The 56,611-nt window shown below is 67.3% G+C and carries 56 protein-coding genes (2 of these 56 running past the window's edge); 25 read left to right on the top strand and 31 right to left on the bottom strand.

Going from position 1 to position 56,611, the window contains the following annotated elements; translation table 11 throughout:
* Positions 1–376 carry the 3' portion of an aldehyde dehydrogenase family protein gene (locus IEY60_RS14690; protein WP_189028319.1) on the top strand. It extends 1,133 nt beyond the left edge of the window, so 376 of the gene's 1,509 nt are visible here — the last part of the coding sequence; its start codon lies off the left edge, out of view; it ends in the stop codon at positions 374–376.
* 81 nt (positions 377–457) lie between these two features.
* Here IEY60_RS14690 and IEY60_RS14685 read toward each other — a convergent pair whose 3' ends face one another.
* Together IEY60_RS14685 and IEY60_RS14680 are read right to left on the bottom strand one after the other, a co-directional pair.
* Positions 458–1,660, bottom strand: a complete 1,203-nt coding sequence (locus tag IEY60_RS14685; protein WP_189028316.1) for a lipid-transfer protein — start codon at positions 1,658–1,660, stop codon at positions 458–460.
* Complete coding sequence (locus IEY60_RS14680) at positions 1,644–2,099, bottom strand: Zn-ribbon domain-containing OB-fold protein (RefSeq protein ID WP_444543798.1); 456 nt, start codon at positions 2,097–2,099, stop codon at positions 1,644–1,646. Before IEY60_RS14680 ends, IEY60_RS14685 begins: the two co-directional genes overlap by 17 nt.
* A gap of 130 nt (positions 2,100–2,229) precedes the next feature.
* Between IEY60_RS14680 and IEY60_RS14675 the strand changes: the two genes are divergently transcribed.
* Positions 2,230–3,003, top strand: a complete 774-nt coding sequence (locus IEY60_RS14675; protein WP_189028314.1) for a GTP-binding protein — start codon at positions 2,230–2,232, stop codon at positions 3,001–3,003.
* A gap of 89 nt (positions 3,004–3,092) precedes the next feature.
* Here IEY60_RS14675 and IEY60_RS14670 read toward each other — a convergent pair whose 3' ends face one another.
* The 3 genes from IEY60_RS14670 to IEY60_RS14660 form a co-directional block, all read right to left on the bottom strand.
* Positions 3,093–3,572: a MaoC family dehydratase gene (locus IEY60_RS14670; protein WP_189029383.1), complete on the bottom strand. Its 480-nt coding sequence runs from the start codon at positions 3,570–3,572 to the stop codon at positions 3,093–3,095.
* Between the two features lie 184 nt (positions 3,573–3,756).
* Positions 3,757–4,002: a hypothetical protein gene (locus IEY60_RS14665; protein WP_189028312.1), complete on the bottom strand. Its 246-nt coding sequence runs from the start codon at positions 4,000–4,002 to the stop codon at positions 3,757–3,759.
* 313 nt (positions 4,003–4,315) lie between these two features.
* Complete coding sequence (locus tag IEY60_RS14660) at positions 4,316–5,851, bottom strand: class I adenylate-forming enzyme family protein (protein ID WP_189028310.1); 1,536 nt, start codon at positions 5,849–5,851, stop codon at positions 4,316–4,318.
* Positions 5,852–6,204: 353 nt separating this feature from the next.
* On the opposite strand from IEY60_RS14660, the gene IEY60_RS14655 reads away from it, so the two are divergent.
* A complete protein-coding gene (locus IEY60_RS14655; RefSeq protein ID WP_268241474.1) occupies positions 6,205–7,002 on the top strand; it encodes a Zn-ribbon domain-containing OB-fold protein in 798 nt (265 codons plus the stop codon).
* Here the strand turns inward: IEY60_RS14655 and IEY60_RS14650 are convergent.
* Both IEY60_RS14650 and IEY60_RS35755 read right to left on the bottom strand, forming a co-directional pair.
* A complete protein-coding gene (locus IEY60_RS14650; protein ID WP_189028306.1) occupies positions 6,902–10,222 on the bottom strand; it encodes a protein kinase domain-containing protein in 3,321 nt (1,106 codons plus the stop codon). The two genes, IEY60_RS14655 and IEY60_RS14650, sit on opposite strands and share 101 nt — an antisense overlap.
* 130 nt (positions 10,223–10,352) lie before the next feature.
* Positions 10,353–10,505: a hypothetical protein gene (locus IEY60_RS35755; RefSeq protein ID WP_229739828.1), complete on the bottom strand. Its 153-nt coding sequence runs from the start codon at positions 10,503–10,505 to the stop codon at positions 10,353–10,355.
* Between the two features lie 109 nt (positions 10,506–10,614).
* On the opposite strand from IEY60_RS35755, the gene IEY60_RS14635 reads away from it, so the two are divergent.
* The 5 genes from IEY60_RS14635 to IEY60_RS36400 all read left to right on the top strand — a co-directional run bounded on the left by IEY60_RS14635 (position 10,615) and on the right by IEY60_RS36400 (position 13,820).
* Positions 10,615–11,775, top strand: coding sequence for a zinc-binding dehydrogenase (locus IEY60_RS14635; RefSeq protein WP_189028303.1), 1,161 nt, complete (start codon positions 10,615–10,617; stop codon positions 11,773–11,775).
* A gap of 856 nt (positions 11,776–12,631) precedes the next feature.
* Positions 12,632–13,048: a hypothetical protein gene (locus IEY60_RS14630; protein ID WP_189028301.1), complete on the top strand. Its 417-nt coding sequence runs from the start codon at positions 12,632–12,634 to the stop codon at positions 13,046–13,048.
* Between the two features lie 47 nt (positions 13,049–13,095).
* Positions 13,096–13,365: a YncE family protein gene (locus tag IEY60_RS14625; protein WP_189028299.1), complete on the top strand. Its 270-nt coding sequence runs from the start codon at positions 13,096–13,098 to the stop codon at positions 13,363–13,365.
* 151 nt (positions 13,366–13,516) lie between these two features.
* On the top strand, positions 13,517–13,723 hold the full coding sequence (locus IEY60_RS14620) for an Lsr2 dimerization domain-containing protein (protein WP_189028297.1): 207 nt from the start codon (positions 13,517–13,519) through the stop codon (positions 13,721–13,723).
* Positions 13,659–13,820: an Lsr2 family DNA-binding protein gene (locus IEY60_RS36400; protein WP_189029381.1), complete on the top strand. Its 162-nt coding sequence runs from the start codon at positions 13,659–13,661 to the stop codon at positions 13,818–13,820. The genes IEY60_RS14620 and IEY60_RS36400 overlap by 65 nt, the downstream gene beginning before the upstream one ends.
* 794 nt (positions 13,821–14,614) lie before the next feature.
* Here IEY60_RS36400 and mbp1 read toward each other — a convergent pair.
* Positions 14,615–14,860, bottom strand: coding sequence for a microaggregate-binding protein 1 (gene mbp1 / locus IEY60_RS14610; protein WP_063005764.1), 246 nt, complete (start codon positions 14,858–14,860; stop codon positions 14,615–14,617).
* A 636-nt stretch (positions 14,861–15,496) separates the two neighbouring features.
* Positions 15,497–16,153, bottom strand: coding sequence for a nitroreductase family protein (locus tag IEY60_RS14605; RefSeq protein WP_189028295.1), 657 nt, complete (start codon positions 16,151–16,153; stop codon positions 15,497–15,499).
* Between the two features lie 448 nt (positions 16,154–16,601).
* Here IEY60_RS14605 and IEY60_RS36225 point away from each other — a divergent pair, with 448 nt between their 5' ends.
* Positions 16,602–16,730: a hypothetical protein gene (locus IEY60_RS36225; RefSeq protein ID WP_268241473.1), complete on the top strand. Its 129-nt coding sequence runs from the start codon at positions 16,602–16,604 to the stop codon at positions 16,728–16,730.
* A gap of 402 nt (positions 16,731–17,132) precedes the next feature.
* Here IEY60_RS36225 and IEY60_RS14600 read toward each other — a convergent pair whose 3' ends face one another.
* The 9 genes from IEY60_RS14600 to IEY60_RS14560 all read right to left on the bottom strand — a co-directional run bounded on the left by IEY60_RS14600 (position 17,133) and on the right by IEY60_RS14560 (position 27,952).
* Positions 17,133–18,476 (bottom strand): flavin monoamine oxidase family protein, encoded by a 1,344-nt coding sequence (locus IEY60_RS14600; protein ID WP_189029379.1) that lies wholly within the window; start codon positions 18,474–18,476, stop codon positions 17,133–17,135.
* A 14-nt stretch (positions 18,477–18,490) separates the two neighbouring features.
* Positions 18,491–19,186, bottom strand: a complete 696-nt coding sequence (locus tag IEY60_RS14595; RefSeq protein ID WP_189028293.1) for a transporter — start codon at positions 19,184–19,186, stop codon at positions 18,491–18,493.
* Positions 19,187–19,538: 352 nt separating this feature from the next.
* Positions 19,539–20,837, bottom strand: a complete 1,299-nt coding sequence (locus IEY60_RS14590; RefSeq protein ID WP_189028291.1) for an NAD(P)/FAD-dependent oxidoreductase — start codon at positions 20,835–20,837, stop codon at positions 19,539–19,541.
* A gap of 5 nt (positions 20,838–20,842) precedes the next feature.
* Positions 20,843–21,217 (bottom strand): hotdog fold domain-containing protein, encoded by a 375-nt coding sequence (locus tag IEY60_RS14585; RefSeq protein WP_189028289.1) that lies wholly within the window; start codon positions 21,215–21,217, stop codon positions 20,843–20,845.
* The gene (locus tag IEY60_RS14580) at positions 21,214–22,872 is read right to left on the bottom strand and encodes a flavin-containing monooxygenase (RefSeq protein WP_189028287.1); all 1,659 of its coding nucleotides are present in this window, start codon (positions 22,870–22,872) and stop codon (positions 21,214–21,216) included. Before IEY60_RS14580 ends, IEY60_RS14585 begins: the two co-directional genes overlap by 4 nt.
* Before the next feature lie 114 nt (positions 22,873–22,986).
* Entirely contained in the window at positions 22,987–24,444 is a 1,458-nt protein-coding gene (locus IEY60_RS14575) for an aldehyde dehydrogenase family protein (RefSeq protein ID WP_189028285.1), read from the bottom strand.
* 34 nt (positions 24,445–24,478) lie between these two features.
* Complete coding sequence (locus IEY60_RS14570) at positions 24,479–25,573, bottom strand: Zn-dependent alcohol dehydrogenase (RefSeq protein WP_189028283.1); 1,095 nt, start codon at positions 25,571–25,573, stop codon at positions 24,479–24,481.
* The gene (locus IEY60_RS14565) at positions 25,573–26,334 is read right to left on the bottom strand and encodes an enoyl-CoA hydratase/isomerase family protein (protein WP_189028281.1); all 762 of its coding nucleotides are present in this window, start codon (positions 26,332–26,334) and stop codon (positions 25,573–25,575) included. Before IEY60_RS14565 ends, IEY60_RS14570 begins: the two co-directional genes overlap by 1 nt.
* Positions 26,335–26,344: 10 nt before the next feature.
* Positions 26,345–27,952, bottom strand: coding sequence for a class I adenylate-forming enzyme family protein (locus IEY60_RS14560; protein WP_189028279.1), 1,608 nt, complete (start codon positions 27,950–27,952; stop codon positions 26,345–26,347).
* A gap of 285 nt (positions 27,953–28,237) precedes the next feature.
* Between IEY60_RS14560 and IEY60_RS14555 the strand changes: the two genes are divergently transcribed.
* Positions 28,238–28,915, top strand: a complete 678-nt coding sequence (locus IEY60_RS14555) for a TetR/AcrR family transcriptional regulator (protein WP_189028277.1) — start codon at positions 28,238–28,240, stop codon at positions 28,913–28,915.
* A gap of 67 nt (positions 28,916–28,982) precedes the next feature.
* On the opposite strand, the gene IEY60_RS14550 is transcribed toward IEY60_RS14555, so the two are convergent.
* The 3 genes from IEY60_RS14550 to IEY60_RS14540 are packed head-to-tail and all read right to left on the bottom strand — an operon-like array spanning position 28,983 to position 31,748.
* The gene (locus IEY60_RS14550) at positions 28,983–29,747 is read right to left on the bottom strand and encodes a gamma-glutamyl-gamma-aminobutyrate hydrolase family protein (RefSeq protein WP_189028275.1); all 765 of its coding nucleotides are present in this window, start codon (positions 29,745–29,747) and stop codon (positions 28,983–28,985) included.
* Positions 29,744–31,093 (bottom strand): glutamine synthetase family protein, encoded by a 1,350-nt coding sequence (locus tag IEY60_RS14545; RefSeq protein ID WP_189028273.1) that lies wholly within the window; start codon positions 31,091–31,093, stop codon positions 29,744–29,746. Before IEY60_RS14545 ends, IEY60_RS14550 begins: the two co-directional genes overlap by 4 nt.
* Entirely contained in the window at positions 31,086–31,748 is a 663-nt protein-coding gene (locus IEY60_RS14540) for a hypothetical protein (protein ID WP_189028270.1), read from the bottom strand. Before IEY60_RS14540 ends, IEY60_RS14545 begins: the two co-directional genes overlap by 8 nt.
* Before the next feature lie 155 nt (positions 31,749–31,903).
* Here IEY60_RS14540 and IEY60_RS14535 point away from each other — a divergent pair, with 155 nt between their 5' ends.
* The 13 genes from IEY60_RS14535 (at position 31,904) to IEY60_RS14475 (ending at position 44,432) form a co-directional block, all read left to right on the top strand.
* Positions 31,904–32,914, top strand: a complete 1,011-nt coding sequence (locus IEY60_RS14535; RefSeq protein ID WP_189028268.1) for an alpha/beta hydrolase — start codon at positions 31,904–31,906, stop codon at positions 32,912–32,914.
* A 34-nt stretch (positions 32,915–32,948) separates the two neighbouring features.
* The gene (locus IEY60_RS14530; RefSeq protein ID WP_229739827.1) at positions 32,949–34,175 is read left to right on the top strand and encodes a PucR family transcriptional regulator; all 1,227 of its coding nucleotides are present in this window, start codon (positions 32,949–32,951) and stop codon (positions 34,173–34,175) included.
* A gap of 266 nt (positions 34,176–34,441) precedes the next feature.
* Positions 34,442–34,936 (top strand): hypothetical protein, encoded by a 495-nt coding sequence (locus IEY60_RS14525; RefSeq protein ID WP_189028266.1) that lies wholly within the window; start codon positions 34,442–34,444, stop codon positions 34,934–34,936.
* The gene (locus IEY60_RS14520) at positions 34,933–35,700 is read left to right on the top strand and encodes an MlaE family ABC transporter permease (RefSeq protein ID WP_189028264.1); all 768 of its coding nucleotides are present in this window, start codon (positions 34,933–34,935) and stop codon (positions 35,698–35,700) included. Before IEY60_RS14525 ends, IEY60_RS14520 begins: the two co-directional genes overlap by 4 nt.
* Positions 35,700–36,521 carry an MlaE family ABC transporter permease gene (locus tag IEY60_RS14515; RefSeq protein WP_189028262.1) on the top strand — a complete coding sequence of 274 codons (822 nt, stop codon included), beginning with the start codon at positions 35,700–35,702 and terminating at the stop codon, positions 36,519–36,521. Before IEY60_RS14520 ends, IEY60_RS14515 begins: the two co-directional genes overlap by 1 nt.
* The gene (locus IEY60_RS14510) at positions 36,518–37,705 is read left to right on the top strand and encodes an MCE family protein (RefSeq protein WP_189028260.1); all 1,188 of its coding nucleotides are present in this window, start codon (positions 36,518–36,520) and stop codon (positions 37,703–37,705) included. The genes IEY60_RS14515 and IEY60_RS14510 overlap by 4 nt, the downstream gene beginning before the upstream one ends.
* Positions 37,702–38,718, top strand: a complete 1,017-nt coding sequence (locus IEY60_RS14505; RefSeq protein ID WP_189028258.1) for an MCE family protein — start codon at positions 37,702–37,704, stop codon at positions 38,716–38,718. The genes IEY60_RS14510 and IEY60_RS14505 overlap by 4 nt, the downstream gene beginning before the upstream one ends.
* Positions 38,700–39,755 carry an MCE family protein gene (locus IEY60_RS14500; protein WP_189028256.1) on the top strand — a complete coding sequence of 352 codons (1,056 nt, stop codon included), beginning with the start codon at positions 38,700–38,702 and terminating at the stop codon, positions 39,753–39,755. Before IEY60_RS14505 ends, IEY60_RS14500 begins: the two co-directional genes overlap by 19 nt.
* A complete protein-coding gene (locus IEY60_RS14495; protein WP_229739826.1) occupies positions 39,752–41,050 on the top strand; it encodes an MCE family protein in 1,299 nt (432 codons plus the stop codon). The genes IEY60_RS14500 and IEY60_RS14495 overlap by 4 nt, the downstream gene beginning before the upstream one ends.
* Positions 41,047–42,174 (top strand): MCE family protein, encoded by a 1,128-nt coding sequence (locus tag IEY60_RS14490; protein ID WP_189028254.1) that lies wholly within the window; start codon positions 41,047–41,049, stop codon positions 42,172–42,174. Before IEY60_RS14495 ends, IEY60_RS14490 begins: the two co-directional genes overlap by 4 nt.
* Complete coding sequence (locus tag IEY60_RS14485) at positions 42,174–43,376, top strand: MCE family protein (protein ID WP_189028252.1); 1,203 nt, start codon at positions 42,174–42,176, stop codon at positions 43,374–43,376. Before IEY60_RS14490 ends, IEY60_RS14485 begins: the two co-directional genes overlap by 1 nt.
* A 1-nt stretch (position 43,377) precedes the next feature.
* The gene (locus IEY60_RS14480; RefSeq protein WP_189028250.1) at positions 43,378–43,869 is read left to right on the top strand and encodes an Rv1363c family protein; all 492 of its coding nucleotides are present in this window, start codon (positions 43,378–43,380) and stop codon (positions 43,867–43,869) included.
* A complete protein-coding gene (locus tag IEY60_RS14475; protein WP_189028248.1) occupies positions 43,866–44,432 on the top strand; it encodes a twin-arginine translocation pathway signal in 567 nt (188 codons plus the stop codon). The genes IEY60_RS14480 and IEY60_RS14475 overlap by 4 nt, the downstream gene beginning before the upstream one ends.
* A gap of 206 nt (positions 44,433–44,638) precedes the next feature.
* Here IEY60_RS14475 and pntB read toward each other — a convergent pair whose 3' ends face one another.
* The 10 genes from pntB to IEY60_RS14425 are packed head-to-tail and all read right to left on the bottom strand — an operon-like array spanning position 44,639 to position 55,335.
* Positions 44,639–46,060, bottom strand: coding sequence for a Re/Si-specific NAD(P)(+) transhydrogenase subunit beta (gene pntB / locus IEY60_RS14470; RefSeq protein ID WP_189028246.1), 1,422 nt, complete (start codon positions 46,058–46,060; stop codon positions 44,639–44,641).
* 28 nt (positions 46,061–46,088) lie between these two features.
* The gene (locus IEY60_RS14465) at positions 46,089–47,612 is read right to left on the bottom strand and encodes a Re/Si-specific NAD(P)(+) transhydrogenase subunit alpha (RefSeq protein ID WP_189028244.1); all 1,524 of its coding nucleotides are present in this window, start codon (positions 47,610–47,612) and stop codon (positions 46,089–46,091) included.
* Entirely contained in the window at positions 47,609–48,703 is a 1,095-nt protein-coding gene (locus IEY60_RS14460; protein ID WP_189028242.1) for an acyl-CoA dehydrogenase family protein, read from the bottom strand. The genes IEY60_RS14465 and IEY60_RS14460 overlap by 4 nt, the downstream gene beginning before the upstream one ends.
* Positions 48,700–49,878, bottom strand: coding sequence for an acyl-CoA dehydrogenase family protein (locus tag IEY60_RS14455; protein WP_189028240.1), 1,179 nt, complete (start codon positions 49,876–49,878; stop codon positions 48,700–48,702). The genes IEY60_RS14460 and IEY60_RS14455 overlap by 4 nt, the downstream gene beginning before the upstream one ends.
* Entirely contained in the window at positions 49,875–51,098 is a 1,224-nt protein-coding gene (locus IEY60_RS14450; protein ID WP_189028238.1) for an acyl-CoA dehydrogenase family protein, read from the bottom strand. Before IEY60_RS14450 ends, IEY60_RS14455 begins: the two co-directional genes overlap by 4 nt.
* Positions 51,098–52,126 (bottom strand): phosphotransferase family protein, encoded by a 1,029-nt coding sequence (locus IEY60_RS14445; protein WP_189028236.1) that lies wholly within the window; start codon positions 52,124–52,126, stop codon positions 51,098–51,100. Before IEY60_RS14445 ends, IEY60_RS14450 begins: the two co-directional genes overlap by 1 nt.
* Positions 52,126–52,578: a MaoC family dehydratase gene (locus tag IEY60_RS14440; protein WP_189028234.1), complete on the bottom strand. Its 453-nt coding sequence runs from the start codon at positions 52,576–52,578 to the stop codon at positions 52,126–52,128. Before IEY60_RS14440 ends, IEY60_RS14445 begins: the two co-directional genes overlap by 1 nt.
* Entirely contained in the window at positions 52,575–53,333 is a 759-nt protein-coding gene (fabG, locus tag IEY60_RS14435) for a 3-oxoacyl-ACP reductase FabG (RefSeq protein WP_189028232.1), read from the bottom strand. Before fabG ends, IEY60_RS14440 begins: the two co-directional genes overlap by 4 nt.
* Positions 53,334–53,362: 29 nt before the next feature.
* Positions 53,363–54,118, bottom strand: a complete 756-nt coding sequence (locus tag IEY60_RS14430) for an SDR family oxidoreductase (RefSeq protein WP_189028230.1) — start codon at positions 54,116–54,118, stop codon at positions 53,363–53,365.
* Positions 54,115–55,335 (bottom strand): acetyl-CoA C-acetyltransferase, encoded by a 1,221-nt coding sequence (locus tag IEY60_RS14425; protein WP_189028228.1) that lies wholly within the window; start codon positions 55,333–55,335, stop codon positions 54,115–54,117. The genes IEY60_RS14430 and IEY60_RS14425 overlap by 4 nt, the downstream gene beginning before the upstream one ends.
* 144 nt (positions 55,336–55,479) lie before the next feature.
* On the opposite strand from IEY60_RS14425, the gene IEY60_RS14420 reads away from it, so the two are divergent.
* The gene (locus IEY60_RS14420; RefSeq protein WP_189028226.1) at positions 55,480–56,073 is read left to right on the top strand and encodes a TetR-type transcription factor C-terminal domain-containing protein; all 594 of its coding nucleotides are present in this window, start codon (positions 55,480–55,482) and stop codon (positions 56,071–56,073) included.
* 163 nt (positions 56,074–56,236) lie between these two features.
* Positions 56,237–56,611 carry the 5' end (the start) of an MMPL family transporter gene (locus IEY60_RS14415; protein ID WP_189028224.1) on the top strand. It continues 1,983 nt past the right edge of the window, so the window shows 375 of its 2,358 coding nt (coding positions 1–375); the start codon lies at positions 56,237–56,239; its stop codon lies beyond the right edge, outside the window.

Raw genomic sequence — 56,611 nt, 5'->3', positions numbered from 1 at the left:
CCGCCATGGCGAGAGCGGCTACTTCGTCGAACCGACGGTGTTCGTCGATGTCGAGTCCTCGTTCAGCGTGTACCGCGAGGAGATCTTCGGTCCGGTCGTGGTGGCGACGCCGTTCAACGCCGAGGAGGGCGTGGCCGCGGCGGCCAACGACACGCCCTACGGACTGGCCGCCTCGGTGTGGACCACGGATGTGTCCAAGGCCCATCGCACCGCACGTCAGATCAAGGCGGGCACGGTGTGGATCAACGCGCACAACGCTTTCGACGCCGCGCTGCCTTTCGGCGGTTACAAGCAGTCCGGCTGGGGCCGCGAGCTGGGGGCAGCGGCGATCGAGGCCTACACCGAGCAGAAGTCGATCAACACGTTCCTCGCCTGACGCCGCGCTCCGGCACCGAAGGCCTCGATCGGTGCCGGAGCCGTCCCCCTGACACGCTTCGCCCCACGGAGCGAACCGGGTTCAGCGGGTGGCGATGATTGCCGAGCCGTGGCCGAAGAGGCCTTGGTTCACCGCGATGCCCGCGCGCGCGTCGTCGACCTGGCGGCCCTCGGCCTGCCCGCGCAACTGCCAGGTCAGCTCGCAGACCTGGGCGATCGCCTGCGCGGGGATCGCCTCACCGAAACAGGCCAGCCCGCCACTGGGGTTCACCGGCACCTGTCCACCCAATGTCGTCGCGCCGCTGCGCAACAGCTTCTCCGCGCCGCCCTTCTCGCAGAGCCCGATGTCCTCGTACCAGTCCAGCTCCAGTGCGGTGGACAGGTCATACACCTCGGCGAAGGACAGGTCGGCGGGCCCGAGCCCGGCCTCTTCGTAGGCGGCGTACGCGACGGCGGAACGGAATTCGCGCGGCGGAACCTCGACGGCCACGGCCGAGTCGGTCGCGAAGTCCGGCAGATCGAGCACCGTTTTCGGGAACGTCGGCGTGACCGTCGACAGCGCCCGGATGCGGACCGGATCGGTGATGCCGTGACGCCTCGCATACTCCATCGAGGTCAGCACGAGAGCCGCACCGCCGTCGCTGGTGGCGCAGATGTCGAGCAGTCGCAGCGGGTCCGAGACGATCGCCGAGGCGGCGACCTCCTCGGCCGAAACCTCCTTGCGATAGCGGGCATACGGGTTGTTCAGGCCGTGCCGGGCATTCTTCACCTTGACCGCGGCGAAATCGTCGAGCGTGGCGCCGTGCAATGCCATGCGCCGACGGGCATACAGCGCGAAATAGATGGGGTTCGTCGCGCCGAGCAGGTGGAAACGCAACCAGTCCGGATCGTCGCGGCGTTCGCCGCCGACGGGCTGGAAGAAGCCCTTCGGGGTGGTATCGGCGCCGACCACCAGCGCCACGTCACACAACCCGGCCAGAATCTGGGCGCGCGCGTTGGCGATGGCCTGGGCACCGGAGGCGCAGGCGGCGTAGCTGCTCGAGATCCGCGCCCCCGTCCAGCCCAGTGCCTGGGCGAAGGTCGCGCCCGAGACGAATCCGGGATATCCGTTGCGGATCGTGTCGGCGCCGGCGATGTAGCCGACGTCGCGGTGGTCCACCCCGGCATCGGCCAGTGCCGCACGGGCCGCGACCAGCCCGTATTCGACGAAATTGCGCCCCCACTTGCCCCACTGGTGCATGCCGGCACCGAGGACTGCGATATCGCGATCACTGGTCTCGGTCATCGACCGGCCTCCACATCCACACCGTGTGTTCCGCTTCCTCGTCCTCGTACAGCACGCCGAGGGTCAGTTCGACCGGCATGCCGACCGCCAGGTCGTCCACCGTCAGGCCTCGGACCACCTGCCCGAGAATCACCATCTGCTCGACCTCGAGCTCCACGGCCGCAACGACATACGGCTCGAACGGATCGGGCGAGACATAGGGCGGGGGCGGCTTGTAGCGGGCGTCCGCGTACGACCAGATCCGGCCGCGGGTGGAAAACAGGTAGTCGACGAGTTCGGAGCCGTCCTTGGGACCAGCGCACTGCGGGTTCCGGCAGGCCAGCGCGTTGCGCGGGAAATACGGTGTGCCGCAGGTAGTACAGCGACTTCCCTGCAGACGCACCGTGCCGTCGTCCGCGGTGAACCAGTCGGCCACGGCAGGGCGTTGTTCTTTCTGCACGAGCCCGACGGTATAGGAACACGTTCTACTTTGGGGTGGGAATCCGCTTCACGGGTACCGGGGCGGGGGTACGGTGAGACCGGATTGAGGATGCGCTGACATCCTCGAGTCGAGCTGGAGTACCACCACGATGGGCACCGAAGTCATTGAACCGCAGTCGATCCGCAACGTCACGATCGTCGGGGACCCCGAGGAGACGGCACGGGTTGTCCACCGGCTGACCCGCCGTTTCGCCGAGACCGGGTCCGACGCGGCGGCCACTGTGCGGTGGACAACAGACCGCGTCGACCACACGATTCGTCTCACCGAGCTGTCGAGCCACGCTCCCATCGCGACGCTGGAGCGGTCCATCCGGGTAGCCGACGGGGTGGTCGCGGTCATGAACGCCGCGGCGCGGCGCGCCCCCCGACTCGAGACGATACTGCGGGTTGCCGACGACCATCAGGTCGCACGTCTGTGTCTGGTGACCGGACTCGATCATCCCGCCGCGGACTTCGACCGATGTGTTCGCACGATCGCCGATACGCACGGGGCGGTGCCGTTGACGGTGCAGATCCCGCACGGCATCGGTACCAGGTTCGAAGGCGTCGTCGATCTGGTCCCGATGGGGGCCCTTGAACCGATGGGTGTCGAATTCTATGGCGGCTATTGGACAGTCGCCGAGCGGTGGTATCGCAGCCTCGTGACCACGGTGATGGAACAGGACGGCGACCTCGGCCCGCGAGAGATCGCACCCGAACAGTTGTATGACCGTGTCCGCTGCCTCACCCACGTCGGCGACGCCGCGCCGGTCCTGTGCGATCCGGCCCCGTGGAGTGATATCGGCCCGTTCCTGGACGCCATCATCCGATATCTGCCGTCTCCCCTGCATGTCTGTCAACCGGAACACGCCCTCGACTATTGACGAAGGCCGACCGCGTCCGACCTCGACGCATCAGGTGGGGCTGGTCTGCGACGCCGAGGTTCGTAGCGAACCGATCGTGTGGCGCCTGGTCAGATCTGCTGCAAGTACCGATAGACCGGCTCGGCGATGCACGCCGGCTTTGCCGCACCGCTGATCTCGACGACCGCGGCGATAGTCACCTGAACTCCGCCACGGACCGGCTCGACCGACTGCAGGGTGGCACTGAGGCGGACCTTCGCACCGATCGGAACCGGACTCGGAAAGCGAACCTTGTTGAGGCCGTAGTTCACCCCCACCACCGCATCGGTGACAGCGAGAATCTGCGGCCAGAGATAGGGCAGCAACGACAACGTGAGATAGCCATGCGCGACAGGCCCACCGAAGGGGCTCTCCCGGGCGGCGCGCTCGGGATCGACATGGATCCACTGGTGGTCGTCGGTCGCATCGGCGAAGGTGTCGACCCGCGATTGGGTGACCTCGAGCCACTCGCTGGTGCCGAGGTGTCGTCCCACGAAGGACTCGAGCCCCGCGATGGAGGTGGTAGTCGGCAGCTCATACGACTCGGTCATGACAGCCTCTCGGGAACGACGATGGCACGCTCGAGCACCTTTCCCGGTACGCCCCTTGGGCAGTGCCTCGACGAACGCGACGAAAAATTGGTGATTCTCATGCCGACAATCGTCGGGCTTGGACAGTCGCGGGCCAATATCGGCGGCGACAACCAATCGTCCCGATTGGTGTTCCGCAGCATATTCATCCGCGAATCCGAGCGCGACTACCGTCGGTCGGCAGGTACAACCGCTTGTAGCACTGACGGCGCAACGTCGCGACGGTCGAATTGGTGAGCATGCGTGCGGCCGGTGAGCCGAGCAAGCGAATCAGTCGCCGGTGGAACTCTTCGGAGGTGAGGCCGAACTGCACGAAAGCCTCGGCATCGTTGCCTCCGTAGGGCGCCCACACGCCGGCGAACTCCAGAATGCCGATCTCGACAGGACTCACCGTCCAACCGTCGACGGATTCAGGTGCCGGCGGTGACATACGGTTCGAGGAACCGCGCACAGCTCGTCTAGCTCCCCGTGGCATCGGCAACCTCCCCTGCATCGCCGAGACGCTGACCTCCGTCGATGACGAAGGTCTCGCCTGTCACCCCGGTCGCCGCGCCGGAAGCGAGTCGTTTCACCTCAACCCACCGTCATTTTCCGCTGCACGGCACTGTGTTTCGAAGCTGCGAGGATGTCGCGTAGAACCACCGATACTCCTGAGATCAATTGCATTGTCGGGTGGGCGATCGCGCCCGTGGGTAGAACGCCGGCTAGCGCAGCGGGGCACCCCACTGGACGTGACGGCGCAGGTCGTTCTCGAGGATCTTCCCCCCGGCATCGCGAGGCAACGGCTCGGTGACGACAGCGGCGAATTGCGGAATTTTGTAGTCCGCGAGATGAATTCGGCAGTGCTCGAGCAAGACGTCGAGATCGATCGTCGCGCCGTCCGAGTAGAGGACAGCGCCGACCTTCTCGCCCAGCACCTCGTCGGGGACCCCGAGAACAGCGGCATCGGCAACGCCAGGAGCCGACAGCAAGACCGCCGCTACCTCGGCACTGGAGACGTTCTCGCCGCCTCGGTTGATGACGTCGTTGCTCCGGTCGATGATGTAGACGCGTCCGGAGTCGTCGATACGCACGACGTCGCCGGTGCGGAGCCAGCCGCCGACGATGGTCTCGGCGGTGGTCTGTGGGCGGTACCAGTAGCCCGCGGTGACATTGGCGCCACGGACCACCAGCTCACCGACGTTCGGGACATCGCCGAGCGGCACGATCCCGATGTCCACCGACGGCACCGCGTACCCGACAGAATCCGCGTGCTCGACCGCTTCCCGGTCGGGCAGCACGGTGATCAAGGACGCCGTTTCGGTAATCCCGTAGCCATTGCCTACCGTCGCCCGCGGAAACGCTGCGAGCAGTTCACGGACCAGCGACGGCGCGATCGGGGCACCGCCATAGCCGATCATGCGCACGCTGGACACATCGGCGCCGGAAAAGCTCGGATGCCGCAACAGCAGCGAGTACACCGCCGGTACCGCCACCACGAAGGAGATCCGTTCCGCCGCGAACGCGTCGATCAGCGCCGGGAGATCGAGGGTAGGCAGGATCACCGCGGTTCCGCCGACGTAGGCCGCAACGAGAAGTTGCAAATTGCACGCCGTGACATGGAACAACGGCACCGTGATCAGAGTGCGGAGATCCGACCCGACATCGCGAGGCAGTCCGAAGCTCCGGACAATGTTCTCGGCGTTGGTGACGAACGCCCCGTGGGTAGTCGGCACGCCTTTCGGGCGACCGGTGGTGCCCGAGGTATAGAAAAACGCAGCCATGTCGGCGGCGCCGAGCCCCTCCACGATGTACGGATCACCGTCGGGCAGAGGAGTATCCGCCGCCAGGTCGACTTTCACATCGGCATCGCCGAGCACGAATTCCACATCGGGTTGCGTCGAGCGTGTATTCACCGCCACCGCGATGCCGCCGGCCATCACCGTGCCCCAGAAGGCCAGGACCCAGGTCGCACCCGCCGGATAGCGCAGGGCTACTCGGTCCCCGCGCCGCACTCCCCCGGCGCGCAGGCCACCGGCGACCCGTGCTGCCCGCTCCCAGAGCTGCGTGTAGGTCAGCCGGTCGCCACCGATTTCGACGACAGCCTCGGAGTCCGGCCGTGACTCGACATGCGTGCGCAAAACGTCGAGCAGCGTCTCGGGAACCGCGGCGTATCGCGGTGTTCCCAGACAGTCGCGAGACACGCCCGACTGCGGGAAGGGGTTGCGCGAGCGCGTGATCTCGACGACCGCGGTTGTCATTCGACGACCGCCGGTCGGCCGAACGGATTGTGGGTGCGCATGCTGGCTTTCTGCTCCTCTTCGACACCGTGGGAGGCTCTCACGTACGTCTTCGAATTTTCGATCTCGAATCCATTTCGAGTTTAAGAGGCGATTTGTGGCGCTGTCAACGACCCGACCGCGAGTCGGCGGCTGAGCGCGCCGCCGATCGCCTTCAGCGCGGCAGCCTCATAACAGCCGGGCTCGAAGCTCGGCCGGCGCTACGAACGGCCTCGAGATAGGTATGGATATGGGTAGATCGACCGTCGTCTCAGCACGACCGCGGGGAGAGGCTTGTCGGGACTCGCGGCACAGAACATCCTCGAGAGGTCGACATGTACGGAGGACACACACAGCGAACGAGCCCCGGCTGTGGAGATCACGGCGACACCGTGCTGTGGATCCGTCGGTGCCGAGAGTGTCGCGCGCTGTTCGCGCCACAGACTTCTGTGTGTCCGACGTGTCCGTCAGCGGCATTGGCATGGATACCGTCATCCGGGCTCGGCTCGATAGTCTCGTGGAGGTTGGAGCATCACAGCGCGGGCGATGCTCCTGCCGAGGTGATGCCGCGAACGATCGCCATCGTGGAGTTGGACGACGGCCCGTGGATTTTCACGACGATCGACGGCGATGTTCCCCCGCCGGCGCGAGGGTCCGTCCGTGTCCGATTTCTGCCGCATGTCCAGGTGGACGGATTCCCCGTGTTCGCGGTGTGCCACGTATCGGCGGAATCGACCGAGCGTGGGCGGCGGGCGGCGCGGTGCGCAAACGCACCCACAGAGCTGTCGCCGCCACTACCGGCTGAGCGTCGCTTCGATTCGGTGTGGATCCGGGCAGCACTCGCGCAGTGCGACCTCATCGCACGCGCTGACGGCATCGATTCCCCATCGCGAGCCGCGATCGCCTTCGCCATTCGGTGGGCGCCGTTCGGCGGCGCTGGTGCACGCGAGTTGCTGGTGGCATTCGGCGTCACCCGCAGGCGATTTCTTCAGAAGGTGGAGGCCGCGCTGCGCCCGCGGCCGACCGACACTGTCACGGTTCGCGGCCTGAAACGGCAGCTGCAGGTTTCCCTGGCTCAGGCGTGGCATTCTGCGATGCCGCTATCCATGCCGCAATCTGTGCCCTGGAGGTGAAGCCCAACTTGGTCAGCAGGTGCTCCACATGCCCCTGGGCGGTACGTGGCGAGATGACCAGGCGAGTGGCGATTTCCCGGTTGGTGAGCCCTTCGGCAACCAGGAAAGCGACTTCCCGCTCCCGCTTGGTCACCTTGCGGCCGACGGGATCGTTCGAAGCGGGCGACTTGTGCTCGCGTAAGGCATAGGCGATCGCGGCATCGAAACTCAACGCGGCGCCCTCCCGTCGAGCGGCGGAATAGGTCTTTTCAGTCATCACCTGTCGGGTGAAGCGCTCGTACTCTTCATGATGGACAGCCAGATCCGGAATCGACACGGGTCCGGTGCCCACGGACCGGCCGATCTGCTCCGCGGCCGCGGTCAACACGACTGCGCGCTCGGCATCGCGTTGCTCGGCAGCTATCCACGCCAGAATCTGCAGGCACGCGCTCGAGTTCGTGCGGTCGTTGAGTGTGCGGCTGACCTGCAATGACTCCACGAGGACCTTGGTCGCGCGCGCCGGGTTCCCCTGCCGCCACAGCGCCGCCGCCAGCGCGCACAGCAGGTACGAGCGGTAGATCGTTTCTCCTTTCTCGTCCGCGAGTGCGAGCGCGTGCTCGTAACACTCGATCGCCCGGTCGATGTCATCACACAGCTGGTAGGTGAGCCCGAGGTTGGTCTCGGCGTCGATCTGAAAGAGCACGTCGCCGCGCTGGGCATACACCTCGATCGCCTTCTCGAAGTAGCGTCGGGCCGACCCGGCGTTCCCGCTGTACAGAGCAAGGACACCGTCGGCGAAGTCGATGTGTGCTCGCGTCAACAGGTCCGTCGTCTGTTCGGCGAGCGTTCGCTCTTCGCGGACCACGACAGCCGCTGCCGGAAGGTCGCCCTGCACCGCGGCCATCAGGCAGGCGCTATACCTCGCAGCAGCTTCGTCGACGGTGAGTGGTCCGGTGCGGTGTGCCACGAGGCGGTCCAGCCAGCGACGGCCCTCACTGAGGGCACCCTGGCAAAACCAGAACGGCCAGACAGCCGCGGCGATCCGGAGGCCGACCGCTGGGCTGTCGGAAACGCAGAATTCCAGCGCTTGCCGCAGGTTCGATTGGTCCCGATGCAACCTGGTGATCCACTCGAGCGCTCGAGCACCAGCCCAGCCGGCATACGCGTCCTGTGCCTTGCGTTCGTACCAGTCGCGGTGACGGCGGCACAGCTCGAGGTAGTCACCGGTCATGCGCGCCTTCTCGCGACCGTACTCACGCACAGTGCCCAGCATTCGGAACTGTACCGAGGCGGCGGATTCTTCTCGGACCAGGATCGACTTGTCGACCAGGGAGGCCAGCGTATCCAGGAGATCCCCGGCGTCGGGGCCGTCGCCGCAGACGAATCGCGCGGCGTCGAAGTCGAAACCGCCGGCGAACACCGACAGCTGAGCCCACACCTGTTGCTCGGCGGGAGTGCACAGATCGTGGCTCCAGTCGATGCACATCCGCAACGTCTGTTGCCGCGGCGGGGCGCTCCTGGTGCCGCGGCTCAGTAGTGCGAACCGATCGGTCAGCCGCTGCAGAATCTGATCGGGCGACATCGCCCGCAATCGTGCCGCTGCCAGCTCGATCGGGAGCGGCAAGCCGTCGAGCTGTCGGCAGATCTGCGCGATGGTGATCACGTTGTCGTCGGTGATCTCGAATCCCGCGACGGTCGCGCCTGCCCGGTCGGCGAACAACTTCACGGCGTCGTGCTGCGACAAACTCCTCGGTAGCCGATCGGGATCGGGGACAGCGAGCGGACGAATCGGCAACAGCAACTCCCCATCGACACCGATCGGCTCACGACTCGTCGCCAGAATCCGCAATCCGGAACAGGCACGGAGGAGAGACCCTGCGAGCTCAGCGACCGCGGACACCACTTGCTCGCAATTGTCCAGAACGATAAGGAGCTCCCGATCGGACAGGAATTCCACCAGCATCTCGCGCAGCGGTCGCACCGATCGGTCCGGCAATCCCAGTGCGCCGGCCACGATCCCGACCACGAGCGACTCGTCACGCACCTCGCCCAGCTCCACGAATGCCACACCGTCGGCGAACCGGGCCTTCGCGCCCGCGGCGACCCGCACCGCCAGTCGTGTCTTGCCTACCCCGCCGGTGCCGGTCAATGTCACCAACCGCGAGCTCGACAGGGCGTTCGTCGCTTCGGTCAGCGCGGTACGCCGATCGACGAAACTGGTCAATTCCGCGGGAACCGTACCGCGACGATCGCCACCCGCCGAGGACTTCGAGGGGCTACCTCCGTGAAGTACGGCTGGGAAGGGCTCCTTGGATTCGAGCGAACCGGAATCATCGGCCTGCGGCGTATGCATCACCATCTCGTCGACGGGATACCCATGGAGGCGCTGCGACGCTTGGAGTTGCGCACCCAGCTCTGCGGCGGACGGGCGGGCACCGGCGTCAGCGCCCATCGCGCGTTCGACGACCGCGCCGACATCCTCGGGTATGTCGAAGTCACGCAGATCCGGAATCGGCTCGGACGTGATCCTGACGAACTGCGCTACCACCTGTTCGCTGCTGCGGCGTTCGAAAGCGGCATGCCCGGTGATCGCGGCGAACAATGTCGCTCCCAGGCCGTACACGTCCGCGGCGGGACCCGGTGGCTCGCCGGCAATCACCTCCGGCGCGGTGAAAGCCGGTGTCCCGGTCACGACGCCTGTTGCGGTGTGGAACCCACCCGCGAAGTGAGCTATCCCGAAATCCGCCAATGCCGGCTCGCCGTACACGGTGAACAGGATGTTGGCGGGTTTGACGTCACGATGGACAACCCCGAAGCGATGCGCCGTCTCGAGCGCACCCGCCATCTTCACGCCGAGCCGCAGCGCTTCCTGCAGGTCGAGCGGACCGCTGTCGCGGATACGAGCGTCGAGGGAGCCCCGGGCGTAGTACGGCATGACCAAGAACGGCCTGCCCTGTCCGGTGATGTCGGCGTGCAGGACACTCACGATATGGGGATGCCCGATCAACCTGCCCGCAGCGCGTTGCTCGCGGAAGAACCGCGCTCGATTGTCCTCATCGAGATCGGCGATCAGCACCTTCACCGCCACCACCCGATCGAGTGACGGCTGCGCGCATCGAAAGACGGTGCCGAATCCGCCCCGGCCGATCTCCACCGCATCGTCGAACCCGGCCGCGGCCAGCTCCGCCACGACCGAACCGGATGTGTCGCGTTGCGTCGCGTTCGGATCGCCACCGGTCATCGACTACACCGCTACGTCCGACCCCAACGATGGCACGGGCACCATTACTCACCTCTCGACGATCAACCCAAGGATATCCCGCACGACCGACCACTCGGCACCTGCTGACCAGGGTCTCGATGCCGGCCGGTCACCCGCGCAGGCGCAGGACCGCGAGCACTCTGCGGTGATGGGTGTCGGAGGGTGGCAGGTCGAGTTCGGTGAAGATGTTGCCGATGTCCGGGTACGCCCGGCGCAGTTCGATCGCGGCCGGCAATCCCTCGTCGGTGAACGTGGGCGGCATCCGCACGTCCACCAGCTACGATGACGATCGAGACCGGCGACTCGACACATGCCGAGGGAGGCGCACGGGCGCCCCCGGTGATGACCCAGCACTCGCCTAGGAGGCACTCATGCGTGCGACGGTGGTCAGCAAAGGTGAATTTCGCGTCGAGGATCTGCCGACGCCGGAACCCGGGCCGGGCCAGGTGCTCATCTCCGTGACGCGCTGCGGCATCTGCGGTTCGGACCTACACGCTCGCGTGCACTGCGACGAACTCGCCGACCTGGCCGCCGCCACCGGCTACAGCGGCTTCATGCGTTCGGACCAGCGGATCGTTCTCGGGCACGAATTCACCGGCGAGATCGCCGAGTACGGGGCGCACACCCACCGTCGCTGGAAGCCGGGCACACCGGTCGTGGCGATGCCCATCCTGCGCAGAGATCGCGAACCGGAGCTCACCGGGCTGTCCGCCCACGCCCCCGGCGGGTACGCCGAACAGGTGCTGACGCAGGAGTCGGTGACTTTCGAGGTACCCAACGGACTCTCCCCCGAGCACGCCGCACTCACCGAGCCGATGGCGGTGGGCTGGCATGCCGTGCGCAAGAGCCGGATCACCAAGCGACGGACGGCGTTCGTCATCGGGTGCGGGCCCATCGGGCTGGCCGTCATCACCATGCTGAAAGCCGCGGGCGTGCGCACCGTGGTCGCCGGCGACTTCTCCCCGCGCCGCCGGGAACTGGCCAGCATCTGCGGCGCCGACGTCGTGGTCGACCCGACCACCGAATCCGCCTGGGAAGCGGCGCCGAAGCCGCCACGCGTCACCGGCGCCGCGGACATGCTGAACCTGGCCTTCGACGTCATGGAACGCGTGCGCCGCATCCCGAAAGTCCCATGGTGGTATCTGTTTCGCGCGGCGCACACCCTCGACCGCGGCCCGGCAGGCCCCGTCGTCTTCGAATGCGTCGGCGTACCCGGCATCATCGACCAGATCCTTACCGCCGCACCACCGTCGACCCGCGTCGTGGTCGTGGGGGTGTGCATGCAGCAGGACGCATTCCACCCCGCCAACGCCATCAACAAAGAGATCGAGCTGCGTTTCGTCCTCGGCTACGACCCCGGCGAATTCCGCGACACCCTCCACATGATCGCCGACGGCACAGTCGATCCCAGCCCGCTGATCACCGGCACGGTCGGGCTCGACGGCGTCGAAGCGGCCTTCGCCGCCCTGGGATCCCCTGACCACCACGCCAAGATCCTGATCGATCCGCGCAGCGACAGAGTTGCGCCCTGAGGCACGCGAATTCCCCGGCCTGGGTTTCACTCGCGGTGGGGAAGTCGTGGTTCCGCGTCGATCGCCTCCGGGCGAGTTCCGAGCAAAACCCTCTCCGAGCCAGGTCAGAGAGGGTTTTCACGGTCGGGCCGACAGGATTTGAACCTGCGAGCACCTGGCGCGGGTTCCAGTTGTCCAGAACCTCCCCATCAGTGCCCAATAGTACTCAGCACCAGGCTTTTTCACGAAACGACCGTTCTCAATGATTCCCATGGATTCGCGTTGATTCCGGTCAAAAGTGTGGGGTTTCTGTGGGGCGCTTTCCGAGCCCGCACCCATGGCGTGGCATGGACTCGTCGATGTTCAGGCGTGCGCTGGGGCCGCCCAGATCGGTCTTCACCCAGCCCGGCGCTATGAGCAGCAACGTGCGCGGGTCGTCGCCGTGCCGCGCGGCGAAGCTGAGCATCAGCTGGTTCAGGGCCGGCTTGCTGGCCCGGTGCTACATGGTCGGGAAGACCACCACGGAAGATCTGGCGGGGCGGCCGGCGAGGGGCTCGAGCCGAACGGACTCTTCGAGGTACTCGTGCTGCGGCGGTTCGCCGACCCCACTCTGCCGGTACCACCCCGAATCACGGACCCGCGGGAGGCTTTCGGGGACCGGCCTTCCGATCGCCAGCGGTGACATCTCGACGATTGCGCCCCGGCAGCTGCGTCGCCCGCTCGGATCGGGGTATTCCACGGAGTGAAGGGCGGTGACGCCGGGTCGCTGCGCACCGTGGCATCACGATCGTCGGTCCGCTCATCGGCTCGACTCGCACGCGGCCGGCGGGCGGGCGGCACCACACGTATACCGGTGTAACCGGATTCGGAGACTGTCATGATTGTTTTCCTCGGCCTTGTCCTGCTTATCGCCGCGGTGGTGATCGGCACTGCGGGCGTGCTGAGCAACAGCGAACCCGCCCACACGCTCAGCGACGACTTCAGCCTGCTCGGCTACCACATCACCGCAACCTCGGGCACGTTGTTCCTGTGGGCAATCGTGCTCGGAGCCCTCGGCATGCTCGGCCTGGTCCTGCTCACCGCCGGCGCGCACCGTTCGTCGCAGCGCCTGCGTCAGACCAAGGCCGATCTTCGGCTCGCCCGTCGCACCGGCACGAGCGGGCAGACCTTCCGTCCTTCGGCCGAACGGAAGGAGAAGGGGACCGTGCTCGCGAAGACACCGCGCAGTGCGAGCGCACGCCGCACCTGGCGACATCCCTTCGGTGACCGCTCCGCCGACACCGTGACGCACTGACCGGACCGCACGGAATCGTCATCGACACCCACCGATACATTGCCTATGTGGCCAACCGCGAGACCGGTAGCGTCCACGCGATCGACATCCGTTCCCGGACACTGACAGCCACCGTGAAGGTCGGTCGCGACGCGGCACACCGTGCACTCGATACCGCGGCGAACACGGTATACGTCGCGAATCGAGAAGACCACACCATCTCGATGATCGACACCACGTCGAACACGGTCGTCGCAACGGTTGTTGTCGGCGGCAAGCCGCAAGGCACTGCCGTTGATCCATGCACACAGAATGTGTATGTGACCGACTCGGAATGAGGGACGGTCATCGTACTCGCGGGGCGTCGGTAACTGCGTTGCCCCCGAGCCGTGTGTTGGGGATGGGAGTCCAGTTGGCCCGATTGGGATGCTCCGTGCTTGCTACGACGATCGGTAGACGCCCTCTGTACTCGAACGAAAATGGATCCCTATGGCACGCAAAGTCATTGTCAGCCTTGTTGATGACTTAGACGGCACCTCCGAGGCCGACGAGACCGTCACCTTCGGAATCGAGTTGCGCGACACGTTCGACCAGTGGCCCCCTACGACCGCCGAATCAGCCGCGCCAAGACATCCACCGGCCGACTCGCCGCGAATCTCCTGCGAGCGCACCGATTCGGCGCAACGATCTTGCTGACATTCGTGCATGGGCCAGCAAGAACGGTCACACAGTGTCGACCCGCGGACTGATCTCGACCGAAGTTGTCGCCGCCTACGAGGCTGCGTCTGCGTAGAGCAGAAGGTGCGCCGGCACGAAGCTGGGTGATGTTCACCGTGATACCGACGTCCCCACCTGCGGAGACCCCCGTCAGCGACACCAGTCCCGACCATCCGCCAACGGCGAGCAGCCCTGCGGTGGTTTTCCTGCGGTTCGGGTGACGCGACCGGGCCGGGTGCTACCGGCGCGTCGACGGAGGTTCTGAACGCTGCGGACCACTTCGACCCACCCACTGTCGATGTCGCCTTCTAGCTCTTTTTCGGCCACCCGGACCAGCCCCGGCTGACGCGACCTCCCGAATTCGCAACGCCGCCGCAGACACCCTCTCCACATCCACACCCGCAATGGCCTCGTGCGCACGCACGACCGCTAGCTACGTCTGTGCAGCGGCCAGCAACCGCTGATCACTCTCGGCGCCTACGCGCTATAAATCCTCAAGTAGCACAGCACACGGGCGCCCGAATTGAGTTGGTGCTCTGGCGATTCCATACTCGGCAAACCAACATAGCTCGAAACCAGATCCTTCAGTTTCCGGTAGGCATCGGCCACCGCTTGACTAGCGGTATCGGACACCCCGCCACTGCGCCTACCGCGACCGCCGCAGCCACGACTCCAGGCACCGACCCCAGACTCGCCACACCCATGACCGGCGCAGCTCTGACAACCTGACCCCGAATGAGGCTGCTAGCGTTGACTATTCGGGAGGATAAAGGCCCCGCCACTACTACTCTCGGCAGGACACGCATACAACACTTGGGAGGGGCTCGGACGAATTCGTCCGAGCCCCTCCCACCGTGTCAGCAGCCCCAATCAGCGGTCGCGCTGATGCGCTGCTTGGCGCGCCTCATCGATGTCGGCTTCAGCGCGTGCTTTCTCCGCAGCGGCTTCCTTGCTGGCAGCCTCGCGCTGGGACTCGGCCTTGTCCTGCTGGGCCCGACCCTCTTCTTTGAGGTTGTCGTCGCCGGTAAGCGCACCAGCGGCTTCTTTGGCCTTGCCTTTGACGTCTTCGACGACGCCTTCGACGCCTTCGCGAACTCCGTTACCATGCTCGGGCATAGTTTGACCTCTCGTCGCAAGGATGAACTGTCGTTTCCGGCATACCCCGACTCCTCCGAACCAACCAAGGTCGAATTCGGCCGCACGCTTCGCGTGATGGGCGCCGTCGGCCGTTACCCCGCGGTCGCGCCTTCTCAATGTCCGGTCATGCGCGCGGGCAGTCACTGCGTATCCGGGGAGCGCTGCCACGAGCCCCGCACTACCTCAGGACCACCACGGCCGCTGAGCCCAGCCTCGACCTCCAAGGAAGCTGGTGTAGGCGTGGACGCGCACGAGCACGGCGTCGCAGAGATCGAGGGGGCATGGACCGATCGAGCCTGCGGGTGCCGAGCCTGGCTCGGGCCCCGCTACCAAAGCCAACAGCGTCGAGGTCAACGCCACCGAAGTAGCTGACTGCGGCCCGGTACGGTGACGACCTCTCTCCCATCCTCAGCGTCGGCTTCGGTCACCGGACTCTGCGATCAACCTAAAGGCATGCTCTCGGCGGAGATCGATTCGAAGGATTCGGCAACACCATCGAGTACACAGCCGAACAGTGTCAGATCAGCGGACCGAGACCGCAAGGATTCGCCCGCAGCTTCATCTACGCCGGCGGTCGAGAAGCTCTACTTGGCAGCACGTTCACTCGGCTCAGCATTACCATTTGTTGACGTGCAATACTGTGTCGAGCGGGGCGCGTTTGGCAAGCTTGAAATCGGTGCCCTTCGTGTAGGCAACAGGCAAGAGCACGCCCTGCCGAATACTCGGCGGAACTCCCAGCGCCTCGGCGACCTCTCGTTCGTACTCCAGATGCAGCGAGGTCCACGCAGACCCGAGACCGCGCTCACGCAGTGCGAGCGCGAAGCTCCAGGCGGCGGGGAGCAGCGAACCCCACAGACCGGCCTGGTTCCCCTCCGGCATCTGCCCACCCGGAACGTGGATCGCACCGATCACCAGCACCGGTACTTGCTCCATCACCTCCGCCAGATAGGTCGCACTCGAAGCCACCTTCTCCGCGGTATCGGCGTCCTTCGGCGGCTTCGCCTGCCGCGCGGCCGCACCCGCCGCAGCGTAGGCGGTGTAGGACTTGCGGTAGTACTCCGCCACGATCTTCTTGGGCTCGGGATCGGTCAGCACGATCCAATGCCAGCCTTGCAGGTTACTGCCCGACGGCGCCTGGAGCGCCACCTCCAATGCGTCGGTGACCACCTCCAGCGGCACTGGCCGATCCAGGTCGAGACGTTTGCGCACCGACCGGGTCGTGGTCAGCACCTCGTCAGCGGACAGGTCGAGATGCGGGAACTCGACAGTCATACGTTCTCCCAATCTTGCGCTCGGTATCAGGATCGCCCCGTCATGTAGTCGACGGTGCGCATATCAAAGTATGCGAAGATCCCTTCACGGGCATCGCCCTCCCCCAGCACGTCTCGCTGGTCTGCGATGCCGCATGATCGCAGGAGGTGAGGACGCGTCGGCATGCCCAAGTGACGCAGATGACCGCCTAAACTGCGCCTAACGGGCAGCTCGAGATCTGGGGAGACATGCAACAACCCCGCGACATCGACATCGCCTTACTGAACGCGATGCTTGCCGGGTTTGCGCTCGAGTATCCCGTCGACGGCGCGTGCCTCACCACCGCCCCACGGGTAACGAAAGCTCTCACTGCGCAGGATCTCCCAGCTCAAACCGTTCGAATCGCAGATGGCTGGACGAGGCCCGCACGATACTGGCGTTCCTACACCTCGCCACGCGCTGCCACGGCATGATCCTGGACGGAACCGCACGACAGTTCAACCTTGACCTGCCCTCTGCTTGGATCGCCACCGAACAGGACTACCTCCAACACCTCGCTGCCGCCGCCCGGCTCGAACACGCCACCATCCTCAAGTGACTGACACCGTGCACGACAAGCCACGGACCCTAATCCGTCACCGCTCACATCCCAACCTATCCCGACAATCCCGGTTGTTTCCTCCCGACTCGTGTCGATCCCGTGTCGGACGTCAAGGCTGAACGCGAACTCCGTCGTCGCTGATCCGCCTAGCACCAACATCTTTCGCGACGGCGCCGTGCTCGACAGTTCTCATTGTTCAGCATTGATTCCGGTCGGAACTGTGGGGCTTCTGTGGGGCGGCGGAGATTCCGACCGCGGGTCGACCTACACGGCGATCCGGTTCGCCGACAACGGGATCGCGCAGCCCATGGGGTCGGTCGGTTACAGCTACGACAACCCTCTCATGGAGAGCTTCTTCTCCATCCTGAAGACCGAGTTGGTGGATCGAAACAGCCACCACTACCGCGAGCGACCGAGACTCGCCAGTACCGCCAGCGCCGATCGCTCACCTGAGGTAGCGGCGTCGGCCAGCGACGGCACATCGAGCTGGTAGTCGCCGGCGAGGTAGATGTTGCCGAGCGGGTCGCGCAATGTGGGGAGCGTCTTGCGCCGGCCTGGCGCCCAGAACGGCACGACTCGACGGTGCCTGCGCAGGATGGGCTCCCCCAGTTTGCCTTCCAGTTCGGGTAGCACGCTGAGCAGGTCGTTCCTGAAGCGCGATACGATCTCCTCGTCGGGCAGGTCGAGCAACGCGTCGGCCTTGCCGCCACCGGCGAAACAGGCCAGGGCGCCGCCCGGCTTGCGGTCGTCGCCGGTACGCAGCGCGGCGGCGTGGTTGAACACCGCCTGGAACGACAGCTGCGGCGCGGAGATGGCGAAGTAGTTGTCCCACCGCTGCGGTCCGACCTCGTCGGTGAAGAAGCCGACCACCACGTAACGACCGTAGGTGATGTCGTTGAACGCGTTCCGGTACTGCTGCGGCAGGTCCGGAATGATCCGTTCGGTGATATCGGCGGGCGCGGTGACGATCGCGCGCTTGGCCCGCAACTGCTTGGGCTGGTCGCCGTCGAGATAGTCGACGACCACGCCGTCACCGTCGCGGCGCACCGATTGCACCACCGAGTTCAGGCGGATGCGAGCGCCGAGATCCTCGGTCAGCACGTCGGTCAGCGTCTGGTTGCCGCCTACGGGCAGGGAGAAGTTCGGCACCTTCGCCGGGTCGGTCAGCGCGATGCCGACCGAGTAGACGAACTGGGCGGCGGCCGTCTCGTCCGGATCACAGCCCATCCACTGCGCCGACCACGACCGGACGATCGTGGCGGCCAGTTCCGAGCGGACGCCGTTGAGCAGATACGAGGCCAGCTTGGACTCGAGCCTGGCGCGCGCCCGCTGCGCGAAACGGCTCTGCGACTCGAGGAACGGCGTGGCCGCGAGAACGCGCGCACCGACGATGGCCAGGCCCAGCCGATCCATCATGGACATGCGCGTGCGAAACATGAGCGCGAAAGGATTCGAGGTGTCGACCGTCGAACCGTTCAAGTGCAGCGCGATACTCCTGCCCTCGAGCGAGCCCATTTCGATGCCGTGTCGGTCGAGGGCCTCGATCAGCGTGCCGGTGCCCTCGGTGAACTGGGTGCCGACATTGATCCAGTAGTCGCCCTGCCGGACGGTGTCGACGCGTCCGCCCGTGCGGTCGGTGGATTCGAGGACCACGACCTCGGCTTGGGGCGCGAGGGTGGTCGCCGCCGTCAAGCCCGCCATTCCGGCGCCTATGACGACGACCTCGGTGGTTTCTTCCTGCATAGTCACGTGGTTCCTCATGCCGTGACGGGGGCGTCACCGGTGACTGCCGGGGCGTCGACCCGCTTGTTGTAGGCGTCGAAGGCGCGGTAAGCGCGGTAGTACGCGAACATCTGCAGACCCCACGTCGACAACGCGAAGATGTAGAAGATCGTGTGCTCGGCGTCGTCGCCCGGAATGTGCACGAAGTCGTAGGTAGCGGCGATCAAGAATCCACAGGCGGTGGCCACACCGGCCCACACGGCGTGCCCACGCTCACCGATATCCCACAGACGCTTGCTGAAATAGATCAGGAAGCACGTGGTGAGCACGTTGACCACGATGTAGAAGATCTTGCCAGGCGTGCCGATCTCCTCGGCATAGGTGCTCAGCACGAAACCGACCACACCCGCGAGCGCGAACGCACCGACATCGACCGTCGCCGACGGCTTGTATCGGTGGGTGACCTTCATCAATCCGAGCACCAGGATCAGTGTGATACCGACGGATCGCGAGAATGCGTCCAAGAAGTAGGCGAACGCGTACATCGGACTGTCGTGACCGGCTTTCAGCAGGCCGTAGATCAGGAAGTTCGTTCCCGATGTCGCAACGACGATCCACTCGATACCGAGCAGATAATTCCGGTAGTTCCGGATGAATTTGATGCCGTAGGTGAAACCGACAGCGACCATCCAGATGTCCGCGACCGCGAAAAGCAGTTCCTTGATGGACATGATCTTCTCCTTGAAAGGTGACACCCGCCGGCTAGCGGCAATGGGTCGATTCGTCAGCGATGCCGAGCGACAGAGGACCGATAGTCGTCTTGCTCCGGCAATCCATGGGGTCCGACATCTGGCCGCCGAGCGGGTAGCCCCAACGCAGGTCGGAATGTGATGCCAGTCATAACGGTACCGTGAGTGAGTCATATGATCAAGCCATTTGACCCACTTATTTGCAGGAAACCGATCAGCCCACGCCGACAGCCATCACAGGGGTCACAACACACACAACCGCCGAACCCGCTCGTGCGCGGGTTCGGCGGTTGTGGGACCGATTCAAGTCATGTGACCATGTCGGTCGCGGTGACTATTTTCCGATCGAAGCCAACCGGTCGGCAGCACGGTCGGCGAGCCAGCCCAGATACAACGCGGGGTTGCTGACGAAACTCGGCCAGAATCGCTTGCGGTCGTGCCAGATCGCCGCCAGGTCCTCGTGCATCGGGGCGCCGGTGACCTGGTCGGCCAGCAGGTGGCCCACGTACTGCGCCTGGGCGAAGCCGTGACCGTTGCAGGCCGCCGAGTAGAGCACGTTGTCGGAGGCCTCGCCCGCGACCGGCAGCCACGTGGAGCTCATGCCGATCCAGCCGCCCCAGGCCTTCACCGGCTTGATGTCGCGCAGGCCGGGGAAACGATCGTGGAAGCCGCGGACGAGGTCCTCGGCGACGTGCGGCGCGGGGGTGCGATCCGGCAGCGGGTTACGGCCCGCCTGGATGCGGCGGGTACCGAAAGCGATGGTTCCGCGGGGGGTGACGCGGTAGCTCTCGAGGATCATGTGCAGCGTGACCAGAGGCGCACGACTGGTCCAGCCGATCTCGTCGAGCCGCTCGGGCGCAATGGGTTCGGTCTCGACCAGGGAGGTCCACACCGGGGTGGCGAGGTGCTTGGGCGCGATGGGCAGGCTGTTGCTCGCGGCATTGGTGGTGAGCAGCGCCTTGCGGGCCCGGACCTTACCGTTCGGGGTGACGACGGTGACCCTGCCGCCTGCGTCGACGACGTCGCGCGCGGGAGTGGACTCGTAGACGCGCACCCCCGCCGCGAGCGTCGCGGCGCGCAGGCCGAGCGCGAACTTGCCCGGATTGACCGTGCCACCGACACCTTCACGAATGCCACCGAGGAAACCCTCCGGCAGACCCGCTTCGGGACCCTCGACGAATTCTCCCGCCGAGCCGGCTTCGGCCAGGACCTTCGCGTTGCGGCGCGCGTGCCGCAACTGCCCCTTGGACACCGCGGCCATCACGATGCCCTCCTGCCGATAGTCACAGTCGATCGCGTGGTGCTTGATCGCGTCCTCGGCGAAATGCACCGCGTGCTCGGCGTAGCGGTACAGCTCGCGCAACCGCTCACGCTTCAGCAGAAAACCGAGCATCTCCGGATCGGCGGCCACCGAGTTCGTGATGTACCCGGCGTTGCGCGAAGTGGCGCCCCAGCCCAGGGTCTTCGCCTCGAGCAGCACCACGTCGATGCCCTTCTCGGCGAGGCGAAGGGCGGCCGACATGCCACCGCCGCCGCCACCGATCACGACGACGTCGCAGTCGACGTCACCGGTCAGCGATGGTTCGACCGTGGTGGGTTGTCCGGCCCAACCGGTGTCGTTGATCAATTCCATGATGCCTACTCCGTTCCATCCGCGGGGATGACCGCGGTGCCGCGAGCGCGTACCGCCACCAGAGGCGGCTCCAGGACTTGCGCGCGACCGGTGCCATCGGAGCCCCGGCAGACCACCCGGAGCTCGAAATCGACTGTGCGGCTTCGGTTTCCCTTCTTCACCAGGGTTGCCTCCGCCTCGACGACATCGCCACCCCGGATCGGGGCGAGGAAGTCCACCGACGAGTAGCCGGCGAACAGGCCCTCGTGGCCGTCCAATTCGATCGACAGATTGGTGCCGACATCGCCGAAGAGCTTCAAGGCGTAGGCACCGTCGACGAGGTTACCGGCGTAGTGCGCGTCGGAGAAGGCGACATACCGCCGGTGGACTGCCTTGCTCATGCGATCTCCTCGTGAATCGGGCCGACTGTGCGCGACTGCGCTTCGCCGTCGATCGCGACGCCGGGGTAGCCCCGCTTGGCGATCTCGGTGCACATGCGGCGGTACTTGCCGACACCACCCAGGTAACCCAGGAAGGTGTTGGGCTTGCCATCGATGTTGGAACCCCGATACCAGGAGTCGGTCGTGGCGTACAGCGTCTGGGCCACGGTCCACTCGGTGATGTCGACCCACTCCTGCTGGGCCTCGGGGGTTGCCTCGATCAGCGTGGCGCCGGCGTCGCGTGCGTGCTCGATGAGGTCGGCGATCCAGTCGACGGCCTGCTCGATCGTCACCACCACGTTGCTGGCCAGCGCGGGACTCAGCGGTCCGGCGACCATGAAGAAGTTGGGGAAGTCGGCGGCCATGAACCCGAGGTAGGAGCGGATACCGTCACTCCAGGCCTCCTGCAGCTTCGCACCGGACGCGCCGGTGAGATTGAGGCCGTACAGCGGGCCGGTGAAGGCGTCGAAGCCGATCGCGAGCACGATGGCGTCCACCTCGTAGGTGCCGTTCGAGGTGACGATCGCGTTCTCGGTCATCGTCTCGATCGACTCGTCACGCAGCGACACCAGCGACACGTTCGGCCGGTTGTAGGTCTCGTAGTAGTCGGTGCCGAAGACGCTGCGCTTGGCGCCGAGCGGATGGTACTTGGGCACCAGCAGTTCCGCGGTGGCCGGATCCTGCACGATCTCGCGGATCTTGTCGTGGATGAACTCCGACGCGGTCCGGTTCGCCTCGGCGTCGAAGAGCAGGTCGGCGAACTCGGCACCGACGCCGAGGAAACCGCTGCGCTCGTAGGCTGCCTCGTAGCGTCGGCGGCGCTCGTCGTCGGAGACGTCGAAGGCGTTGTCGGTGGCGGGGCGATCGGGGATGCCGCCGGGCGAGTGCCTGCACTCCTCACGGATGCCCACGTAGTTGTCCTTGACGGCGGCGACCTGGTCCGGGGAGAGTTCGGCGTTGCGCGCGGGCATCACATAGTTCGGGGTGCGCTGGAACACCGTGAGGTGCTCGGCGACCTCGGCGATCAGCGGGATGGCCTGCACGCCCGAGGATCCGGTGCCGATCACCGCGACGCGCTTGCCCGCGAGATCGTCGAGCGAGATGTTCCACCGGCTGGTCGACACCTGCAGGCCGGTGAAGTTCGACAGGCCGGGCACGTCGAAGTCCTTGGGGGTGGACAGACCACCGGCGCCCGAGATCAGGTAGCGGCTGCGCCGGATCTCGCCGTTGTCGAGCTGCACCTCCCACAGCCTCTCGGCGGCGTTCCAGGTCGAGGCGACCACGCGGGTGTTGAAGGTGAAGTGCTTGCGCAGGTCGAAGCGATCGGCGACGTGCTCGATGTAGCTGAGGATCTCGGCCTGGGGGGCGAACCGCTGGCTCCACGTCCACTCCTGCTGGAGCGTCTCGTCGAACGAGTACGAGTAGTAGATGCTCTCGACGTCACAGCGCGCGCCCGGATAGGTGTTCCAGAACCAGGTACCGCCGACGCTGGGCCCGGCTTCGAAACCGGCGAAGGTCCAGCCTGCTGTCGTCAGCCGATGCGAGAGGTAGACGCCGGTGAAGCCGGCGCCGACACCGATGACGTCGACGATCTCTGAGGTGGGGGTGGAGTTCATGGCAGAAGCCGCTTTCCTTTGTATGGTCGACCGACTGGATCAACTGACCTAGATGAAGTAGACCAGTGGTCCCGGTCACAGTCAAGGGGTAAGGCGGAAGTAGTTCCGCGATCGCTACAGGGGCAGGTCGGGCGAATCGACGCCGACCACGCGGTCGCCGCAGAACACCCGGACGGACTCACCGGGGGCATGGCCGCCGATTCCCGAAGTGCCCCAGAAGCTTTGGGCCGAGCCGTCGGCCAGATCGGCGATCTTGGCGCCGTTCACGCGCACCTCGCCCGACAGCACCCGCGAGCCGACCTCGACGGCGCGGTCCAGGTCGCCGCCGAATAAATAGGCGTCCAGGCCCGACGGGTTGGCATTGGCCACGCGCAGCGCGTCCTCGTCGGACTCCACGGCGTGCAGGCTGATGAGCGGGCCGAACAGTTCGGCGGTCGCCAGCGAGGCATCGACTCCCGTGGCGACGGTCGGCGACAGGAAGAAGCCATCGAGGCCGGGAAGTTTCGCGGGCTGATGGATGGTCGCGCCGTTGGCCCGCAGCCCTTCGATGCGACTCTGGAGTGTCGCGAAGTGCGGGGCATTCGAGATGGGGCCGAGTTCGGTGCTCTCGTCGAGCGAGTTCCCGACCTCGATAGGGGCGATACGGTCGAGCAGCGCCTCGAGCAGCGGTTCGATCAGACTCTTGTGCGCCAGCACCTTGCCGGGGCCCTCGCACCACTGACCGTTCAGCTTGGTCATCCCCTCGAGGATCCCGTCGGCGGCCACGTCGATGTCGGCGTCGTCGAGCACCAGGGCGGGGTTGTTGCCGCCGAGCTCGAGCTGGAGCACCTTGAAGTCCTCCGCGGCCGCGCGGGCGATGGCCCGGCCCGCGTTCGGGCCGCCGGTGAAGGAGACGATCTTGACGCGCGGGTCGCCGGTGATGGCGGCGCCCACGTCACCCGCACCGTGGAGCAGCTGCAACGCACCGGTGGGCAGGCCGGCCTTGACGAAGCTCTCGACGATGATCTGCGCGCTGCTCGGCGCGTGCTCCGACGGCTTGAGGATGACCGGGCAGCCGGCGGCCAGCGCGCTCACCATCTTCGCGGCGGGGATGAAACTGGGGCCGTTCCACGGGGTGAGGATGGCAGCGGGACCCCACGGGACCTTGTACAGCCGCACATCACGGCCACCGGCGTCGAGCGCGGTACGACGCGGGATGGCGCGCAGTTCCGCTGCCGCGGAACGGATCCGGTATGGCAGGAACTGTGCGACCATCCGGGCCTTGGCGATCGGGACGCCGCTGGTGAGGGCGTCGGTGCGGGCGATGTCCTCGATCCGGGACTCGACGATGTCGGCCGCGCGCTCGATGATCTCGGCGCGTTCCTCGCTCGCCGCGTCGTCCCAGCGTTCGAAACCGTAGGACCGCTCGGCGTGGCGCAGGGCGCGTTCCACGTCTTCAGGGGTGGTGGTGACCGCCCGGTGCACGGGCAGGCCGGTGTTGGGGTCGAGATTCCAGGCGTCGGGGATCGTCGCGCACTCGGACCAGTCGTCGGCGATGTAGTTGATCGGTTGGGGCAGTTGCGGGTTCGACATCAGGGGCTCCTTCGGGACTCGAACGGGGACGGGCTCACACGGTGAGGTCGGCGACGATGCGGGTGACCTCGCCGGACTTCATCGCCTCGAAGCCCTTGTCGATGTCGTGGAATCCGATGACGTCGCTGACCATCTCGTCGAGCAGCAGACGCCCCTGCTGGTACAGGCGGGCGAACTGGGCGATGTCTTCCTGCGCCTGACCCGAACCCATGTAGGACCCGATGAGCCGCTTCTCGCTGAAGAAGAAGTTCCAGGCGGGCAGCTTCAGGTCGGTGCCGTCGGGGGCGATACCGACCAGGCACGCGGTGCCGGTGGGGCGCAGCACCTCCAGCGCGGTGGCCGCGGTGCGCGCGCTGCCGACCGCCTCGAACGAATAGTCCACGCCGTCGCCGAGCAGCTTCTGGATCTCTGCGGGCACGTCGGCCGCACCGTTCACGACGTGGGTGGCGCCGTAGGTCCGGGCTGCGGCCAGCCGGGCGTCGTCGAGGTCGACGGCGACGATCGCGGAGGCGCCGGCCAGGCGCGCGCCCTGGATGATGGCCGAACCGACACCGCCGCAACCGATCACGGCGACGGTGGCGCCGGGACGCACCTCGGCGCCGCGGAACACCGCGCCGACACCGGTGATGATGCAGCACGAGAGCAGGCAGCCCACGTGCAGACCCACCTCGTCGGGCACCTTCACCAGGGCGTTCTCGCGCATCAGGGTGTGGCGGGAGAACGCGCCGACGTCGCCGAGCCGGTGCACCACCTGACCGCTGGGCAGCTGGAAGGCGGGCCGGGGCCGCTGCCGGATCTGCGTGGAGCGCTGACACTGGGTCGAGTGCCCGACCTGGCAGTTGCGGCATTGCCCGCACGAGGGCGTGAGCGCACCGACGACCCGGTCGCCGGGACGCAAGGTGGTGACCGCGGAGCCGACCGACTCGACCACGCCCGCTACCTCGTGCCCGACCACCACGGGCAGGTCGGCGGCGACGGTTCCGGTCATATAGTGCAGGTCGCTGTGGCACAGACCGACATTGGAGACGGCGAGGCGTACCTCGTTGGGTTCCGGGTCGTCGACCTGGATCTCGGTGAACTCCAGCGGTTCGTTCACCGCGGTGAGTACTGCTGCTTCGGTGGTGATCATCATCGTCTCCGTTCGTTCTTCGATGCCCAGAAGCTCTCGATGCCTTCGGAGAAGGCACCGGACTCCCAGGACTGGCGGGCCGCGTCGTCTTCGCGGGCGAAGGCGGCCTCGATCTCGTCGGCGCGCGGGCGCAACAGGCCCAGATGCAGTGCGGTGGTGCGGGGATCGGAATTCCACTGCCGGACCGTGTCGACCGCGCGAGCCACCAGGTTCTCGTCGGCGACGATCTCGTCCAGGAGCCCGATACGCAGGGCCTCGTCGGCCTTGATCCGTTCCGAGCCCAGGACGATGCGCATCGCGTGGTTGCGCACCAGACGGCCCAGCAGGAAGCTCGAGGCGTTGGAGATGATGATCCCGCGGTGGTTCTCCGGCTGGAAGTACTCGGCGGCCGGGCTGCCGATCCGCGCGTCACAGCTCAGCGTGATCTCCGAGGCGCCGCCGACCGCGATCCCGTTCACGGCCGCGATCACCGGGATCTGCGTTTCGAGAATCGCGCGGGTGATGTCGTGGAAGGTCGCGACGGCCTGGCGGATCTCGTCGTAGGTGCTGGGCACCGACTGCAGATCTTCCCCGGCGGAGAAGGCGCGGCCGGTGCCGGTGAGCACGATCCCGCGAACCAGATCACCGGTGCCGAAGTGGCGGATGGTCTGCGCGAGCTGCACCCGGGTGGCCACGTCGAGCACGTTCAGCTTCGCCGGGCGGCTCAGGGTGAGTACCGCGACGTCGTCGTCGATGCGGGTGACCAGGTAGTTGTCGGTCATGTCCGGCTCCTCAGTCGCGCGAGGGTTGCAGGTCGTAGGTGGTGCCGGGGTGCTCGGCCGCGCGCGCTTTCAGCGCGGGCTTGGAAACCCGTTCGGACGGGGTGCGCGGGAAGTCGGCGACGAACTCCACGTAGCGCGGAAGCTTGAAGCGCGCCAACTGCTTTCGCGCGTTGTCGAGGATCCGCTCGGCGGTCTCGCGGCTCCCCTCGATGCCGGGGGCCAGCTGCACGAAAGCCTTGACCTCCTCGCCGAACAGCTCGTCGGGCACACCGACGACCGCCGTCGCGACGACGGTGCCGTCGCGTTCCAGGACACGTTCGACCTCGGCGCTGGCGATGTTCTCCCCGCCCCGACGGACCATGTCCTTGATCCGGCCGACCAGCCGATAGCTGCCCGCCTCACGCACGGCGACATCCCCGGTGTGCAGCCAGCCGTCGCGCAGCACCTGGGCGGTTTCCTCGGGTCGGTTCCAGTAGCCGAGCATCATCGGCTTGCCCGAGGTGATCAGTTCACCGGACTCCCCCTCGGCGACCTCGCGCCCCTGCGGGTCGACAACGCGGACCCGCTTGGTGGGAACCGGCTGACCCAGCCGTCCGCTGCCGACATCACCGGCGTTCTCGGGCAGGCTCACCAGGTCGGCGCCGCTCTCGGTCATCCCGAAGATCTCCCGCCACGGCGCGCCCCACCGCTGCTCGAGCTCCGCGTGCAGCGCGGCGGGGATGGCCGAGCACAGCACGATGCGCAGGTCGTTGTCGCGGTCCTGCGGAGTGGGCGGCTGCTTGAACAGCAGCGTCGGCATAGAACCGAGCACGTAGCAGAACGTGGCCCGGTGCTTGCGGACGTCGGCCATGAAGCCGGAGGCGGAGAAGCGGGGAAGCACCACCAGCGGCGCGCCGATCGTCAGGCACAGCGAGGTGTTCCACTGCGGGTCCATGTAGGAGAACGGCTGCGAGGTGAGGGCCACGTCGTCGGCGCCGAGGCCGGTCGCGTTCGTGCACACCCAGCCCAGCCGGGTCCAGTAGTCGTGGGTCAGCATGCAGGCCTTGGGGAATCCCGTTGTTCCCGAGGTGTATTGGAGGTTCGCGAGGGTCTCGCCGGTGATGTCGACCGCCGGCCGGGCCGCCGGGTAGTCCGCCAGCTCGCCGGGCGACGAGGCTTCGACGATCCGGACGTCGGCCAGCTCGCCGTTGGCGGTGCGCACCTCCTCGACCAGCGCGGTGTGCTCGGCGTCGGTGAACAGCACCCTGGCGCCGGAATCCTGGAGGACGAATTCCAGGTCGGCCCGCTGATACGACGAGTTCACCGGAACCGTCACCGCGCCCGCCTTGAGGATCGCCAGCCAGGCGATCGGCCACTGCACCACGTTGGGCAGCATGATCGCGACCCGGTCACCCGGGCGGACACCGTCCTCGGTGACCAGCCGCCGGGCCAGCCGCGAGGTCCAGTCGTCGACCTCGGCGAAAGTCCAGGACCCGTCCACGAACCGGAGGAATTCACGGTCGGGAGAGCGGACGGCCTGGTCGGCCAGAAGACCGACGAGGGTGTCGATCGGCGGGTCGACGGCCAGACGATCGCGCGCGATCGCGCGTTCGGGGTGGACCGATTCGACTTGGGTCATGTCGTCCTCTTCGCGGGTAGCAGGTGGTAGGTCGTCGATCGACCTGCAGTCGCCGGGCTGCGGCCGGCGCGGCACGCACGCCGTCATGGGTGGTTTTCGATGGGCCCGGATCGCCAGGAAGTGTGAGGCCTGCCATAACGGTAGCTGTAGTGAGTCATTTGATCAAGGCATATGACTAACTATTTGTGGCGCGCCTGCCCTGACAGTCCCCCTCATAGCAGGTCAGGCTGGTAATGTCGGTGTTGACTTGATCAATCGTTCAGATCTGACTCGAAGGAGTACCGCATGGCTCGCATTCCCGCCGCCGAACGCCGCGCCGAACTGGTGGCAGCGGCCGTGCGCGTGATCGCCGCCCACGGGGTGGACGGAGCCACCACGCGCCGCATCGCCGAGGAGGCGAACGCTCCCCTGGCCACGCTGCACTACTGCTTCGCCACCAAAGAGGTGCTGTTCGCCGCCGTCTTCGAATACCTCGCCGGCGAGTATCGGGACGTGCTGCACCGCAGCGATGTCCACAGCGATGCGCAGAACACCGCTCGCGGGCTCTTGCGCGGTGTACTGGAGTGGTATCTGGAGAATCGGGACTTCGGCGCGACCATCCTCGAGCTGATCAGCTGGGGTCAGCGTGAGGGCGAGCAGGCCGAGGTCGTGTACAACGAGGCCTTCGCGACCATGCGCACGATCCTCGCGGGCACCACGACCGCCGCGGGCCGACCGGTCGACCCGGAGACGATCGACCAGCTGATCTATGTGGTGTCCGCGCTGTCCGACGGCTTCGCTCTCAACTGGCTGGTGTTCACCGACGCCGCCGTGGCGCGGGCACAGGTGGAACTCACCGTCGGCGTGCTCGACGCGTGGATGGCGGCCAACCTCGGCGAGGCCGGCGCCCCCGCGGGCCGGCCTGTCGACCTCGCGCCCGAGCCGGACATGCGGTCGCTGGTGTCCTGGGTGCGCATGGACTGACCGCGCCGACCCCACAGCACTGTGGCCGCCACCGAAAAGGTGGCGGCCACAGATGTTTCCGCGTCGCTCAGCGCCGGTCGGCAGCCGCGTCGACGAGCCAGCGCAGCGCGCCGTCGTCGGTGATCATCCACTCGGGATGCCACTGCACCCCGAGCACGGGGGCTCCGGGTAGCTCGACCGACTCGGCGACACCGTCGTCGGTGCGACCGGTGACAACCAGCCCGTCACCGCAGACATCGATCGCCTGGTGGTGCCACGAGTTGGTCACCAGCCGGTCGCCGAACACCTTCTGGGCGATCGTCCCCGCGTCGAAGGTGACACTGTGCTCGGGATCGCCGTCCGACACCGGACCCACCGACATGAGGTGCTTGATCGGCCCGACCGGCAGGTCGGGAACCAGCGTGCCGCCGAGGGCCACATTGAGCACCTGCATGCCGCGGCAGACGCCGAGCAGCGGGAGCCGGCGCTCCAGCGCGACCCGCGCCAACGCGATCTCGAACTCGTCCCGGCTGGGATCGTGGACCGAGGGGTCGGCGAGCGGATCGATGCCGCTCACCACCGACTCGTCCCCACCCCAGCGTCGCGGATGCACGTCCTGACCACCGGTGATCACCACACCGGACAGCCAGTCACCCAGCGCCGCCGGATCGGCGTCGTAGGGCAGCATCACCGGCACACCGCCCGCGCGCGTGATCCGCTCCGCGAAATCGGAGAAGAAGCTGTCGGTGAGGCGCTGACCGTAGCCCGGGTGCGAGCCCTTGACCAGCTCCGTCCTGAACCGTCGTCCGGTCAGGCCGATCAGGGGCTTGCGCCGGGTCGAGTCGGCGGTCACGGGAACTCGAAGTAGCGGTTGGACTCCCACTCCGACAGCTCGGAGAACGGGTCGCCGCCCGCGGTGTGGAACTGCATCCACTCCCAGCGCCGCGTGCCGACCCAGTAGTCGACGAACTCGTCGCCGAGCTGCTCACGCAGGACCAGATCGGACTCGAGTGCGTCGGCGGCCTTGGTGATGGTGTCGGGCAACCGTTCCAGGTCGGGCGCGCACCACGCCAGATCGCTCACCGGATCCGCGGGCTCGAGGTTGCCGTCGATCCCGGCGATCACACCGGCCAGAATCGTCGCGACCGCCAGGTACAGGTTGGCATCGGCGCCGGGCACGCGGTATTCGAGGCGGGAGTAGGCGGGGTGCCCGACCACCGCACGCACCGCGGTGGTCTTGTTGGCGATGCCCCAGGTCACCGTCGTCGGCGGACCACTCAGGTCGACCAGGCGCCGGTAGGAGGTGATCTGCGGGAGCATGACCGAGGTCGCCCCGCGCATCGTCGCGAGCAGCCCCGCGACCGCGTTGAGCATCGTGTGCGAGGGTCGGCCGGGAGCGTAGAACGCGTTGACACCGTCGCGCTGCAGGGAGAGATTGACGTGCGAAGCCTGGCCGTAGCCGGCGGTCGGCTTGGCCATGAAGGTGACGGTATGCCCGCGCTCGAAGGCCACCTCGCGCATCACCTGACGGGCACGAGCCCAGTTGTCGCACACCGAGATCGGATCGCCGGGAATCAGATTCAGCTCGACCTGACCGGCCGCGTCCTCGTCGCTCCACGCCTCCCACTCGATGCCGATCTGCTCGAGGCGCCGGACGACCGCCGACATGTAGTCGACCCAGTCCTTCGACTTGGCGAGGTTCAAGGCGGTGCCAGCGGAGCCACCGAGCGGGGTGAGGTCGCGGTATCCCTTCGCCCTGGCCTCGTGGACGGACTCCTGGAACACGGTGGCCTCGATCTCGACCGCGATAGTCGCGGTGAAACCACGCACAGCGAGCCGGTCGACCAGCTTGCGAGCCAGGTTGCGCGGACAGGTGCCGACCGGGGTGCCGTCGTTCTGCCAGTAGTCACCGATCACCGATTGCACGCCGGGTTCCCACTGCACCAGCGTGGACATGTCGGGCCGGAACTGCAGGTCGGTGATGTGACCGCGCCAGGACGGGTAGGCGAAGCCCATGGTCGGCGCATTGCCCAGATCCAGGCCGAACAGCAGATCGGCCAGCCCGAACTCCGAGGTCGAGGCGAACTTCTTCGGCGCGATGTTCTTACCGTGGAACGTGCCGTCGTGGTTGGTCGACTCGATCCGGACCGTGTGCACATCCGGCGCGAGAGCCGTTGCGGTAGTAGAGATTTCAGACATCGTAACGAACCTTCCAGGATGCGGCGACCAGCACGGACAGCTGCGCGAGCGTGCCACGCACGCCGATGAGACCGGTGGACAGCGCGGCGAGCAGATCGATCGCGCCGGTGAAGATGGCGGCCAGCAGCTCCGGCGGGCCTGCGATGACGTAGTGGGTCTCCCCCTCGCCCGAGACGACCTGATCCAGGCCCTCGGGGCCCTCGATGACAGCGATCAGCATGTCGGGAATGCCGGGGACAGACCTGGTCGCGGCCCAGAAGCCGGCGGCCGCGGTCTTCCAGTCCGGCAGCGGCGGCGACAGCAGCGCCACGGCCACGGCCACGAACTCGGAGGAGCCGACAGGGTCGCCGACCGGAGCGAAGAACTGGTTCAGGTCGACGGTCACGTCGAGGTCGGGCTCGACGAAGACGCCGCCCGACACCGCGATGGCACCGTCGGCGATGGTGATCGTCGCGGACTGCGGGGTGTCGTGGGAGCGGATCGCGATCGCGCCCGACAGCCCGGCGGGCAGGATGGAGCTGTCGGCGCGGAGGGAATCGGCGATCGTCCGGGCGATGAGCCGGACGATCGGACTCGCGTCGTCCTCGATCCGGATGTCGACCCCGCCGACCGCGTCAGCCCCGCGTGTCGCGAGACCGATCGTCGTTTCGGTCATCATGTTGTCCTTTCGATTCGACGAGATCGTGTGCGCGGTACACCGTCGACAGCGGATCCCAAATGAAACGTGAACTTCTAGTCAAATGTCTGAGTCACGTGACTATGATGGTGAGGCACAGATCACTTGTTGTCAACGACTTGCGAGGTTTTCTCATGAACGACGACGCGCCCGCGTGCTGGAATCTGCTCGATGACCAGGCCATAGCCGTGGCCGGGATGATCGACCAGGTCCTGCAGAAACCCCTGCGCGAGCTGGGGCCCGAGCAGGCTCGCGCGCTGGTGGACTCGGCCCCGTCCGCCGAGCCGATCACGCCGCTGGACCATGTTGGACAATTGACTGTGTCGACGCGTGCCGGCGCGATCGCGGCCCGCCTGTACCGCGCGGACGGTACGCCTTCCGACAGCGCCGCGCCCGCCCTGGTCTACCTGCACGGCGGCGGTTTCGTGCTGGGCACCCTGGACGGTGCCGACGAGCTGTGCCGCGCGATCGCCGCCGGATCCGGCTGGACGGTCGTCTCCCTCGAATACCGCTTGGCGCCGGAAAACCCGTATCCGGCGGCGCTGGAGGACTGCGTCGACGCCTACGCGTGGCTGATCCGATCGGCGCCCGAACTGGGCATCGACCCGGAGCGGATCGCGATCGGCGGCGACTCCGCGGGCGGCAATCTCGCCGCCGCCCTGTGCCTGTACCGCCGCGAGGAGGGCAGCGCGCTGCCCGTGGCGCAGGTACTCGCCTACCCCGCCGTCGACGACACGTTCACCAGACCGTCGTGGTCGGATTTCGCCGACGCGCCGCTGCTCGGCGCCGCGGACGCCCGCTGGTTCTGGGAGCAGTACGTCGGGGCCGGACATCCCGGCGGCGACCCACTCGCCGCGCCGATGCGCGCGGACTCGTTGCGCGGCCTACCGCCCGCGCTGGTCATTACCGCGGAGGTCGACCCGATCCGCGACGACGCCGAGGCCTACGCGCAGCGGCTGCGCGAGGAGGGCGTCCCGGTGTCGTCGACCAGGTACCCAGGGGTATTCCACGGCTTTGTCACCGAGGTCTCGGTGTTCGCGCAGGCCAAGCAAGCGATCGACGAGGTGTGCCAGTACCTGCGCGCCGATCAGAAGAACTGGTCGTTCGACCGCAAGGTCGGCCGGATCGGCGAGGACAGCGATTAGCGGGATTGTGCGGGGGGACAACATCCTTCGACCGGTGGCCCTGGAGATGGGCCGCCGGATGGAGGCGTTCGTCGCCGACCTGATGACCTCGGCGCGCTCGGAGCTGCCCGAGCTCACCGAGGACGAGCGGATGGCGGGTCTGCTGGAGGCGAGCATCGTCGAGGACGTGATCGCGGCGATCAACTTCCTCGGCGATGCGGTCGGCGAATCCGATATCCGGGTGCCCGCGGCGGTGCGGTCGTTTCTGCGGGTGCTCGCGCAACGGGATGTCTCGATCACCGTGGTGATCCGCGCCTACCGGATGGCGCACACCGACTTCGTCGATCAGGCGATGCGATTCGCGCTCACTCTCGGTCGCGACGCGAGTGCGCCGACCATCATCGCGCTGGTCAACCGCACCGCGCTGTGGATCGATCGCATGCTCGAACAGGTCAGTGAAGCGTACGAGGAAGAGCGGGACCGGTGGGTGAGCAGCCGGAGCGGGCTGCGCAGGCAGTGGGTCGATACGCTGCTGACCGGCTCGGGCGCCGAGATCCACCATGCCGAACAAGCTCTCGGGTATCGGCTCGACACGTTCCATCTCGCGGTCGCGGCATGGCTCGACGAGTCGGTGTCCGCCCGCGACGCGGTGACGCTGTTCGACGAGACGCGCACGCTGCTGGCCAAGCAGCTCGGCGCGACAGGCCCTCCGCTGATGGTGCCCGCCGACGAGCGTGAGGTCGAGCTGTGGGTTCCGCTGCGCCGCGGTGGGCCGCTCGATGTCGAGGCGATGGAATCGGTGCTCGCCGAGCAGGGGCTGGATGTCCGGTTGGCGCTCGGCGACGCCGAGCGCGGCGAAGGTGGTTTCCGGCGTTCACATCTGCAAGCCGCTCGCGCGCGCCGCGTTGCCCTCGCCTGCGCGGTGAGCCGACAACGGGTCGTGGCCTATGCCCAGATCACGCCACTGGCCCTGATGACCGAGGACGTGGACGCACTGCGCGGATTCGTGGGCCGGATGCTCGGTGACCTGGCGGCCGACGACGAACGTGACGCCTGGCTGCGCGAAACGCTGCTGACGTTCCTGTCGTGCGGTCGTAGCTACACCGCCACAGCGGAGGCGATGCACCTGCACCGCAATACGATTCAGTACCGGCTCCAGCAGGCCGCGGAGCGGTTGGGACACGAATTCGAAGATCCGGCGACCGTGCTGGACATCCAGCTCGCGTTGCAGGCCTGCCGCTGGCTCGGCTCGACCGTGCTGGGCGGGCGCGAGGACAGCTGACGGCTTGGTGCACATCGCACGAACGCCGGACCCAGGTTCGTGCGATCGGCATATGGTCCAGCTCACAACGGTTGCCTACTGTGACATGCGCTACGTCGAAACAGGCAGGTGCGAGGGCTGGGTCCGTGGACCGGCAGCCGATTCCCCGCCGACCGACGTCGCCGAGCCGGCAACCGACGCCCCGCATTCTCTTCCACGCCAAGGGTTTCGTCCTCTCCGCTCGTTGACCTGTCCCGCGCGTTGCCGCCCGATCGCGAGGAAACGTAGTGCTGATACCGAGCAGCCATGTCCTGACCCGACATGGCATCGACCCCCGAGCCGGTGCGCCTGCCGTGATCGCACGCGCGCTGGGAGATCCCCGGTTCGTCCGTGGCGCCGGATGCGCGGCGGTGATGGTGTCGGTCCGGGTGCTCATCGGCGCCCTGCTCGACATGTGGCCACAGCACGGCGCGTACTTCCGTGGCATGGGCGCCGTCGCCGTCCTCGGGACCGCGGCGGCGTGGGGTGCGTGGGACGGCAAGCGCGCCGACCGGATTCCCGGCACCGACCCGACGCTGTCCTGGCTGGCGGCAGGTGGGTTCGCCGGAGTCGCCGCCGGAGCGGGTGCGCTGTTGCTCGCCCGGTGCGGGGCTCCGGTCTACGGAATCGGCACGGTGCTGTTCGAACTCACCGCGGGCGCGGCCTGGACATTGCTCCTCGTCTTCGTCGCCGCGACGGCAGGCAAGAGCGCCACGGCCGAAAAGAGGTGGCGGACCCGATGACGAATCCCGTTGCGCGCCCGTTGACTCTGCTCGGCGAGTTCTTCGCCATGTCGGCCGACGCGTTCCGCGGCATGGCGGTGTGGCCGTTCCAATGGCGCGAGTTCATCGGCCAGTGCTGGTTCATCGTGCGGGTGTCGTTGCTGCCGACGTTGCTCGTCGCGCTGCCGTTCACCGCGTTGATCAGCTTCACCTTCAATATTCTCGCCGCCGAATTCGGTTCCTCGGATGTGGCGGGCGCGGGCGCCACGCTCGGCGCGGTCACCCAGGTGGGTCCCGTGGTGACGGTGCTGGTGGTCGCGGGCGCCGGAGCGACGGCCATCTGCGCCGACCTCGGGTCGCGCACCATCCGCGAGGAGATCGACGCGATGGAGGTGCTCGGCATCGACCCGATCGTGCGGCTGGTCTCCCCGCGCGTGCTGGCTTCGACGCTGGTGGCGCTGCTGCTCAACGCGCTGGTCTGCGCGATCGGGATCGTCGGCAGCTTCATCTTCTCGGTGTTCTTCCAGAACGTCACCCCCGGCGCGTTCGTCGACGGAATTCCGCTGCTCACCGGGATACCGGAATTGGTGATCTCGGAGATCAAGGCCGCCTCGTTCGGGCTCATCGCGGCGCTGATCGCGTGCTACCGGGGCCTGACCGTCAAGGGCGGCGCCAAGAGCGTGGGACAAGCGGTCAACGAAACGGTCGTCTACGCGTTCATGGCGTTGTTCCTGGTCAACGTCGTGACGACCGCCATCGGTATCAAGATGACAGCGGGTAGCTGATGACGATCGTCGGAGTATCAGGAGCGAAGAGAACCCTCGACGAGGTCGGCAGGCAAGCGGTCTTCTTTCGCGACGCCATCCTCGAAATCCCGTTCGCCGTCCGGCGTTTCCCCCGCGAGACGCTGCGCTTGGTCGCCGAGGTCGCGCTCGGTTCCGGTGCGCTGGCGCTGATCGGTGGCACGGTCGTGATCTGCGGATTCCTGACGTTGTCCGCCGGTGCGGTCGTCGCGCTGCAGGGGTACGCGTCACTGGGTGACATCGGTGTCGAGGCGTTGACCGGGTTCTTCGCGGCGTATGTGAATGTCCGCATCGCCGCGCCGTCGATCGCCGGCGTCGGACTCGCCGCGACCATCGGCGCGGGCGCGACCGCGCAATTGGGCGCCATGCGGATTTCGGAGGAGATCGACGCACTGGAAGTGATCGGCGTGCGGTCGGTGCCGTATCTCGCCTCGACCCGCATCGTGGCGGGGATGATCGCGATCGTTCCCGTGTACGGGGTGGCGGTCGTCGCGTCGTTCCTGGCCAGCCGCACGGTCACGGTCGTCGTGTGGGGTCAATCCGGCGGCGTCTACGACCACTACTTCCGGTCGTTCCTGGTACCGACCGACCTGCTGTGGTCATTTCTGCAAGCGATTCTGATGGGACTGGTCGTCATGCTGATCCACACCTACTTCGGGTACACCGCCTCGGGCGGGCCCGCCGGAGTCGGTGAGGCCGTCGGACGCGCGGTGCGCGCGTCACTGGCCGCCGTCGTCTTCGTCACCCTTGCCGTCTCCCTGGCCGTCTACGGCGTGTCGGGCAACTTCCACTTCGCCGGATGAGGCGCCGATCGCCGCGGCGCGGACCACGCGAGCCGCACTACACCTTCGACGGCGCGGTGTTGCTGTCCGTGCTGGCCGTTGTGGCCGTCTTCGTCGCGCTGCAATTCCGCGGGACATTCGTGCGCAGCGTCGATGTCATGCTGCTGACGCCACGCTCGGGTCTGAGTCTGGAACCGGGCGCGCGCGTGAAGATGCTCGACGTGCAGATCGGCCGGATCGCGAAGGTCGAGGAAACCGACGGCTACGCCCGGGTCGAGTTGCAACTGTTCCCCGATCAGGTCGGCGCGGTGCCGGACAATGTCGTCGCGACGATCGACTCGACCTCCGTCTTCGGCGCCAAGTACGTCAATCTCGTTCGGCCGCAACAGCCTTCCTCGCGCCACATCGACGCCGGCGACACCATCGATGCCCGTGAGATCACGCCCGAACTGAACTCCCTGTTCGAGCGGTTGACGACCGTGCTTCGTGCGGTGTCCCCCCAGGATCTCAACGCCACGCTCACCGCCCTGGCCGACGCCGTGCGTGACCGCGGCACGCAGATCGGCGGCACACTCGAGCGCGCCGACTCCTACCTGAGCGCGCTACGGCCGAGTTTGGAGCACCTGCAACGCGACCTCGTGGTCACCGCGGACGTCGCGCACATCTACGCGGACGCGGCACCGAGCCTGCTCGACACCGTCGAATCGCTGACCACCACCGGATCGACGATCGTCGAGCAGGCCGACGACCTGGATCGATTCCTGCTCGCCGCCGTCGATTTCGGTGACTCCGGGAGCACGCTGCTGAACCACAACCGGGCCGCGGTTGCCGGCCTGCTGCGGGAACTGGTGCCGACCACCGGGTTGCTCGGCGACTATTCGCCCGAATTCCCCTGCTTCTTCCAAGGTTTGGACGAGGCACGGGCAGCGGTCGAGACGGCGATCGGCGGCACCGTTCCCGGAATCAATGTCAGCGGAACTGTGCTGGCGGGTGAGACGCCCTATCGCAACCCGGACAACCTGCCGAAGGTCGCGGCCGGTGGCGGACCCCGATGTGGACGCCTGCCCTCGGTGAATCCCGCCGACGGGCCGGCGCCCTACGTCGTCACCGACACGGGCGTGAACCCGTTCGCGCCGGACGGCAAACCGGCCCAGCTCAACGTGCTCGACTTCCTGCTGTACGGCATCCCAGGAGGACCGCGATGACCAAGACCACGGTCAAATTCGGGATCTTCGGTGTCGCCATGGTTTTCGTCCTGGTGATGCTGATCCTGGTGCTCGGCCGGATCCGGCTCGACAGCCGGACACCGTATCGGGCGATCTTCGCCGACGCCTCCGGGCTCACCTCGGGACAGGAGGTGCGGATCGCGGGGGTCGATGTGGGGCGCGTGCACGCTGTCGACCTGGACGGGCGCCGAGCCCACGTCGAGTTCGACGTGATGGACAACGTGCGGATCACCGAGAACGCGACCCTGCAGGTGCGGTACCAGAATCTGCTCGGCGATCGCTATCTCGAGATCACCAACGGTACGGCGAAATCCGAGGCGATGCCCGAAGACGGGGTCTTCCCCGTCGAACAGACGAAACCCGCGCTCGATATCGACGCGCTGCTCGGCGGGCTCGCGCCGTTGACCAGATCGCTGGAACCCGAACAGATCGACCAGCTCTCGGGCGACCTGCTGCGAGTGCTACAGGGTCAGGGTGGCAGCATCACCGGCATCCTGCAGCAGGTCGCCGTGCTGACCAACCAGTTGGCCGATCGGGACGCGCTGATCGGCGCCGTGATCACCGAGCTGGGCACCACGCTGGAGTCGATCGGCAAGGACAGCGGTGCGTTGTCGACCATCATCGACCAGCTCCAGCACCTGGTGACCCGGCTGTCGAACCAGAGCGCGCCGATCGCCGACGCATTGGCCCACCTCGACGACGGCTCGGCCACCCTCGCCGACCTGCTGCTCGACGACCGCCCCGCCATCCACGGTGTGGTCGCCGAAACACACCGGACGGCAACGGTTCTCGATGACGGCAGCGAGCAGATCGAGTCGGTGCTCACCGAACTGCCCGAGGCATACCGGCGGCTGAGCCGCCTCGGCTCCTACGGCAGCTTCTTCAACTTCTACCTGTGCTCGGTGTCGGTCCGCGTCGACGGACCGGGCGGTGCGCCGATCGAGGCGAAACTCGTGCAGCAGGACCAGGGCAGGTGTGTGACACCACAATGATCAGCTACGACAGAAATCAAAGCACGCGGGCCGGAATCATCGGTGCCGCCGTCATTCTCGCCGCGGTGGTCGCGGTGTCCAATTACGACGACCTCGTCTTCCTCGACGCCGATCACGAGATCACCGCGATCTTCGCCGACGCCGGCGGCATCGAGGTCGGCGACAAGGTCGAGCTGGTCGGCGTGAACGTCGGGCAGGTCACCGACATCGCGTTGCGGGGCACCGACGTCGAGGTGACCATGTCGGTGCGCGACGATCTCACACTCGGCGAGCAACCGCGAGCGCAGATGCGCACCAGAGCAGTGCTCGGCGCCAAGGCGATCGTCCTGGTGCCCAGCGACGACCCCGGCCGCTACGACCCGGATGTGCCGATTCCGCTCGAACGCACCCGCGCGCCCTACGACCTGCCGACCGAGCTCGGCGCACTCACCGCGAACGTGGCCGACATCGACACCGATCAGCTGTCGGATGCACTGCGTGCCACCTCGGAGGTGCTCGCGGAGTCGGCGCCCGACGTCCACACCGCACTCGACGGGGTGGCCCGGCTTTCGGACACCCTCGGGTCCCGCGACGAGGCGCTGAAAGAGCTTTTGCGTCACGGTTCGACGGTGAGCGGGGTGCTCGCCGAACGCCGGACGCAGCTCAACGCGCTCGTCCTGGACGGCAACACACTGTTCGCGGCAGTCGATGCCCGGCGCGCGGCACTGCACACTCTGACAACGCATCTGGCAGCGGTGGCCCAGCAGATCCGGGGGCTCATCGCGGACAACCGCGAGCAGCTGGGACCGGCACTCGAGCGGGTGAACCGGGTGCTGGATCTGCTCGAACGGCACCGGAGCTCACTGGAGGCCGCGATCCCCGGACTGGCGACCTATGCCAGGACACTCAACGAAGCACTCGGCAGCGGCCCGTTCTTCCAGGCCTACATCACCAATCTGCTACCAGGCCAGTACGTTCAGCCGTTCGTCGACGCCGCGCTCGGCGACGGCCGCGTACCGCCCCCACCCGCCGAGCCCCCGACGGAGGGACCACGATGAGGATGAACCGCCGAACTCTTTCCCTTGCCGCGGCCGCGGCGATCCTCGCGTTCCTGGCCTTGCTCAGCTACGTCATCGTCCCGAAGCTGTCACAGCGCTCGGTCACGGCGTACTTCCCCGCCGCGGTCGGCCTGTTTCCTGGGGATTCCGTGCGGATCCTCGGCGTCGACGTGGGCAGGGTTGAGCGGATCGACCCGGAAGGCACCCGGGTGGCCGTCCGGATGAGACTGGACCGCCGGTGGGATCTGCCCGCCGACGCGCAGGCGGTGATCGTGGCACCGACGCTGGTGACCACCCGGTTCGTCCAGCTCACTCCCGCCTATACCGGCGGTCCGGCGCTCCCCGACGGTGGGGTGATCCCGCAAGAGCGCACCGCGATGCCCGTGGAATGGGACGTCGTCAAAGACCAGCTCACCCGGCTCACCCAGACCCTCGGACCACGCGCCGACGGCACCGAGCCCGCCACGGGCACGCTCGGCGAGTTCGTCGGGAACGCCGCGGACAGTGCGCGCGGCAACGGGGCGACCCTGCACGACACCCTCGACAAGCTCGCCCGCACGACCACCGCGCTGTCGGACGGGCGCACCGACCTGTTCTCGATGGTGCGGAATCTGTCGATGCTGGTCGACGCGCTGTCGCAGAGCCACGAGCAGATCGTGCAGTTCAACGGTCATCTGGACTCGGTGACCCAGCTGCTCGGCACGAGCGAGACCACGCTCGGCGACGCGGTGGCCGAACTCGACGGTGCGGTGCTCGATATCGGGCAATTCGTCCGGGACAACAAACAAGCGCTGGGGGCCACGGTCGACGGGCTCGGCGCGGCCACCCAGGCGCTGGTGGACAAGCGTCGTGACCTCGAACAGGTCTTCCACATCGCCCCGACGACCCTGGTCAACCTGAGCAACATCTACCAGCCGGCGCAGAACTCGCTGACCTCGGCGACGGTGCTCACCAATACCGCCAATCCGGTCCAGTTCCTCTGCGGCGCAATCGCCGGCGCGGGTGAACAGGGCGCACAGGAAGCGACCGATCTATGCATCCACTACCTCGGCCCCGTGCTGAAAACCTTGGCCTTCAACCACATTCCACTCGGCACCGTGGTCGGCAACACGGTCGGCGCCCTGCCCGACCAGATCGTCTACAGCGAACCCGGACTGGCGGAACCGGCCGGGAAGAGCACGGAGCCTGCGGCGCCGACAGCGGCACCGGCCCCACCCGCGACCGGTGGGCTGCCTGGTCTGCTGCTGCCCGGCTTGCCGCCACTGTCCGCGCCGTTCGGGACCGGTCCCCGATGACCGGCCGCGCGCGCACCGTGCTCGCCCTCGCGAGCGGGCTCGCGGCGACCACGCTGCTGTCGAGCTGCGGATGGACCGGGCCCAACCAGTTCGCCCTGCCCGGCGCGGCAGGCGGTGGTGACGGGGCATGGGAGGTGCAGATCGAGCTGCCCGACGTGACGACGCTGACCGAGAACGCGCGAGTGCGCGTCGGTGACGTGAATGTCGGCACCGTCCGCCGGATCGAGGTCGACGGCGATCACGCCCTGCTCACCATCTCCCTCGACGAGCAGGTGCGCCTGCCCGCCAACGCCACCGCCAAGATCGGTTCGACGAGCCTGCTCGGTTCCGCCCACGTGGAACTGCTCGCCCCACCCGAGCCGACGGGCGAACTTCGCGACGGTGACCGCATTCCGCTCGATCGCGGCGGTGCCTACCCGACTACCGAACAGACCCTGTCGACGCTGTCGTTCCTGCTCAACGGCGGTGGCATCGGTAAGCTGGAGGAGATCAACCGCGAAGTGACGCTTGCCCTGTCCGGGCGCGCGGACGTGGTGCGCAACCTGCTGACCAATGTGGAGGACTTCACCACCCGGCTCAACGCGCAACGGGACGACCTCATCCGCGCACTCGAGGGCATCGACCGGTTCGCCCAGATCGTCGCCGACGACCGTCAGGTGGTGGAAAACGGGGTGGCCGCCCTGGCCCCCGCGCTGAGCACCTTGAACGAACAGCGCGACGACCTGGCCGCCGCACTGCTGGCGATCGGCGACTTCGCCGACGCCGCGAACCAGGTGATCACCGGCAGCCGCGCCGAACTCGACGCGAATCTGCGCGCACTCGAGCCGACCCTGCGCGGGCTGGCGGACGCGGGTCCTGCGTTGCCGTCGTCGCTGTCGTTCCTCGGGACCATCCCGTTCCCGCTCAACACCTACCGCAACGCGATGCAGGGTGATTTCGCGAACTTGTTCCTGAATCTGGACCTGACCACCGCGCGGATGGACCGGGCGTTGCTCACCGGAACTCCCGCGGCCGGTCAGCTCGCCTCGCTCGGCGGGTTGATCGGCCAATTGCCCCCGCTCCCACCGACTTCGGGCAACCCGCTGATCACCCCGCTGAATCCGCCGAGCCGAGGAGGAAACTGATGCTCCTCACGAAATTCGTCCGCTACCAGCTCGGCGCGTTCGCGATCATCACGGTCGTCGTCGTCAGCTGGATCCTCGTCTCCTATCTGCGAGTGCCTGCGATGCTCGGAATCGGCCGCAGCACAGTCGAACTCGCACTCCCCTCGGGCGCCGGGCTCTACCCGAAATCGAACGTGACCTACCGCGGTGTCCACGCGGGCGTCGTGCACAGCTTGCGCATCGATGCGGACACCGTCGTCGTCACGATGCACCTCGACGCCGGCCTCGACATCCCCAAGACCGACCTGCGCGCCGAGGTGCACAGCCGGTCGGCGATCGGCGAACAGTACATCGAGCTGCTGCCACAGACGGATTCGGCGCCCTACCTTGCCGACGGTGACCGCATCGACAGCACCCGGCTGCCGACGCCGACGGCGCACATGGTCGACGCGCTCGATGCCGCACTGGGCGATATCCCCCGCGAAGACCTGCAGACGGTGATCACCGAGAGCGGGGTGGCGTTTCGCAACTCCGGTCCCGATCTGCAGCAGATCCTCGACGGCCTGAACAACGTGCTCGACGAGGGTCACCGCAATCTCGCACCGACCCTGCACCTGATCGACAATGCCGGTGCCCTGCTGGACACCCAGGTGGCCGCGGGCGACGACATCCGGGCGTGGACGGGGTATCTCGGTTCGATCACCGGTTCCCTGGCCGCCAACGACACCCACGTGGGCGCGCTGCTGGCCGGCGGCCAGGAGGCGGGAACCCAGGCGGCCGACCTGTTCGGCCGGATCACCCCGACCCTGCCCCGCGCCCTGGGGAACCTGCACTCGGTCGCCGAGGTCCTGCGGATCTACAACATGAGCCTCGAACAGATCCTCGTGGTCTACCCGCCGCTGGCCGCGATGGCGCAGAGCATCGTCAAAGGCTCCGAACCCGGCATGGCCAATCTCGACTTCAACCTGAACGTCAACGCGCCCCCGCCGTGTCTGACCGGTTTCGTGCCACCCGATCAGCGCCGGTCACCGAGCGAGTCGGCGGTGATCGACAGCCCGACACCCAACTACTGCGGTGTCGCGCCGGGCGAACCCTATGTGCCACGCGGCGCCCGCAACATGCCGTGCATGGAGAACCCGGGTGTGCGAGCTCCCGATGTCGACTCCTGCCGCGCGGGCGGTACGGCACCGCTCGGCACGAATCCCTGGATCGGAGGTCCGTAACATGATCAAAGCAGTCAAGTCCGCTGCCTTCCCGCTCGTCCTGGTCGCTGTCGCGGTGATTTTCGCCGTGCTCGCGGTGGTCCAGTTCGACGGGCACCGGGCGGCGCAAGCCGCGCGCGCCGAGGACGCCGCGATTCTCGGGGCCGCGAATTCCGGTGTGAACGCCATGCTTTCGGTGCGGGAGAGCTCCGCCGCGGAGGATGTGCGCGCCGTCCTCGACCATTCGACGGGCGCGTTCGCCAAGGACTTCGAAGCGCGGTCGAGTTCGTTCGTCTCCGTCGTCCAGGCGGCGAAGGTCGTCACCCAGGGGCAGGTGGTCGCCACCGGAATCGAGTCCCGCGACGGCGATTCGGCGACCGTGATCGTGGCGGCGTCGTCCACGGTCACCAATGCCGCAGGCGCGAAGAACGAGAGCCGCAGCTGGCGGTTGCGCGTGACGATGACCGAGCACGAAGGGACCTACAAGATGTCGAAGGTGGATTTCGTCGCATGAACACCGAAGAGCTGACGCCCGACACCGAGGAAACGACCGAATCGCCGTCAACGCCATTGGATTCCGATCCGCCGACGCGGCGCAGGCCGGGCAGGCTGGTGACCGCCGTCGTGCTCGCTGTCACGGCGGTGACCGCGTGGTCGTACCTGTTCTTCGCTGTCCGGGCCGAAGACCGGGCGTTGGCACCGGATCGACAGCAGGCGGCCGTCGACGCCGCCGCCGACGCGACGGTCGCCATCCTCACCTACAAGGCCGACACCGTCGACGCCGACCTCGACGCCGCGAACAAGTACCTCACCGGCACCTTCGCGGACTACTACCGCACGTTCACCCGTGACGTCGTCGCCCCGGCGGCCAAGGAGAAGAAGATCAGCACCACCGCCACCGTGACGGGCAAGGGAATCGCCGAGTTCGACGAGAACCACGCCGTCGCTGTGGTTTTCGTGAATCAGCAGACAACGCTGGCGCCGCACCCCGAACCCACTCCCACCACGACGACGGTCCGCGTCGAACTGGAACGTCACGACGACCACTGGCTCGTCTCGAAATTCGACCCCGCCTGAATCCCTACTCCACCGAGGAAACCCACCCCATGATCATCGACCTCGTCGCCCCCATCGAGAACCTCGTCGAAGCGATCGCCTACCTGCTGTTCCGAGGACACCTGCCCCCGCGATAACGGGCTTCGCACGGAGGGGTTGCCCACCCGAAACCAGGAAAGGGCGGCAGTGCTTGTGGCACTGCCGCCCTTAGTTCGTTTCAGGCCCGGTCAGAGCGCTTTCACGATGTCTTCCACCCGGTCCTTCGCGTCGCCGAACAGCATCGCGGAGTTCTCCCGGAAGAACAGGGGGTTCTGGACGCCGGCGTAGCCGGAGGCCATGGACCGTTTGAAGACGATGACGTTGCCGGCCTCCCACACCGTGAGCACGGGCATGCCCGCGATGGGGCTGGCCGGGTCTTCCGCGGCGGCCGGGTTGACGGTGTCGTTGGCGCCGATCACCAACACCACGTCGGTGCCGGTGAAGTCGTCGTTGATCTCGTCCATCTCCAGCACGATGTCGTAGGGCACCTTCGCCTCGGCCAGCAGCACGTTCATGTGGCCGGGCAGCCTGCCCGCGACGGGGTGCACACCGAAACGCACGGTCACGCCCCGCTCGCGCAGTTTGCGGGTGAGCTCGGCGACGCCGTGCTGGGCCTGGGCCACGGCCATGCCGTATCCGGGGGTGATGATCACCGAGTTCGCCCCGGTGAGCAGCTCGGCGACAGCGTCGGCGGTGACCTCGCGGTGCTCGCCCAGGTCGGTGTCACCGGCCGGGCCCGCGGTGATGCCGAAGCCGCCCGCGATCACCGACAGGAACGACCGGTTCATCGCCTTGCACATGATGTAGGACAGGTACGCACCCGAGGAACCGACCAGCGCACCGGTGATGATCAGCAGATCGTTGCCGAGCAGGAAGCCCGACGCCGCCGCGGCCCAACCGGAGTAGCTGTTGAGCATCGACACCACGACCGGCATGTCACCGCCGCCGATCGAGACGACCAAGTGCCAGCCCAGCAGCAGCGCGACGACGGTGATCGCCACCAAGGTCCACAGCCGCGGGTCGACGACGAACCACACGGTCAGCACGGCGAACAGCACCAGCGAGCCCACATTGAGGATGTTCTTGCCGGGCAACATCAACGGTGCGGAGTTCATCCGCGCCGAGAGCTTCAGAAAGGCCACGATCGAGCCGGTGAATGTCACCGCGCCGATGAACACCCCGATCGCGACCTCGGCGCCGTGGATACCCAGCAGCCCCTCGGCGCGCAGCAGCTCGGCATCGGCACCACCGGGATGGCGTTCGACATGCAGGTAGCCGTTCCAGCCGACCAGCACCGCCGCCAAACCGACGAACGAATGCAACAGCGCGATCAGCTCGGGCATCCCGGTCATCTCGACGATGCGGGCCCGCCACAGGCCGATCGCCGCACCCAGCGCCGTCGCGCCTGCCAGCAGCAGCAGGCCGAGCGGTTCGATGTCACGACCGATCGCCAGCGCGATAGTGGCGCCGAGCGCCACCGCCATACCGGAAATGCCGAAGGTGTTGCCCATCTTGGCGGTTCGATGCTCGGCCAGCCCGCCCAGCGCGAGGATGAACAACAGCGCCGCGACGATGTAGGCCGAATTAGCTACGGTCTCAACGGAAATCACGAGAATTCACTCCGGGGTCGGGCGCAGCTCAGCTGCGGGAGAACATGGCGAGCATGCGGCGGGTCACCGCGAAGCCACCGAAGATGTTGATGCTCGCCAGCAGGATCGCCGCGAAGGACAACCCCGTGATCCACGGATCGCCGTGTCCGATCTGCAGCAGCGCGCCGACCACGATGATCCCGGAGATCGCATTGGTCACCGACATCAGCGGGGTGTGCAGCGCGTGATGCACGTGGCCGATCACGTAGTAACCGATCACGATCGCCAGCGCGAACACCGTCAGATGTCCTTGCAACGCGGGTGGTGAGATCGCGATCAGCCCGAACACCGCGGCCGCCGCGGCCAGCACCAGCCCGATCCGGCGCCGAGCGGACATCGGTTCCTTCGCCGGTGCCGGTTCGGGTGGCGCGGCCGGTGCGGCCGCCGGCTTCGCCGAGACGGCGACCGGTGGTGGTGGCCAGGTGACCTCGCCGCCGCGCACGACGGTGATGGAACGCTGGACCACATCGTCGAAGTCCAGGACCAGCCTGCCGTCCTTGCCCGGCGTCATCAGCTCGAGCAGGTTCGCCACGTTCGTGCCGTACAGCTGCGAGGCCTGCGCGGGCAGTCGACCGGCCAGGTCGGTGTAGCCGATGATGGTGACGCCGTTGTCGGTGACGATCGCGCGGTCGACGACGGTGCCCTCGACATTGCCGCCGTTCTGCGCGGCCATATCGACGATGACACTGCCGGGCTTCATCGAGGCCACCATCTCGGCGGTGATGATGCGCGGCGCGGGGCGCCCGGGGATCAGGGCGGTGGTGATCACGATGTCGACATCGGCGCACTGCTCGGCGTAGAGCCGCGCCTCGCGGGCCTTGTAGTCCCCGCTCATCTCCTTGGCGTAGCCGGTGGCCGACACCTCGGCCTCGGCCGAGTCGATCGAGAGATATTCTCCGCCGAGGGATTTCACCTGATCTGCGACTTCCGGCCGCGGATCGGTCGCGCGCACGACGGCGCCGAGACTGCCCGCGGCACCGATGGCGGCCAGCCCGGCCACCCCGGCACCGACCACCAGGACCTTGGCGGGCGGTACCTTGCCCGCGGCGGTGACCTGCCCGGTGAAGAACCGGCCGAACGCGTGCGCGGCCTCCACGACCGCGCGGTAGCCCGCGATATTGGCCATCGAGGACAGCACGTCCAGCGACTGGGCCCGCGAGATGCGGGGCACCGCGTCCATGGCAAGGGCGGTGATCGGCCGCTTGCCGAGGTCGGTGACCAGATCCGGGTCGTTCACCACCCCCAGCAGACTGATCACGGTGGCACCGGGATTCATGTCGTCGAGCTGGTAGGCCGCGGGCGCGTTGACACCGAGCACCACATCGGCGGCGCGCGCGTTGCCGATCGTGGCACCCGCCTCGACGTAGGCGTCGTCGGAGAAGGCGGCGAGACTGCCCGCGCCGGTCTCGACCACCACGTCGTAGCCGAGCCGGACGAGCCGGGTGACCGTCGCCGGAGTGGCGGCGACCCGGGTTTCGCGCGGGCGTGCCTCGCGCAGGACACCGACGATCATGATCCCGGCACCTCGACCAGGTCGGCCAGTCGCACCCGGTGCGCACCGGCGGTGCCGAAGGCGAGCTGGTCGGCCTTGGCGCGCTTGAGGTACAGGTGGGCCGGATGCTCCCACGTCATACCCATGCCGCCGTGCAACTGCACCGCCTCCTCACCGGCGTAGACCGCGAGGTCGCTGCAGAACGCCTGAGCCACCGCCGCCGCGACGGGCGCGTCGGCGTCGTCCTCGGCGAGCGTGGCCGCGGCGTAGCGGGCGGCGGCATTGCCGGATTCGACCGCGGTGTACAGATCGGCCAGCCGGTGCTTGACCGCCTGGAATCCACCGACCACGCGACCGAATTGGCGCCGCTGCTTCAGATACGCCACCGTTTCGTCGAGGCACCAGCGCGCCACCCCGTACTGCTCCGAGGCGAGCAGGGCGGTGCCCGCTGCGAGGGCGCGGCGCACCGCGGCCTCGCCTTCGGCCACGACGAGTTCGCCTGCGGCACCGTCGAACTCGATGTCGGCGAGCTGACGGGTCATGTCGAAGGAGACGACCGGCGTGAGCTGGGTATCGGTGGCCGACACCGCATACAGCGCGACACCGTCGGGACCGGTGGCCGGGACCAGCAGCACATCGGCCTCGAGCGCGCCGGCCACACTGGTGACCTTGCCGGTCAGCCGACCGTCGGCACCGGCCGACACGGTGGGCAGCGTGGCGTGGGTCGCGGTGGTCAACGGGACGACCAGGGCGGCAGTCCGCTCCCCCGCCGCGAGCTGACCCAGCAGTGCCGAGCCGGAACCCACCAGCGCGGTGGTGGCGACCACGGCACTGGTCAGAAAGGGCACCGGGGCGACGAAGCGCCCGAGTTCCTCGAGCACCACCGCCGCCTCACGGGCCGAGGCGCCCGCGCCACCGTCCGCTTCGGGAATGAGCAGCCCTGCCAGGCCGAGGTCGACCGCGATGTTCTTCCACAGGTCGGCCACCAGCGCGCGGTCGCCGTCGTAGAGTGCGGTGACCGCGCCGGGTTCGCACTGTGCGGTCAGCACCGAGCGCACCACACTGCGCAGGTCGTCCTCGACTTCGGTGTAGAGCAGATCAACGTCGGTCATCGCGCGACTTCTTTCCAGGGACGGTCCTTGTCGGTGCGCGGCTCGGCGGGCAGGCCGAGAATGCGCTCGGACACGATGTTTCGCAGGATCTCGGAGGTGCCACCCTCGATCGAATTGCCCTTGGCCCGCAGGTAGCGGTAGCCCGCGTCGCGCGCGTTCATATCGACACGCTCCGGACGGACCAGGGTCCAGTCGTCGTAGCGCAGCCCGTCCTCACCGAGCAGCTCCAGCTCCAGCCCGGACAACTGCTGGGCGATCCGGGCGAAGGACAGCTTCATCGCCGAACCCTCCGGACCGGCCTGCCCCTGAGCCAGCTTCTGGCGCAAGCGAAGACCGGTGAGCCGGGCGACCTCGGCGTCGACCCACAGTCGCAGCAACCGGTCGTGCAGCTCCGGGGTGCGCCGCGCCGGATTCTCGCGCCAGGTGTCGGCGACTACGCCGATGAGCCCGGACTCGCGGGCGCTTGCCCGGCCGCCGATCGCGACCCGCTCGGTGTTGAGCGTCGTGTTGGCGATGCGCCACCCGTCACCCTCGGCGCCGAGGCGCTGGGCGTCGGGCACGCGGGCGTCGGTGATGAAGACCTCGTTGAACTCGGCCTCACCGGTGATCTGGCGCAGCGGCCGCACGTCGACCCCCGGCTGGGTCATGTCGATCAGGAAGTACGTCATGCCGCGGTGCTTGGGAATACCCGCGTCGGTGCGGGCCAGCAGGATCGCGAACTGCGCCAGATGCGCGCTCGAGGTCCACACCTTCTGCCCGTTGACGACCCACTCGTCGCCGTCGCGCACCGCGCGGGTGCTGACGTTGGCCAGATCTGAGCCGGCGCCGGGTTCACTGAACAGCTGGCACCAGATCTCCTCGCCGGTCCACAGCGGACGCAGGAACCGCTTCTTCTGCTCCTCGGTGCCGCAGGCCAGGATCGTCGGGCCCGCCATACCGAGACCGATGACGTTGGCATTCGGGTTGTTGTCCGGGGCACCGGCCTGCTCGAAGAGCTGGTCCACCTCGGTCTGCCAGGCGTGCGGCAGACCGAGACCGCCGTGGCCCTCGGGGAAGTACACCCACGCCAGGCCCGCGTCGTAGCGAGCGCGCAGGAACTCGAGGCGCTCGGTGGTGGCGGGATCGTTGACGGCGAGGAATTCGCCGATTCTGGTGCGAAGTTCGTCGATGGTCATCGGGCCTCCCGCTGTTTGCGCAGCTCGTTCTTGGCCAGCGCGTTCTTGTGGACTTCGTCCGGGCCGTCGGCGAAGCGCAGCGTGCGGTTGCCCGCGTAGGACGCGGCCAGCGAGAAGTCCTGGGACAGACCGGCTGCGCCGTGCACCTGGATGGCCTTGTCGAGGATCCACTGCACGGTGGCCGGGGTGGCGATCTTGATCGCCTGGATCTCGGTGTGTGCGCCCTTGTTGCCCACGGTGTCCATCAGCCAGGCGGTCTTGAGCACCAGCAGCCGCAGCTGTTCGAGCTTGACCCGTGACTCGGCGATCCAGTCCCGGATCACGCCCTGCTCGCTGAGCGGCTTGCCGAAGGCGACGCGCTCGTCGGCGCGGGCGCACATCGCCTCGATCGCGCGCTCGGCCACGCCGATGGCGCGCATGCAGTGGTGGATGCGGCCGGGGCCGAGCCGAGCCTGCGCGATGGCGAAGCCGTCGCCCTCGCCACCGATCAGGTTGGCCGCGGGCACCCGCACATCGGTGAACGACAGCTCGGCGTGACCACCGTGATCGTGGTCGTCGTAGCCGAAGACCTCCATGCCGCGGATGATCTCCACGCCGGGGGTGTCGCGCGGGACCAGGATCATCGACTGCTGGCGGTGCCTGCTCGCGGACGGGTCGGTCTTGCCCATCACGACGAAGATCTGCGCGTTCGGGTTCATCGCGCCGGTTATCCACCACTTACGGCCGTTGAGCACGTAGTCGTCGCCGTCGCGCTCGATGCGGGTCCCGATATTGGTGGCGTCGGAGGAGGCCACGTCGGGCTCGGTCATCGCGAAGGCGGACCGGATCTGCCCCTCCAGCAGCGGCTCCAGCCATTCCTTGCGCTGGGCCTCGGTGCCGAACTGGGCCAGCACCTCCATGTTGCCGGTGTCGGGCGCCGCGCAGTTGAGGGTGGCCGGGGCCAGATGCCCACTGCGGCCGGTGATCTCGGCCAGCGGCGCGTACTGCAGGTTGGTCAGCCCGGCGCCCTCCGCGCCGGGCAGGAACAGATTCCACAGACCGCGCTTGCGCGCCTCGGCCCGCAGCTCGGACATGATCGGCACCGAATCCCACGCCCAGCGGTTGTCGAGCTGGGACAGCTGCTCGCGGAACACCGGTTCGGCCGGGTAGACGTGGGTGTCCATGAAATCCAGCAGCGAGGCACGCAATTGCTCGGTGCGTGCGTCGAAGGCGAAATCCATCAGCGGTGCTCCTTCAGTGCGGTGAGACCGGTTTCGAGGAGGGGGTCGATCGCCGCGCCGATGGTGTCGAAACCTTCGCCGACCGTCTGGCCGTGCAGATAGCGGTAGTGGATACCCTCGAGGATCGCGGCCAGTTTGAAGGCGGCGAGGCCGAGGTAGAAACCGAACCGGGACATGTCGCGATCGCTGCGCGCGGTGTAGCGCGCGATGATCTCGTCCTCGGACAGGAAGCCCGGGGCTACCGACGCGTCGGCCACCGTCGCGTTGCCGGACCGGCCCGCGGCGAGCCGGCCGTAGACGACCATCAGCGCCAGGTCGGTGAGCGGGTCACCGAGGGTGGCCATCTCCCAGTCGATGACCGCCGCCGGCCGGTCGCTGCTGTCGGTCAGCACGTTGTCGAGCCGGTAGTCACCGTGCACGATGCCCACCGCCGACTCGGGGGGCACGTCGGCGGCCAGCCGCGCGTGCAGCTCGTCGGCCAGGGGCAGCTCGCGCGAGTGCGACGCGTCCAGCTGCTTCTTCCAGCGGCGCACCTGGCGCTCGAGGAAACCCTCGGGACGACCGAAGTCGGCCAGCCCGACCGCCACCGGGTCGACCGCGTGCAGCACGGCGAGGGTGTCGATCAGCGAGGTCGAGATCGCCCGTGTCCGTTCGGGTCCCAGCTCGGTCAGCTCCGCGGCGGTCCGGTACGGCGTGCCCTCCACGTGTTCCATCACGTAGAAGGGCGCGCCGAGCACGGAGTCGTCCTGGCACAGCGCGTACATCGCAGGCACCGGGACATCGGTGTCCCGCAGGGCCGCCATCACCCGGTATTCGCGGGCCATGTCGTGGGCGGTGGCCAGCACATGCCCCAGCGGCGGGCGCCGCACGATCCAGCGGGTGGTGCCGTCGCCGACCGCGTAGGTCAGGTTCGACTTGCCGCCGGCGATCAGTGTGCCGCTCAGGGCGCCCGCCACGTCGACCTGGCCACGCAGCCAGGTCGACAACCGGTCGAGATCCAGGCCCGGAAGGTCGGTCCGGGTTTCCATCAGGCCACCACGAGGCTGAGCGATTCGACCACGCAGACCGGCTTGTCGCCGCCCTCGCGCTCGATCACGACCTTGGCGGTGACCAGGTGGCCCGCGGCACCCGCCGCGACGGAGACCAGCTCGACCCCGGCGCGCACCGTCGAGCCCACCGGCACCGGCGCCGGGAAACGCAGCTTGTTGGAGCCGTAGTTGACCGCCATCTGCACGCCCTCGACCCGATACACCTGCGCGACCAGCAGCGGAACCAGCGACAGGGTCAGGTAACCGTGCGCGATGGTGGTGCCGAACGGCCCGTTCGCCGCCTTCTCGGTGTCGATGTGGATCCACTGGTGATCACCGGTCGCGTCGGCGAACGCGTTGATCTGCGACTGGGTGATGGTGTGCCACTCGGAATAGCCGAGATGCGACCCGACCGCGGCCTCGAGCTCGGCGATGCCCTGGAAAGCCCTCATGCCTTCGGCCCTCCCGCCACGTAGAGCACCTGACCGGACACGAAACCGGCGCCCTCACCGGCGAAGAACGACACGGCGTGCGCGATATCCTCGGGCACACCGGTGCGCGCGACCGGGATCTCCTTGGCGGCACCGGCTTTGAAATCCTCGAACGGAATACCGACGCGCGCCGCGGTGGCCGCGGTCATCTCGGTCTCGATGAAACCGGGCGCGATCGCGTTGGCGGTGACACCGAACTTGCCCAGCTCGAAGGCCAGGGTCTTGGTGAAGCCCTGCACGCCCGCCTTGGCCGCGGCGTAGTTGGCCTGCCCGCGATTGCCGAGCGCCGAGGTGCTCGACAGGTTGACGATGCGGCCGAACTCGGCCTCCACCATGTATTTCTGCACCGCGCGCGTCATCAGGAAGGCACCACGCAGATGCACGTTCATGACGGTGTCCCAGTCGTCGACCGACATCTTGAACAGCAGGTTGTCGCGGAGGACGCCGGCGTTGTTGACCAGCACGGTCGGGGCGCCGAGTTCGGCGACGACCCGCTCGACGGCCGCGGTGACGGAGGCCTCGTCGGCCACGTCGGCGCCGACGGCGATCGCCCGTCCGCCCGCGGCTTCGATCTGCTCGACAACCGGCTTACAGGCGACCTCGTCGAGGTCGATCACGGCGACGGCCATGCCGTCGGCAGCGAGCCGGCGGGCAACGCCCGCGCCGATGCCACGGGCACCGCCGGTGACGATCGCGGTCTTGGTTGGTGTACTCATCGTTGTCTCCTGGAGGTTCGGTGTGGTTGTCAGACGCCGCCGGTCAGCGTGACGCCGCCGTCGAGGACCAGCAGTTGGCCGGTGACCCAGGACGCGTCATCGGAGAGCAGGAAGGCCACCGCGCCGGCGATGTCCTCGGGCACACCGAGGCGCTTGAGCGGGTAGGTCGCGGCGAGTTCGGTTTCCTTGCCCTCGTACAGCGCGGTGGCGAACTTGGTCTTCACCACGGCGGGCGCGACCGCGTTGACCCGCAGATTCGGGCCGAGCTCGACGGCCAGCTCCTGGGTGATGTAGGTGAGCATCGCCTTGCTGGCACCGTAGAAGCCGATGCCGGGCGCGGGCCGGATGCCCGCCACCGACGACACGTTGACCACCGCGCCACCGTGCTCGGCCATCCAGGCCTTGTGCACGCTCTGGGTCCACGCCAGTGCTGCAAGGCAATTCACCTCGATGATCTTGCGCGCGGCCTGCAGATCCATGTCGATCATCGGGCCGTAGACCGGGTTGATCCCGGTGTTGTTGACCAGGAGGTCGGCGCTGCCGAACGTCTCGATCGCGCGGGCGACAGCGTCTTCCTGGTGGGCGGTGTCGTCGGCGCGACCTGCCACACCGAGCGCGTGCTCGGGGCCACCGAGCTGCTGGACGGCCTCGTCGAGGGCGTCTTTTTTGCGGGCGGTGATGACGACCTTCGCGCCGTCGTCGACCAGCCGCTGCGCGATGCCGAGGCCGATGCCGCGGCTGGCGCCGGTGACGATCGCGGTCTTGCCCGCGAAACGGCCGGTCACGACAGACGCTCCAGCACCATGGCCATACCCTGGCCGCCACCGACGCACATCGTCTCCAACCCGAACTGTTTGTCGTGGTAGCGCAGCGAGTTGATCAGGGTGGAGGTGATGCGGGCGCCGGTCATGCCGAACGGGTGACCCACGGCGATCGCGCCACCGTTGATGTTGAGCTTGTCCTCGGGGATGCCGAGTTCGCGGGCGGAGCCGAGCACCTGCACGGCGAAGGCTTCGTTGATCTCGACCAGGTCGATGTCGTCGATGGTGAGACCGGCGCGACGCAGTGCCTGCTTGGAGGCCTCGATCGGACCCAGGCCCATGATCTCCGGCGACAGGCCGGAAACGCCGGTGCTGACGACCCGGGCGAGCGGGGTCAGGCCCAGTTCGCGTGCCTTGGTGTCGGACATGATGATCAGGGCGGCCGCGCCGTCGTTGAGCGCGCAGCAGTTGCCCGCGGTGACGGTGCCATCGGGCCGGAATACGGGCTTCAGCTGGCTCACCGCCTCGAGGGTGACGCCGGCGCGCGGGCCGTCGTCGGCGCTGACCACCGTGCCGTCGGGCAGCGTCACCGGGGTGATGTCGGTGGCCCAGAAGCCGTTGGCGATGGCCTTTTCGGCCAGATTCTGCGAGCGCACGCCGAATTCGTCCTGCTCGGCGCGGGTGATCCCGGTGGACTGGGCGACGTTCTCCGCGGTCTGGCCCATGGCGATGTAGAGGTCGGGCACGACACCGTTGGTCCGCGGGTCGGCCCAGGACGCGGCACCGCCGGCGGCACGCTCGGCGGTGCGGGCGACCGCGTCGGCGAAGATCGGGTTCTCGGTGTCGGGCATGCCGTCGGCGTTGCCCTTGGCGAAGCGGCTCACCGTCTCGACGCCTGCCGAGATGAAGACGTCGCCCTCGCCTGCCTTGATGGCGTGCAACGCCATGCGGGTGGTCTGCAGGCTCGACGAACAGTAGCGGTTGACCGTGGTGCCGGGGACGGTGTCGAGCCCGGCCAGCACGGCGACGGCACGAGCCATGTTGAAGCCCGACTCTCCTGCGGGCTGCCCACAACCGAGGACGAGATCCTCGATCTGGGTCGGGTCGAGGTTCGGCACCTGAGCCAGGGCGGCCTGCACCATCTGGACGGTCAGGTCGTCGGGACGCATGTCCTTGAGCGAACCCTTGCCCGCGCGGCCGATCGGGGAACGGGCAGCGGCGACGATCACAGCTTCCGGCATCGAATCTCCTTTGTGAATAAGCGCTTGCTTAGTAGGATGATGCAGGCGACCCGGATGGCCGTCAATAGACCTCCGGCTCCTGTTAGCCACATCACACCGGCCGCGACCAGTGCCGCTCTACCGAGGCGAGATAATGGCGATCCCATGACCGACACCACCGAATCCCGCAGCGACGCGACCCGCGCGCGTCTGCTGGAAGCCGCCATCGCAGCGTTCGCCGAGAAGGGTTTCAACGGGACAACGACGCGCGATATCGCCGGGGCCGCCGGCATGAGCCCGGCTGCGGTCTATGTGCACCACAAATCCAAAGAAGAGCTGCTCTATGTGATCTCACGGTCGGGCCACGAGGAGACACTCGAGCTGATCCTGAAGGCGGCCGCGTCCTCCAGCGATCCGGCGACCGCGCTGCGTAATGTGATCCACGATTTCGCCGTACACCACGCACGGGGCCACACCGGTGCCCGGATCGTCAACTACGAGCTGAACTCGCTGAGCCCCGAGCATCTGACCGAGATCCGCGCCATCCGCCAGCGGATCGATCGGGCCATCCGCGAACTGGTCGAGCGCGGGGTCGAGGCGGGCGTCTTCGATACCCCCGACGCGCGGATCGCGGCCACCGCCCTGCTCTCCCTCGGCATCGACATCGCCCGCTGGTACCGCGACGAGGGCTACTGGTCGCCGGAAGACATCGCCACGGCCTATGCGGAGATGGCGTTACGCATCGTCGGCGCCAAGTAGCAGCCCGGCTCCGGGGCGATCAGCTCGACCGCGGCGTCGACCAGCGCGGTTGGCAACTCCCGCTGGAACCATGTCGAGACTCACACTCCGGGCTCGGCACCTGTCAGCGGATCCTCAGGTTTGCCTGGGAAGGTCGGTGGCGCAACAGGTAGAGGAGTCGTTTGTGTTCAACCGTTGGGGCGACCTGGTTTATCGGTTTCGTTTTGTCGTCATCGCGGTTGTCGGTGCCGCACTGCTGGGGCTGGGAGGGTACGGGCTCGGATTGTCCGACCACCTCACCTCCAGCGGGTGGGACGACCCAGGCTCCGAATCGTCGCAGGGCTCGCGGATCGCGGACCAGGCGTTCGGGCGCGACCACACCGCCGACGTCATCGTGCTGTACAACGCTCCCCGCGGTAAGACGATCGATGATCCGGAGTTCAGCGGCACGGCTGTCGACAGCCTGAACAGGGCGCTGGCCGAGCATCCGAACGAGATCGACAAGATCAACGGCGCCTACTGGCGGGTGGGCGACGCGCCTGCGGTGCCGTCGGTGTTC

This window comes from Nocardia rhizosphaerihabitans, assembly GCF_014646295.1.
Lineage (GTDB): Bacteria > Actinomycetota > Actinomycetes > Mycobacteriales > Mycobacteriaceae > Nocardia > Nocardia rhizosphaerihabitans.
This window is presented reverse-complemented; position numbering and strand designations above follow the sequence as displayed.

Coding starts and splice junctions, on each gene's coding strand:
- IEY60_RS14465 (WP_189028244.1), bottom strand. CDS start 47,612: ATGATCGTCGGTGTCCTGCGCGAGGCACGCCCGCGCGAAACCCGGGTC.
- IEY60_RS14570 (WP_189028283.1), bottom strand. CDS start 25,573: ATGATCACCACCGAAGCAGCAGTACTCACCGCGGTGAACGAACCGCTG.
- IEY60_RS14510 (WP_189028260.1), top strand. CDS start 36,518: ATGAGGCGCCGATCGCCGCGGCGCGGACCACGCGAGCCGCACTACACC.
- IEY60_RS14455 (WP_189028240.1), bottom strand. CDS start 49,878: ATGACCATCGACGAACTTCGCACCAGAATCGGCGAATTCCTCGCCGTC.
- IEY60_RS14630 (WP_189028301.1), top strand. CDS start 12,632: ATGATTGTTTTCCTCGGCCTTGTCCTGCTTATCGCCGCGGTGGTGATC.
- IEY60_RS14555 (WP_189028277.1), top strand. CDS start 28,238: ATGGCTCGCATTCCCGCCGCCGAACGCCGCGCCGAACTGGTGGCAGCG.
- IEY60_RS14460 (WP_189028242.1), bottom strand. CDS start 48,703: ATGACCGACGTTGATCTGCTCTACACCGAAGTCGAGGACGACCTGCGC.
- IEY60_RS14490 (WP_189028254.1), top strand. CDS start 41,047: ATGACCGGCCGCGCGCGCACCGTGCTCGCCCTCGCGAGCGGGCTCGCG.
- IEY60_RS14575 (WP_189028285.1), bottom strand. CDS start 24,444: ATGTCGAACCCGCAACTGCCCCAACCGATCAACTACATCGCCGACGAC.
- IEY60_RS14425 (WP_189028228.1), bottom strand. CDS start 55,335: ATGCCGGAAGCTGTGATCGTCGCCGCTGCCCGTTCCCCGATCGGCCGC.
- IEY60_RS14520 (WP_189028264.1), top strand. CDS start 34,933: ATGACGAATCCCGTTGCGCGCCCGTTGACTCTGCTCGGCGAGTTCTTC.
- IEY60_RS14420 (WP_189028226.1), top strand. CDS start 55,480: ATGACCGACACCACCGAATCCCGCAGCGACGCGACCCGCGCGCGTCTG.
- IEY60_RS14670 (WP_189029383.1), bottom strand. CDS start 3,572: ATGACCGAGTCGTATGAGCTGCCGACTACCACCTCCATCGCGGGGCTC.
- IEY60_RS14605 (WP_189028295.1), bottom strand. CDS start 16,153: ATGACTGTCGAGTTCCCGCATCTCGACCTGTCCGCTGACGAGGTGCTG.
- IEY60_RS14660 (WP_189028310.1), bottom strand. CDS start 5,851: ATGACAACCGCGGTCGTCGAGATCACGCGCTCGCGCAACCCCTTCCCG.
- IEY60_RS14480 (WP_189028250.1), top strand. CDS start 43,378: ATGATCAAAGCAGTCAAGTCCGCTGCCTTCCCGCTCGTCCTGGTCGCT.
- IEY60_RS14620 (WP_189028297.1), top strand. CDS start 13,517: ATGGCACGCAAAGTCATTGTCAGCCTTGTTGATGACTTAGACGGCACC.
- IEY60_RS14495 (WP_229739826.1), top strand. CDS start 39,752: ATGAGGATGAACCGCCGAACTCTTTCCCTTGCCGCGGCCGCGGCGATC.
- IEY60_RS14535 (WP_189028268.1), top strand. CDS start 31,904: ATGAACGACGACGCGCCCGCGTGCTGGAATCTGCTCGATGACCAGGCC.
- IEY60_RS14685 (WP_189028316.1), bottom strand. CDS start 1,660: ATGACCGAGACCAGTGATCGCGATATCGCAGTCCTCGGTGCCGGCATG.
- IEY60_RS14675 (WP_189028314.1), top strand. CDS start 2,230: ATGGGCACCGAAGTCATTGAACCGCAGTCGATCCGCAACGTCACGATC.
- IEY60_RS14600 (WP_189029379.1), bottom strand. CDS start 18,476: ATGCAGGAAGAAACCACCGAGGTCGTCGTCATAGGCGCCGGAATGGCG.
- IEY60_RS14585 (WP_189028289.1), bottom strand. CDS start 21,217: ATGAGCAAGGCAGTCCACCGGCGGTATGTCGCCTTCTCCGACGCGCAC.
- IEY60_RS14505 (WP_189028258.1), top strand. CDS start 37,702: ATGACCAAGACCACGGTCAAATTCGGGATCTTCGGTGTCGCCATGGTT.
- IEY60_RS14440 (WP_189028234.1), bottom strand. CDS start 52,578: ATGAGGGCTTTCCAGGGCATCGCCGAGCTCGAGGCCGCGGTCGGGTCG.
- IEY60_RS14595 (WP_189028293.1), bottom strand. CDS start 19,186: ATGTCCATCAAGGAACTGCTTTTCGCGGTCGCGGACATCTGGATGGTC.
- IEY60_RS14545 (WP_189028273.1), bottom strand. CDS start 31,093: ATGTCTGAAATCTCTACTACCGCAACGGCTCTCGCGCCGGATGTGCAC.
- IEY60_RS14580 (WP_189028287.1), bottom strand. CDS start 22,872: ATGAACTCCACCCCCACCTCAGAGATCGTCGACGTCATCGGTGTCGGC.
- fabG (WP_189028232.1), bottom strand. CDS start 53,333: ATGAGTACACCAACCAAGACCGCGATCGTCACCGGCGGTGCCCGTGGC.
- IEY60_RS14445 (WP_189028236.1), bottom strand. CDS start 52,126: ATGGAAACCCGGACCGACCTTCCGGGCCTGGATCTCGACCGGTTGTCG.
- IEY60_RS14450 (WP_189028238.1), bottom strand. CDS start 51,098: ATGGATTTCGCCTTCGACGCACGCACCGAGCAATTGCGTGCCTCGCTG.
- IEY60_RS36225 (WP_268241473.1), top strand. CDS start 16,602: ATGATCCTGGACGGAACCGCACGACAGTTCAACCTTGACCTGCCCTCT.
- IEY60_RS14515 (WP_189028262.1), top strand. CDS start 35,700: ATGACGATCGTCGGAGTATCAGGAGCGAAGAGAACCCTCGACGAGGTC.
- IEY60_RS14560 (WP_189028279.1), bottom strand. CDS start 27,952: ATGACCCAAGTCGAATCGGTCCACCCCGAACGCGCGATCGCGCGCGAT.
- IEY60_RS14635 (WP_189028303.1), top strand. CDS start 10,615: ATGCGTGCGACGGTGGTCAGCAAAGGTGAATTTCGCGTCGAGGATCTG.
- IEY60_RS14565 (WP_189028281.1), bottom strand. CDS start 26,334: ATGACCGACAACTACCTGGTCACCCGCATCGACGACGACGTCGCGGTA.
- IEY60_RS35755 (WP_229739828.1), bottom strand. CDS start 10,505: ATGCCGCCCACGTTCACCGACGAGGGATTGCCGGCCGCGATCGAACTG.
- IEY60_RS14655 (WP_268241474.1), top strand. CDS start 6,205: ATGTACGGAGGACACACACAGCGAACGAGCCCCGGCTGTGGAGATCAC.
- IEY60_RS14540 (WP_189028270.1), bottom strand. CDS start 31,748: ATGACCGAAACGACGATCGGTCTCGCGACACGCGGGGCTGACGCGGTC.
- IEY60_RS14650 (WP_189028306.1), bottom strand. CDS start 10,222: ATGACCGGTGGCGATCCGAACGCGACGCAACGCGACACATCCGGTTCG.
- IEY60_RS14485 (WP_189028252.1), top strand. CDS start 42,174: ATGCTCCTCACGAAATTCGTCCGCTACCAGCTCGGCGCGTTCGCGATC.
- IEY60_RS14475 (WP_189028248.1), top strand. CDS start 43,866: ATGAACACCGAAGAGCTGACGCCCGACACCGAGGAAACGACCGAATCG.
- mbp1 (WP_063005764.1), bottom strand. CDS start 14,860: ATGCCCGAGCATGGTAACGGAGTTCGCGAAGGCGTCGAAGGCGTCGTC.
- IEY60_RS14590 (WP_189028291.1), bottom strand. CDS start 20,837: ATGGAATTGATCAACGACACCGGTTGGGCCGGACAACCCACCACGGTC.